This is a genomic window from Lactobacillus kullabergensis, from assembly GCF_003151025.1.
Lineage (GTDB): Bacteria > Bacillota > Bacilli > Lactobacillales > Lactobacillaceae > Lactobacillus > Lactobacillus kullabergensis.
This window is the reverse complement of sequence record NZ_CP029477.1, coordinates 593,186-650,856: the sequence shown is the minus strand read 5'-3', so window position 1 is coordinate 650,856 and position 57,671 is coordinate 593,186. Positions and strand designations below refer to the sequence as shown.

55 protein-coding genes (2 of these 55 running past the window's edge) are annotated in these 57,671 nt (G+C 36.8%); 10 read left to right on the top strand and 45 right to left on the bottom strand.

Annotation, left to right across the window (positions count from 1 at the left end; genetic code table 11):
• From uvrB to DKL58_RS03220, 12 genes are all read right to left on the bottom strand, one after another.
• Window positions 1-163: the start of an excinuclease ABC subunit UvrB gene (gene uvrB, locus DKL58_RS03275; protein ID WP_109586081.1), read on the bottom strand. The gene continues 1,880 nt to the left of window position 1, outside the view; only the first 163 of its 2,043 coding nucleotides appear in the window; it begins with the start codon at window positions 161-163; its stop codon lies beyond the left edge, outside the window.
• A gap of 100 nt (window positions 164-263) precedes the next feature.
• Window positions 264-1,988: a phospho-sugar mutase gene (locus tag DKL58_RS03270; protein WP_109586080.1), complete on the bottom strand. Its 1,725-nt coding sequence runs from the start codon at window positions 1,986-1,988 to the stop codon at window positions 264-266.
• Between the two features lie 132 nt (window positions 1,989-2,120).
• On the bottom strand, window positions 2,121-3,050 hold the full coding sequence (trxB, locus tag DKL58_RS03265; protein ID WP_109586079.1) for a thioredoxin-disulfide reductase: 930 nt from the start codon (window positions 3,048-3,050) through the stop codon (window positions 2,121-2,123).
• A gap of 57 nt (window positions 3,051-3,107) precedes the next feature.
• Entirely contained in the window at window positions 3,108-4,127 is a 1,020-nt protein-coding gene (locus DKL58_RS03260; protein ID WP_034977470.1) for an NAD(P)H-dependent glycerol-3-phosphate dehydrogenase, read from the bottom strand.
• Between the two features lie 30 nt (window positions 4,128-4,157).
• Complete coding sequence (lgt, locus tag DKL58_RS03255; RefSeq protein WP_109586078.1) at window positions 4,158-4,994, bottom strand: prolipoprotein diacylglyceryl transferase; 837 nt, start codon at window positions 4,992-4,994, stop codon at window positions 4,158-4,160.
• On the bottom strand, window positions 4,991-5,953 hold the full coding sequence (gene hprK, locus DKL58_RS03250) for an HPr(Ser) kinase/phosphatase (RefSeq protein WP_034977465.1): 963 nt from the start codon (window positions 5,951-5,953) through the stop codon (window positions 4,991-4,993). The genes lgt and hprK overlap by 4 nt, the downstream gene beginning before the upstream one ends.
• A 16-nt stretch (window positions 5,954-5,969) precedes the next feature.
• A complete protein-coding gene (locus DKL58_RS03245) occupies window positions 5,970-6,245 on the bottom strand; it encodes a hypothetical protein (protein ID WP_109586077.1) in 276 nt (91 codons plus the stop codon).
• 8 nt (window positions 6,246-6,253) lie between these two features.
• Window positions 6,254-7,370, bottom strand: a protein-coding gene (gene prfB, locus DKL58_RS03240; RefSeq protein ID WP_109586076.1) for a peptide chain release factor 2 whose coding sequence is annotated in 2 segments (ribosomal slippage) — window positions 6,254-7,297 and window positions 7,299-7,370 — 1,116 coding nt in all. Because the reading frame shifts where the segments join, the coding sequence is not laid out codon by codon here.
• A gap of 79 nt (window positions 7,371-7,449) precedes the next feature.
• Window positions 7,450-9,849 (bottom strand): preprotein translocase subunit SecA, encoded by a 2,400-nt coding sequence (secA, locus tag DKL58_RS03235; protein WP_109586075.1) that lies wholly within the window; start codon window positions 9,847-9,849, stop codon window positions 7,450-7,452.
• A 130-nt stretch (window positions 9,850-9,979) separates the two neighbouring features.
• A complete protein-coding gene (hpf, locus tag DKL58_RS03230; RefSeq protein ID WP_034977454.1) occupies window positions 9,980-10,528 on the bottom strand; it encodes a ribosome hibernation-promoting factor, HPF/YfiA family in 549 nt (182 codons plus the stop codon).
• 93 nt (window positions 10,529-10,621) lie between these two features.
• A complete protein-coding gene (locus DKL58_RS03225; RefSeq protein ID WP_109586074.1) occupies window positions 10,622-11,311 on the bottom strand; it encodes a ComF family protein in 690 nt (229 codons plus the stop codon).
• Entirely contained in the window at window positions 11,308-12,591 is a 1,284-nt protein-coding gene (locus tag DKL58_RS03220; RefSeq protein WP_109586073.1) for a helicase-related protein, read from the bottom strand. Before DKL58_RS03220 ends, DKL58_RS03225 begins: the two co-directional genes overlap by 4 nt.
• A 42-nt stretch (window positions 12,592-12,633) precedes the next feature.
• Here DKL58_RS03220 and DKL58_RS03215 point away from each other — a divergent pair, with 42 nt between their 5' ends.
• The gene (locus tag DKL58_RS03215) at window positions 12,634-13,296 is read left to right on the top strand and encodes a YigZ family protein (RefSeq protein ID WP_109586072.1); all 663 of its coding nucleotides are present in this window, start codon (window positions 12,634-12,636) and stop codon (window positions 13,294-13,296) included.
• 133 nt (window positions 13,297-13,429) lie between these two features.
• Here DKL58_RS03215 and DKL58_RS03210 read toward each other — a convergent pair whose 3' ends face one another.
• The 19 genes from DKL58_RS03210 to DKL58_RS03120 all read right to left on the bottom strand — a co-directional run bounded on the left by DKL58_RS03210 (window position 13,430) and on the right by DKL58_RS03120 (window position 36,705).
• A complete protein-coding gene (locus DKL58_RS03210; RefSeq protein ID WP_109586071.1) occupies window positions 13,430-14,584 on the bottom strand; it encodes a glycosyltransferase family 4 protein in 1,155 nt (384 codons plus the stop codon).
• Between the two features lie 142 nt (window positions 14,585-14,726).
• Window positions 14,727-16,523, bottom strand: a complete 1,797-nt coding sequence (locus tag DKL58_RS03205; protein ID WP_109586070.1) for an FAD-binding protein — start codon at window positions 16,521-16,523, stop codon at window positions 14,727-14,729.
• Window positions 16,524-16,544: 21 nt separating this feature from the next.
• Entirely contained in the window at window positions 16,545-18,350 is a 1,806-nt protein-coding gene (locus tag DKL58_RS03200; RefSeq protein WP_109586069.1) for an FAD-binding protein, read from the bottom strand.
• Window positions 18,351-18,366: 16 nt separating this feature from the next.
• A complete protein-coding gene (locus DKL58_RS03195) occupies window positions 18,367-19,359 on the bottom strand; it encodes a helix-turn-helix domain-containing protein (RefSeq protein WP_162542320.1) in 993 nt (330 codons plus the stop codon).
• A gap of 158 nt (window positions 19,360-19,517) precedes the next feature.
• Window positions 19,518-21,146 carry a ribonuclease Y gene (gene rny, locus DKL58_RS03190; protein ID WP_420812276.1) on the bottom strand — a complete coding sequence of 543 codons (1,629 nt, stop codon included), beginning with the start codon at window positions 21,144-21,146 and terminating at the stop codon, window positions 19,518-19,520.
• A 135-nt stretch (window positions 21,147-21,281) separates the two neighbouring features.
• Entirely contained in the window at window positions 21,282-22,394 is a 1,113-nt protein-coding gene (recA, locus tag DKL58_RS03185) for a recombinase RecA (RefSeq protein ID WP_034977431.1), read from the bottom strand.
• A 146-nt stretch (window positions 22,395-22,540) separates the two neighbouring features.
• Window positions 22,541-23,206, bottom strand: a complete 666-nt coding sequence (locus DKL58_RS03180) for an ABC transporter permease (protein ID WP_034977428.1) — start codon at window positions 23,204-23,206, stop codon at window positions 22,541-22,543.
• A complete protein-coding gene (locus DKL58_RS03175; protein ID WP_109586995.1) occupies window positions 23,206-24,111 on the bottom strand; it encodes an osmoprotectant ABC transporter substrate-binding protein in 906 nt (301 codons plus the stop codon). The genes DKL58_RS03180 and DKL58_RS03175 overlap by 1 nt, the downstream gene beginning before the upstream one ends.
• Before the next feature lie 43 nt (window positions 24,112-24,154).
• Entirely contained in the window at window positions 24,155-24,778 is a 624-nt protein-coding gene (locus DKL58_RS03170; RefSeq protein WP_034977425.1) for an ABC transporter permease, read from the bottom strand.
• Window positions 24,779-24,780: 2 nt separating this feature from the next.
• Window positions 24,781-25,959, bottom strand: coding sequence for an ABC transporter ATP-binding protein (locus DKL58_RS03165; RefSeq protein WP_034977422.1), 1,179 nt, complete (start codon window positions 25,957-25,959; stop codon window positions 24,781-24,783).
• A 160-nt stretch (window positions 25,960-26,119) separates the two neighbouring features.
• Entirely contained in the window at window positions 26,120-26,680 is a 561-nt protein-coding gene (gene pgsA, locus DKL58_RS03160; RefSeq protein ID WP_109586066.1) for a CDP-diacylglycerol--glycerol-3-phosphate 3-phosphatidyltransferase, read from the bottom strand.
• 24 nt (window positions 26,681-26,704) lie between these two features.
• Entirely contained in the window at window positions 26,705-27,832 is a 1,128-nt protein-coding gene (locus DKL58_RS03155) for a helix-turn-helix domain-containing protein (protein WP_109586065.1), read from the bottom strand.
• Window positions 27,833-27,897: 65 nt separating this feature from the next.
• Window positions 27,898-28,626, bottom strand: coding sequence for an elongation factor P 5-aminopentanone reductase (gene ymfI / locus DKL58_RS03150; RefSeq protein WP_109586064.1), 729 nt, complete (start codon window positions 28,624-28,626; stop codon window positions 27,898-27,900).
• Window positions 28,627-28,787: 161 nt separating this feature from the next.
• Complete coding sequence (locus tag DKL58_RS03145) at window positions 28,788-31,238, bottom strand: FtsK/SpoIIIE family DNA translocase (RefSeq protein WP_109586063.1); 2,451 nt, start codon at window positions 31,236-31,238, stop codon at window positions 28,788-28,790.
• 19 nt (window positions 31,239-31,257) lie between these two features.
• The gene (locus DKL58_RS03140; protein WP_045927779.1) at window positions 31,258-31,650 is read right to left on the bottom strand and encodes a DUF1149 family protein; all 393 of its coding nucleotides are present in this window, start codon (window positions 31,648-31,650) and stop codon (window positions 31,258-31,260) included.
• Between the two features lies 1 nt (window position 31,651).
• Window positions 31,652-32,209, bottom strand: coding sequence for a tRNA (cytidine(34)-2'-O)-methyltransferase (locus DKL58_RS03135; RefSeq protein WP_109586062.1), 558 nt, complete (start codon window positions 32,207-32,209; stop codon window positions 31,652-31,654).
• 37 nt (window positions 32,210-32,246) lie between these two features.
• The gene (locus tag DKL58_RS03130; RefSeq protein ID WP_109586061.1) at window positions 32,247-33,473 is read right to left on the bottom strand and encodes an AI-2E family transporter; all 1,227 of its coding nucleotides are present in this window, start codon (window positions 33,471-33,473) and stop codon (window positions 32,247-32,249) included.
• A 13-nt stretch (window positions 33,474-33,486) separates the two neighbouring features.
• Complete coding sequence (locus DKL58_RS03125; protein ID WP_034977398.1) at window positions 33,487-33,867, bottom strand: PTS glucitol/sorbitol transporter subunit IIA; 381 nt, start codon at window positions 33,865-33,867, stop codon at window positions 33,487-33,489.
• A gap of 72 nt (window positions 33,868-33,939) precedes the next feature.
• A complete protein-coding gene (locus DKL58_RS03120) occupies window positions 33,940-36,705 on the bottom strand; it encodes a cation-translocating P-type ATPase (RefSeq protein WP_109586060.1) in 2,766 nt (921 codons plus the stop codon).
• A 170-nt stretch (window positions 36,706-36,875) separates the two neighbouring features.
• On the opposite strand from DKL58_RS03120, the gene DKL58_RS03115 reads away from it, so the two are divergent.
• Window positions 36,876-37,910 carry a lactonase family protein gene (locus DKL58_RS03115; protein WP_109586059.1) on the top strand — a complete coding sequence of 345 codons (1,035 nt, stop codon included), beginning with the start codon at window positions 36,876-36,878 and terminating at the stop codon, window positions 37,908-37,910.
• A 66-nt stretch (window positions 37,911-37,976) separates the two neighbouring features.
• On the opposite strand, the gene DKL58_RS03110 is transcribed toward DKL58_RS03115, so the two are convergent.
• Genes DKL58_RS03110 through yjbM form a run of 3 tightly spaced genes read right to left on the bottom strand, consistent with a single transcriptional unit; the run spans window position 37,977 to window position 40,289 of the window.
• Complete coding sequence (locus tag DKL58_RS03110; protein WP_109586058.1) at window positions 37,977-38,867, bottom strand: RluA family pseudouridine synthase; 891 nt, start codon at window positions 38,865-38,867, stop codon at window positions 37,977-37,979.
• Window positions 38,854-39,660 (bottom strand): NAD kinase, encoded by an 807-nt coding sequence (locus DKL58_RS03105; protein WP_045927774.1) that lies wholly within the window; start codon window positions 39,658-39,660, stop codon window positions 38,854-38,856. The genes DKL58_RS03110 and DKL58_RS03105 overlap by 14 nt, the downstream gene beginning before the upstream one ends.
• The gene (gene yjbM / locus DKL58_RS03100; protein WP_045927773.1) at window positions 39,660-40,289 is read right to left on the bottom strand and encodes a GTP diphosphokinase; all 630 of its coding nucleotides are present in this window, start codon (window positions 40,287-40,289) and stop codon (window positions 39,660-39,662) included. The genes DKL58_RS03105 and yjbM overlap by 1 nt, the downstream gene beginning before the upstream one ends.
• Window positions 40,290-40,642: 353 nt before the next feature.
• On the opposite strand from yjbM, the gene DKL58_RS03095 reads away from it, so the two are divergent.
• Together DKL58_RS03095 and DKL58_RS03090 are read left to right on the top strand one after the other, a co-directional pair.
• Window positions 40,643-41,266 (top strand): CYTH domain-containing protein, encoded by a 624-nt coding sequence (locus DKL58_RS03095; RefSeq protein WP_109586057.1) that lies wholly within the window; start codon window positions 40,643-40,645, stop codon window positions 41,264-41,266.
• Between the two features lie 72 nt (window positions 41,267-41,338).
• Window positions 41,339-41,959 (top strand): DsbA family protein, encoded by a 621-nt coding sequence (locus tag DKL58_RS03090; protein ID WP_109586056.1) that lies wholly within the window; start codon window positions 41,339-41,341, stop codon window positions 41,957-41,959.
• Here DKL58_RS03090 and DKL58_RS03085 read toward each other — a convergent pair.
• The 4 genes from DKL58_RS03085 to DKL58_RS03070 all read right to left on the bottom strand — a co-directional run bounded on the left by DKL58_RS03085 (window position 41,945) and on the right by DKL58_RS03070 (window position 45,729).
• Window positions 41,945-42,787, bottom strand: a complete 843-nt coding sequence (locus DKL58_RS03085; RefSeq protein WP_109586055.1) for a competence protein CoiA family protein — start codon at window positions 42,785-42,787, stop codon at window positions 41,945-41,947. The two genes, DKL58_RS03090 and DKL58_RS03085, sit on opposite strands and share 15 nt — an antisense overlap.
• A gap of 73 nt (window positions 42,788-42,860) precedes the next feature.
• The gene (locus DKL58_RS03080) at window positions 42,861-43,586 is read right to left on the bottom strand and encodes an adaptor protein MecA (RefSeq protein ID WP_109586054.1); all 726 of its coding nucleotides are present in this window, start codon (window positions 43,584-43,586) and stop codon (window positions 42,861-42,863) included.
• 107 nt (window positions 43,587-43,693) lie between these two features.
• A complete protein-coding gene (gene spxA, locus DKL58_RS03075; RefSeq protein ID WP_034977372.1) occupies window positions 43,694-44,092 on the bottom strand; it encodes a transcriptional regulator SpxA in 399 nt (132 codons plus the stop codon).
• Between the two features lie 231 nt (window positions 44,093-44,323).
• Window positions 44,324-45,729 (bottom strand): IS3 family transposase gene (locus DKL58_RS03070; RefSeq protein WP_369792500.1). Its coding sequence is split into 2 segments (ribosomal slippage): window positions 44,324-45,246 and window positions 45,246-45,729, totalling 1,407 coding nucleotides; the frame shifts between segments, so codons are not numbered across the junction.
• Window positions 45,730-45,815: 86 nt separating this feature from the next.
• Between DKL58_RS03070 and DKL58_RS03065 the strand changes: the two genes are divergently transcribed.
• Complete coding sequence (locus tag DKL58_RS03065) at window positions 45,816-46,349, top strand: helix-turn-helix domain-containing protein (protein WP_162542319.1); 534 nt, start codon at window positions 45,816-45,818, stop codon at window positions 46,347-46,349.
• Complete coding sequence (locus tag DKL58_RS03060) at window positions 46,334-47,209, top strand: IS3 family transposase (RefSeq protein WP_338034165.1); 876 nt, start codon at window positions 46,334-46,336, stop codon at window positions 47,207-47,209. Before DKL58_RS03065 ends, DKL58_RS03060 begins: the two co-directional genes overlap by 16 nt.
• 58 nt (window positions 47,210-47,267) lie before the next feature.
• Here DKL58_RS03060 and ptsP read toward each other — a convergent pair whose 3' ends face one another.
• The 3 genes from ptsP to DKL58_RS03045 all read right to left on the bottom strand — a co-directional run bounded on the left by ptsP (window position 47,268) and on the right by DKL58_RS03045 (window position 49,563).
• The gene (gene ptsP / locus DKL58_RS03055) at window positions 47,268-49,001 is read right to left on the bottom strand and encodes a phosphoenolpyruvate--protein phosphotransferase (protein WP_045927768.1); all 1,734 of its coding nucleotides are present in this window, start codon (window positions 48,999-49,001) and stop codon (window positions 47,268-47,270) included.
• Window positions 49,001-49,267, bottom strand: a complete 267-nt coding sequence (locus DKL58_RS03050) for a phosphocarrier protein HPr (RefSeq protein ID WP_034977366.1) — start codon at window positions 49,265-49,267, stop codon at window positions 49,001-49,003. The genes ptsP and DKL58_RS03050 overlap by 1 nt, the downstream gene beginning before the upstream one ends.
• Before the next feature lie 113 nt (window positions 49,268-49,380).
• Window positions 49,381-49,563 (bottom strand): hypothetical protein, encoded by a 183-nt coding sequence (locus tag DKL58_RS03045; RefSeq protein ID WP_034977361.1) that lies wholly within the window; start codon window positions 49,561-49,563, stop codon window positions 49,381-49,383.
• A 170-nt stretch (window positions 49,564-49,733) separates the two neighbouring features.
• Here DKL58_RS03045 and DKL58_RS03040 point away from each other — a divergent pair, with 170 nt between their 5' ends.
• Complete coding sequence (locus DKL58_RS03040; protein WP_045927767.1) at window positions 49,734-51,929, top strand: ATP-dependent Clp protease ATP-binding subunit; 2,196 nt, start codon at window positions 49,734-49,736, stop codon at window positions 51,927-51,929.
• 127 nt (window positions 51,930-52,056) lie between these two features.
• Window positions 52,057-52,338 (top strand): DUF1827 family protein, encoded by a 282-nt coding sequence (locus DKL58_RS03035; protein ID WP_045927766.1) that lies wholly within the window; start codon window positions 52,057-52,059, stop codon window positions 52,336-52,338.
• Between the two features lie 30 nt (window positions 52,339-52,368).
• On the opposite strand, the gene DKL58_RS03030 is transcribed toward DKL58_RS03035, so the two are convergent.
• On the bottom strand, window positions 52,369-53,940 hold the full coding sequence (locus DKL58_RS03030; RefSeq protein ID WP_109586051.1) for a peptide chain release factor 3: 1,572 nt from the start codon (window positions 53,938-53,940) through the stop codon (window positions 52,369-52,371).
• Complete coding sequence (locus DKL58_RS03025) at window positions 53,940-54,812, bottom strand: hemolysin family protein (protein WP_109586050.1); 873 nt, start codon at window positions 54,810-54,812, stop codon at window positions 53,940-53,942. Before DKL58_RS03025 ends, DKL58_RS03030 begins: the two co-directional genes overlap by 1 nt.
• 99 nt (window positions 54,813-54,911) lie before the next feature.
• Here DKL58_RS03025 and DKL58_RS03020 point away from each other — a divergent pair, with 99 nt between their 5' ends.
• Window positions 54,912-55,373, top strand: coding sequence for a hypothetical protein (locus tag DKL58_RS03020; protein ID WP_045927763.1), 462 nt, complete (start codon window positions 54,912-54,914; stop codon window positions 55,371-55,373).
• Here DKL58_RS03020 and DKL58_RS03015 read toward each other — a convergent pair.
• On the bottom strand, window positions 55,370-55,855 hold the full coding sequence (locus DKL58_RS03015) for a hypothetical protein (protein ID WP_046331835.1): 486 nt from the start codon (window positions 55,853-55,855) through the stop codon (window positions 55,370-55,372). The two genes, DKL58_RS03020 and DKL58_RS03015, sit on opposite strands and share 4 nt — an antisense overlap.
• An 8-nt stretch (window positions 55,856-55,863) precedes the next feature.
• Window positions 55,864-56,679, bottom strand: coding sequence for a recombination regulator RecX (gene recX / locus DKL58_RS03010; RefSeq protein WP_109586049.1), 816 nt, complete (start codon window positions 56,677-56,679; stop codon window positions 55,864-55,866).
• 122 nt (window positions 56,680-56,801) lie between these two features.
• Between recX and rlmD the strand changes: the two genes are divergently transcribed.
• Window positions 56,802-57,671 carry the 5' portion of a 23S rRNA (uracil(1939)-C(5))-methyltransferase RlmD gene (gene rlmD / locus DKL58_RS03005; RefSeq protein WP_109586048.1) on the top strand. It continues 507 nt past the right edge of the window, so the window shows 870 of its 1,377 coding nt (coding positions 1-870); the start codon lies at window positions 56,802-56,804; the stop codon falls past the right edge of the window.

Below are 57,671 nucleotides of genomic sequence, written 5' to 3'. Positions count from 1 at the left end.
CCATTGTGAAAGTCTTACCTGTACCAGTAGCACCTTCTAAGATCTGTTCCTTATAGCCTTTTTTAAAACCAGTAGCTAATTTGTCGATAGCTTGTTGCTGATCACCTGCCGGATTAAATTTTGAAACCAGATCAAATTTACGTTCTTCTTGTCGTTTAATCATCGAAAAACCTCTCGTAGAAAAAGTTGGACAAAACAGCCCAACTCTTATTTTGACTTATTATATTTTACACTCTCGAACGTATTTTCGCATCATTTTTGTTTTATTTTAACAGTTTTGCCAATGCTTTTTGATAACTTTCAGCAGCTTCATGTGCAGTAGCAATATCTGGTTTATTTACTCCAACATAAGCTTTAATTACTGGTTCTGTACCTGAGGGCCGCAAAGCCAGCCAAGTTTCATCGGCTAAAAAGTATTTTAATACATTTGATTTAGGTAAGTCTCTCATTGGTTTAGTGCCATCTTCATTAGATTCCTGTTGCTTTAAAAAGTCTTGAATTTTAACGACTGGGATCCCATTTATTTGTTGTAAGTTTTCAGAACGCAATTTCGCCATCAATTCGGCCATTTTCTTTTGTCCACCAATTCCTGGCATTTCTATAGCTTGGGTAATTTCATACGATGTGCCATATTTTTGCCAGATTTCACTCAAACCATCTAAGACTGTCATATTCCTTGAGGCATAATAAGAGGCTACTTCAGCAAACATTAGCGCTCCTTGCATAGCATCCTTATCTCGAGCAAATGGTTTAAAAAGGTAACCATAACTTTCTTCAAATCCCATTAAAAATTTGCCATCATGCATTTTATTCATGCGGTCAATTTCTTCGCCAATAAATTTAAAACCTGTCAAAACTGATTTTGTTTTGATACCAAAATCATCAGCAATTTTAAGTGGCATACTACTCGAAACTATTGAAGTAATCAATTCATAATCACTGATGAGTTGACCATTATTTTTCAAATTAACTAATAAATAGTAAATCATCAACGTAGCGATCTGATTACCTGTTAAAACTTGAAAGCCACCATCTTTTGTTCGCACACAAGCACCCATACGATCTGCATCAGGGTCAGTTGCAATGATTAAATCGGCATTTTTTTCATTTGCCAGCTTAATCCCTGGATCAAAAACATCGCGGTATTCTGGATTTGGCTTTTTAGTAGTGGGAAATTCCGGATCGATGATTGCCTGACTGGGAACGGGTATTACTTTACTAAAACCATTTTGCCTAAAAGCCCGTTCATAAAGTATTTTGCCTGTGCCATGCAAAGGAGTGTAAATAATTGTTAGCCTGTCAGCATTTTGCTCTATAAGTTTAGCATTAACATTTACCGTTTTCAGTTCTGCCAAATATGCCTCATCAATATCTTCTCCAATTAACTGCAAAATTCCCTGAGCTCGCAGTTGAGCTACTGGCGCAGTATTAACAGTAAATATATCAGTTACTTTTTGGGAATAGTTAAAAACGCGCTCAGCATCTTCAGGTCCCATTTGGGCACCATCAGCACCATAAACCTTGTAACCATTATATTGCTTGGCATTATGAGAAGCAGTGATATTAATTCCCGCATAAGAATGCAAATATCGTACTGCAAATGAAAGTTCAGGAGTTGGTCTTAAATCATCAAAAAGATAAACATGGATATTATGAGCTCCTAAAATTTGTGCTGCATGCTCCGCAAACTCGCGAGAGTGATAGCGAGAATCAAAAGAGATCACTACACCCCTTTTTTGAGCTTTGTCACCTTTTTCATCTATCAGACGAGCCAAACCTTCCGTCACTCGACCTATAGTATATAAATTAATACGATTAGTCCCTGGCTCAAGTCTGCCCCGCATTCCAGCAGTTCCAAAGTTAATATCCTGGCCAAATGCATCCGCAATCCATTTAGGATCTTGACTCAGCTTTGCTAACTGTTCTTGCAAGTAATCAGGCATGTTGTGGGCATTTTGCCATTCTTGAAATGTTTTTTCAGCTTTCATTTAGATAAGGTACCCCTATTTCTAGCAATAAATTCGGTTTCATAGATTCTATTCTAGCATTTATCATTATTGCTATCCGTAAAAATAAAAAAAGAATTCAATTTAAATGAATTCTTTTTTTAATCTTTATATTTAACGATCATTTAAGTCTTGGAGATAATTATAAGCTTCTTGACCAGCAATGCTGCCATCACCAACTGCATTAGCAATCTGACGCAGATCTTTAGCACGCACATCACCTAAAGCAAAAATGCCATCAACTTTAGTTCTCATGTGTTCATCAGTTGGGATCCAGCCCTTCTCGTCAGTTATTCCCAAATCTTTAAATGGAGCTGTTTGAGGAATAACCCCAACATAAATAAAGACACCGCGAGTTTGCAAATGCTTTTCTTCTCCTGTTTCTTTATCTTTGTATGTGACTCCGGTAACCTTTTCGCCATCTCCATCAATAGATTCGGTCAAACCATTCCAAATAAAGTGCATTTTGGAATTAGCGAAAGCACGTTTTTGTAAAGTCGGCTGAGCCCGTAATTGATCACGACGATGGATAACCGTGACTGATTTAGCACTTTGTGCCAAATAAATTCCTTCTTCAATAGCTGAATCACCACCACCTATAACAGCAATGTCTTCGTCCTTAAAAAAGGCAGCATCACAGACTGCACAATAAGAAACACCTTTACCGGAATATTCTTCTTCACCCGGAACTCCTAAATGACGATGATCAGCTCCGGTAGCGATTATTAATGCAGGAGCGCTATATTCACCAGTGTCTGTTTTTACGATTTTCTGGTCTCCGTCTATAGTTACTGTTTGAACATCGCCATACTCAAATTTTGTACCAAATTTCATGATTGAATTATACATTTTTTCACCTAGTTCAGGTCCTTTTATTTCACTGAAACCAGGATAATTATCAATCGCATCGGTATTATTCATTTGCCCGCCATACAAGCCACGATCAAGCATTAGAACTGATAAATTTGCACGAGAAGCATAAAGAGCGGCAGTTAACCCACCTGGTCCTGCTCCTATAATGATCACATCATATTTTTCCGTCATAGTTTTACCCCCAGTATTTTCTTATTTTTCGTAAGTAATGTTACAACGAATTGATCGCTAAAGTCTAATTTCTTGTTTAGGACTCCTGCCCATCATCTTGGTAATTTCATCATCAACGTTGGAATTTTGGTATAAAACTCGATAAATTGCTTCACTGATTGGCATATCAATTTGCTTTTCCTGACATAATTCATGCACAGCTTTTACCGTTGTAGCACCCTCTACAACTTGACCCATATTCTGCAATATGTAGTCAAGACTCTTTCCTTCTCCTAATTGCTTACCACAACGCCAATTACGCGAATTAACTGAAGTACAGGTAACAATTAAATCACCTATTCCTGAAAGTCCACTGAAAGTCATTGGATCAGCACCAAAATAATTAACTCCTAAACGAGTAATTTCAGCTAAGCCACGAGTCATTAAAGCTGCTTTTGCATCATCACCATAATGTTTTCCTACTAAAATACCAGCCGCAATAGCAATAACATTTTTAACTGCTCCTGCCACTTCAACGCCAATTAAGTCATTGTTAGTATATAAGCGGAAATAATCATTTGAAAATAATTGCTGGACTTTTTGGGCATTTTCCCTGCTTGTTGAGGCACATGAAATTGCAGTTAAATCTTTTTGAGCTACGCTTTCTGCATGACTCGGTCCTGAGATTGCTACAATTTTGTCCTCATCATCTGGATAGATTTCTTCTGTCAATATTTCAGAAATCAATTTTTTAGATCCCGGCTCAATACCCTTAGTCGCTGTCACAATAAGTGGCTTAGCATTAGTCTTTTGTAACACCTTGCTTACATTTTGAGCAACACTGCGAATAGCCTGAGTAGGCAGAACAAATAAAACGATTTCTGCATCCTTTAGTGCTTGATTTAAATCACCCGTTGCAGTAACCGTCTGATTTACCTGCCAATTCTTCATGTAATGTTCATTAGTATGGTGTTGATTAACTTCATCATTAACTTTTGCGTTATTACCGTACAATACGATTTCATAGCCTTTATCAGCAAGCATCGATCCCAGAACCGTGCCCCATGAACCTGCTCCTAAAACTGCAATTTTTGTCATTTCTAACTCTCTTTCACTTAAAACAATTTATTAGTCTCGACTATAAGGATACTTCAAGCCGCTGCCGTCAAGATACCATTTCGGTTTAACTACTTTTCTGCGATAAATAAATAATCCTACGACCACAGCAAATAGTATTAAACTAAGCATTTGTGAAACGCGTATCGAACCCATTAAATAAAGGCTGTCAGTCCGCATCCCTTCCACAAAAAAGCGCACCACAGCATACCACGCCAAATAAAGCATGAATATTTCACCTTGTTTGAATAAATGCTTTTTATGCCGTAAAAACAATATTATTAACAAACCAATCAAATTAAAAAAAGATTCATACAAAAAAGTCGGTTGGTAGTAGATTCCACCGATTTTCATTTGGCTAATGATAAAATTAGGCAAATGCAAGCTTTGTAAAAATGCTAATGTTGTTGGTTCACCATGGGCTTCCTGGTTAATAAAATTACCCCAGCGTCCCAATATCTGAGCCGCCATTACACCTGGGGTAATAACATCCAACATCAAAAATGGGGGTAGCATTCTTTTATAACAAAATACCAAAAGAACCGCCAAACCAGCTAGCAGACCACCATAGATAGCGATGCCGCCATTCCAAATAGCAATTATCTGATCAAGATGCTGGGAATAATAATCCCATTCAAAGATAACATAATAAATACGTGCGCCAATATATCCAATTGGAACAGCCCATAATAGCAAATCCATGAAGTCGTCACTTTCAATTTGTCGCTTGCGTCCCTCAATAATTGCCATTGATACGGCTATGATAATCGCTACCGCCATGATAACGCCATACCATTTGACATTTAAGTTTCCTAATTTAAATGCTACAGGACTAATGGTCAATGTCATTTATTCTTATCCTTTGCTGAATCTTCTTTAGAGTTTTTCTTAATTAACTTCGTTAAGTTATTATCAAAAGTTTTCGTGGCGTTGTATCCACTCCTTTTGGCACGGAAATTCATTGTGGCAATTTCAATAATGTCTTCCATGTTGCGGCCTACTTTAACTGGAATAGTAATTTGTGGCACTTCAACATTGCAAATATCACGTTTACTCTCTTCAAAGCCTAAACGATCGTAATTTGCCTTATTATCCCAATTAACAAGCTTGATTACTAGTTGAATACTTTCACGGCTTTTGACGGCACCAACACCAAACAAATCCATGACATCAATTATGCCAATGCCGCGAATTTCCATTAAATGCTTCAAAATGGCCGGTGCTTCGCCCATCACCGTTTCAACATCTTTTTGATAGACATCAACCCGATCATCGGCAATTAAACGATGACCACGATGAATCAAACCCAAGGCAGTTTCAGATTTCCCAACACCGGAATCACCAGTCAAAAGGACACCCATACCCTTGACTTCAATCAGAACACCATGAATAGTATCGCGAACCGCCAGACGTTCTCGCAAATATTCCGTTAATATACTAGAAACATAAGTGGTTGATTCAGGTGAAGAAAGGATTGGAATTTGTGCATCATCAGCAGCTTTAACTAATTCAGGCGGTACACGCAGAGAACGTGACACAAAAAAGCACGGGGTATCAGGTGTGCAAAGCTTAGTAAAAACATCGACCAAGCTATCGTGATCTAACCTTGCAGCATAAGAAATTTCTGTTCTACCCAATAACTGAATACGCTGGCGCGGATAAAAATCAAAGTATCCTGTCAATTCCAACCCTGGTCTGTAAATATCGGATACTATAATTTCTTTATCGTTAATATATTGTTTTCCGTGCACAACGTGGACAATTTTATTATCACGAATTAAATTCTTTAATTTGACCGCATTTGTCATTTTAAATTGCCCCTTTTTACTTGTCGACATCTTTAGTTTTAGCATCACGTACTTTTTTACGTTTTGGTCTGGCTTCATTATTTTGGTTCCAGTTTCCCCAGTTATAAGGACCAGGACCAGAATTTCCGCTCTTATTTTCATCATTTTTAGTAAAATGGTTAATAAGCCATATAATGCCAATAATAACTAAAGCTGCGGGCAATAACAAAATAAAGACATGAAACATGGCGTAAATAATACTCAAAATGACTACTGCAAGTAAAACTAAACCAATAATTCCCCAAAAACTCATCTAATCACCTACTCTGGATTTTCCTGACTTAAAAGCCACTGCAAATATGCATAAACAAATGGTTGCAGCTTACCATTCATTACACCATTTGTATCAGAAGTTTCATAGCTTGTACGCAAATCTTTAACCAAATTATAAGGATGAAAAACATAAGACCGAATTTGAGAACCCCAGCCGATTTCTTTTTGGTCACCTTTAAGTTCCTGTTTGTGTTTACGTTTCTTTTCTTCTTCTAAATGAAACAATTTTGCTCGCAATTCATTCATCGCGGTTTCCCTATTTTGCAGCTGGGATCGCTGTGCCTGAGATGTTGTTACAATTCCTGTGGGCAAGTGAGTGATTCTAACGGCACTTGAAGTTTTATTAATATGTTGTCCCCCTGCACCACTTGAACGGTAGACATCAATACGAAGGTCTTTAGGATTAATATCAACTTTAATACTGTCATCAATTTCCGGAATAACCTCAACAGACGCAAAAGACGTATGTCTTCTTTTAGCTGAATCAAATGGTGAGATTCTAACTAACCGGTGAACCCCATTTTCCGACTTCATTAGACCATAGGCATTTTTGCCAGTAATTTTTGCACTGACACTTTTAAGACCAGCTTCTTCTCCAGGTTCATAATTATTAATTTCAAACTTGAAATTCCTAATATCAGCATAACGCTGATACATTCTAAGAAGCATTTGCCCCCAGTCCATAGCCTCAGTACCACCAGCACCAGGGTGAATTTCAATAAGCGCATTATGACTATCGTATTTATCAGATAAGAGCAAATCTAATTCGTAATCATGAAATTCAGTCTGCAACTGTTGTAAATCTGCTTCAACTTCTTTTTGTAAATCATTATCTGGCTCTTCTCTCAGCAACTCTACTGCAGTTATTTCATTTTCATAATCAGACTTTAATTTATCAAAAGAATCGCGTTTCTCTTTTAACAAATTTGTTTCACTGATCAAGCTTTGGGCTTTTTCTTGATCATCCCAAAAAGAGGGATCTTGCATCTTGTTTTCATTAACAATAATATTTTCAGTAATTGAATCTAAGTCAAAGAGACCCCCTAAAGTGGTCTAACCGCTTTTTTAAACTATCTAATTCATTTTGAATTTCACTTATTTCCATTTTTAAGCATAACACCTTTATTCTTAATAAAATTTCAGTAAAAAAGAGAAAGCAGCTGCTTTCTCTTCAATCTTAACTGTTAACGACTAAGATTTTGTCTAATTTCAGCTTTCATAAATAAACGAGTTACGTCAAATTCAATATTTGAAACCATTTCTTCAAACATGTTGTAACCAGAATCCTGGTATTCAACCAACGGATTAAGTTGACCGTAACCACGCAAACTAATTGATTGCCGTAATTGATCCATTGCATCTATATGATCAGTCCAGCGGTCATCAACTACTCGCAATATAACTACTTTTTCAAATTCAAGCATTTCTGAAGGATCAGCTAAAATTTCTTCTTTTTCTTCGTAATTTGCTTCAACAAGATCATATAGTTTTTGCTTTAAGTCAGATACTGTAATTGTTTTGAAGTCAATTGCATCTGTTTCTTCTTCGTTGGTTAGACTGGAAGAAATAAAGTCCCGTAACGAATCAAGGCGCCACTTGCTGCGATCACCTTGCGTAAACATATCTACTTGACTGTTAATAGTTCGACGAATCATTGGAATTAAAACATCCTTGAGGGAATCTTCTTCACCGATAACTTGCATCCTTTCACCGTAAATAATTTCACGTTGAATACGCATAACATCATCATATTGTAGAGTTTGCTTACGAGTATCGTAGTTATTACCTTCAACCCGTTTTTGAGCTGACTCAACTTGCCTGGTGATCAGACGACTCTCAATCACTTTATCATCGTCATTATCTGATAGACGATCAAGAAAATCTTTTACCCTGTCACCACCAAAACGCTTCATCAAATCATCTTCAAGTGAAAGATAAAACCGTGTAACACCAGGGTCACCCTGACGACCAGAACGTCCACGGAGCTGATTATCAATTCTACGAGATTCATGACGCTCGGTACCAATAACAGACAGTCCACCTAATTCTTTGACACCGGGCCCTAATTTAATGTCAGTACCACGACCAGCCATGTTAGTAGCAATAGTTACGGCACCGCGTTGACCAGCATTCATAATGATCTGAGCTTCTTTAGCATGGTTTTTAGCATTCAGAACTGCATGCGGTATTCCTTCTTGGTCAAGCAGTTTACTTAGTCTTTCAGAACTTTCAACCGCAACAGTACCGACCAAAACTGGTTGACCTTTAGAATGACGGTCTTTTATTTCATTGACAACAGCCGCAAACTTAGATGACAAAGTTGGGTAAAGAATATCAGGATTATCCTTTCTAATTAACGGGCGGTTAGTTGGAATCGTAATAACCTGCATATTGTAAATTTCACGAAACTCTTCTTCTTCCGTTTTAGCTGTACCAGTCATCCCAGCAAGTTTTTTATACATTCTAAAGAAGTTCTGGTAGGTAATTGTAGCCTGAGTCTTGGACTCTTCTTGAATCTTAACGCCTTCTTTTGCCTCAATAGCTTGGTGCAAACCATCAGAATAGCGCCGTCCCTGCATAACACGACCAGTGAACGAGTCCACAATTAAGACTTCACCATCTTGAACGACGTAATCAATATCTTTAAGCATAATATAATTTGCTCTCAGAGCCTGATCAATATGGTGTACTAGTTTTTGATTCTCAACATCGTATAAATTTTTAAGTCCAAAATGATCACAAGCCTTTTGGATACCTGTTCTGGTTAGCGAAATAGTCTTAGTAGGCCAGTCAATCTTATAATCACCATAGTCTTTGTCGTCATCTGCATCATCATCACTCTTATCCTCTTTAAGGGTTTTGACAAAACGATCTGCACGAATATAGTCACCATTAGCTTGTTCGGCTTCACCCGAAATAATCAATGGCGTTCTAGCTTCATCAATTAAAATTGAGTCGACCTCATCGATAATAGCATAGTTAAGCTCTCGTTGAACCATTTGTTCTTTGTAAACAACCATGTTATCACGTAAATAGTCAAAACCAAGTTCAGAGTTAGTTGAATAAGTTACATCACAATTATAAGCTTCCCGTTTTTCATCTGGCGACATTGCATTAAGATTAAGACCAACAGTTAAGCCTAACCATTTATATAGCTGACCCATTTCTTCTGCGTCACGACTAGATAAGTATTCGTTGACAGTAACAACATGAACACCTTTTCCTGTTAGTGCGTTCAAATATACCGGCATGGTTGCAGTCAAAGTCTTGCCTTCACCGGTCATCATTTCAGCAATATTACCATAATGCAGCGCAATACCACCTAAAACCTGAACATGAAATGGGTAGAGTCCCAAAACTCTTTTGGCACCTTCACGAGCAACTGCAAAAGCTTCTGGTAAAAGTGAATCCAAACTTTCACCATTTTTTAGCCTGTCACGAAATTCAGGTGTTTTAGCCTGCAATTCATCATCAGAAAGTTGACCATACTCTTCTGCATGATCTTCAACTTTACTAGCAATTTTTTCAAACTTTTTCAGTTCTCTTTTATCATTATTGTATAGTTTCTTTAAAATGTTTACCATTTAATCGATCCTTATATGTAGTTAAAGTATAAAAACACATAATAATTTTACCATGATTGACGCTAAATGAAAAATAAACAAAACAAAGACCTCACACTAAATGTGGGGCCCTTGCTTGATAATACTATTTTTATTTTGTTTCAATCAAACCATAACGGCCATCATTTCTGCGATAGACAACACTTGTACCGTTAGTTTCACCATCTTGGAAAACAAAGAAATCATGTTCAAGCATATTCATTTGCAAAATGGCTTCTTCAGGACTCATCGGTTTCAGACCTATTTGCTTATTGCGAACAATAGAAAACTCATTGACCTCTTTATCTTTAGAATCCTCTTCTGCACTTTCAACGAAGAAGTCGTTAAATCCTTTTTCACGACTCTTACGATTCACTCGAGTCTTATACTTTCTAATTTGTCTTTCAAGTTTCTCTGAAACAAAATCAATACTGCGGTACATATCGTCAGTTGTTTCTTCAGCTCTCAATACTAAGTATGGCAGTGGTATAGTTACCTCGACTTTAGCCTTGTGATCACGATACACCTTTAAATTTACATGTGCAATCATATCTTGATTCAAATCAAAATACTTCTCTAATTTTTTTAGGCGTTTTTCTACGTAACTTCTTAAAGCATCAGTTACCTCAATATTTTCACCACGGACATTATACTTTAACATATGAGATTCTCCTTTCAACTGCTTATGCAGTCTTATGTTAACTATATTATAGCAAAATTATAGCAAAACATGAAAGCGCTGAACAATTTAGTTTTATCTGCATAAGGTAAAACTACTAATTTTTGCATTAGGAAAAACTTCTGCCAACGCATCCCGTGCATGATAAAGCGTTCTGCCCGTAGTATATATATCATCTAATAAAAGTATCTTGTATTTCTTCAAATTAATCGTAAAGTTTTTCTTAACAAAAAAACTTTGCTCACTTCTTAATCTTTCAGCGCGATTTTTTTCTCCTTGTGCACTTAGCCCTGCTTTTTTACCCAATACACAGGTTAATGAAACCAGATTACTATAAATTGAACTGATAGTATCAAACTGTCTTTGTTCAAGATGCTCTGGAGAAGTGGGCACAGGAACATAGAGGTCTGCTTGACGTTTAGTTAAATCTTCCCGACATAATTCCTCTAATACTTTGTGCAAAGCATAATCACCATACCTCTTATAATTAACCATTAAATCATGAAAAGCTTCATTATATAAATACAAGGAATGATTTTTTAGTAATTTTTTTCCATAGATTTTCTGCCAATTAATACAATCTAAACAAAATTTATTTTGGCTCAACTTACCAAAACAATTTGGACAATGTTTGTCAGGGATGCGCATATATTTACTTTGACAATTAGAGCAAATACATTTGGCTTCCTGTTTGTGCCAAGAAAATAATTGGATAAATGACACTTTAGCAACAAAAAGCTGCCCACACAGTAAGCACCTTCTCATTTGTTCATCTCGCGAATTTGTTTCATTGCATTACGAATGCTGTTGGTATATTTATGATAACAAAATAAAACCAAACCACTGGAATCAGTTTTGTCTCTTCCGACCCTACCGGCTATCTGCACTAAGCTCGAAGCGGAATAAATTTTATCATCCGCTTGAACAACAATTACCCAGACATGATTAAAAGTAACCCCTCGTTCCAAAATTGTAGTTGTCACTAATAGCCGAGTTTTTCCTGCTCGAAACTTTCCAACTTTTTTAATTCTATCTGTATCGTTTGCATGAACCCCAGAAATCTCAATCTTACTAAGTTTTGGCTCTTTTTTTAAGGCATCAATATAAAGATTTATTTGATCAACACGAGGTACAAAAAGCAATAATGGGTGGCCTGCTTCTACAACTTTTATAATTTCTTTAAGGAGATTAACATTAATTTTGTTTTGATGCAGAAATGGACGGAGAAATAATTTTTCTTTTGGTACAGGTAAAAGATTTCCATGGAACCTTCTTTTCAATTTTAGTTTCTGCAATTTACCTTTTTCCACGGATGCTAATAAATCTTTAGTAGGCGTTGCGGTTAAGTAGACTCTCTGTCCCTTATCATTAATTGCATTTTCTGCTGCAAAATGCAATTCTGAATTATGAACATAGGGAAAAGAGTCAGCTTCATCAATTACAAGTAAATCGAAAGCATGAAAAAATTTTAATAATTGATGTGTCGTACAAATAGTTAATTGTTCTAGGCCTGGCTCTTGGTACTCACGGCCATGATATTTACCGATTTTAATTTCACTAAAGGCATTTTGAAAACGTGGATATAACTCGTTTACAACGTCAATTCTTGGAGTTGATAGACAACATCTTTTTCCCTCTGCTAAACAGTGTGCTATTAAAGGAAAAAGCATTTCTGTTTTACCTGCACCAGTTACCGCATGAACTAGTGAGTCCTGACTGTTGATATAATTTTCAACTAACTTACGTGCAATTTTAGCCTGTAGTAAGGTTAGTTCACCCTTCCACGTTAATCCACCATTTGCTTTTATCGAAAAATTTATTTTTTGTTTATTGCGAATTAAATAATCGCCTTCCACAATTCTTCCCAGACCAATGCAAGCTCTGCAATATTTTTTACCACTTGGCAGTTTGGCATAAGCCCTGGCATTGCAGCGCAAGCAGCGACCATTTTTAATTGCCTCGATTTTGGTTAAGCCAGCCTTTGTGCTAAAATCCATTTGACTACTAACCCATTGGCGGCCTGCAAGATTTGAAATACTTTCCATTTTGTCCTCCAATAATAAATACGCAAAAAAGGGCTGATTTTTTTGAATGAAAAAGAAAATTATTTGACCATTAAAGAAAATGGCAATCACGAATTAACGATAAAAAAAAGTCGTTTTATTACGACTTTAATACGGACCCCAACTATTGAAGAAGCTGAAAAGGCAATTGCCGCTGTGTCTAACAAATACCGTGATGCCACTCATAATACGTTTGCTTACACCATTGGTTTAAACGATGAGCACGTCAAAGCAAGTGACAATGGTGAACCATCTGGTACGGCCGGAGTTCCAGAACTAAAAGCCTTGCAGTTAATGAAACTCAAAAATGTCACTGCAGTAGTTACGCGCTATTTTGGCGGAATAAAATTAGGGGCGGGAGGTTTGATACGTGCATATTCTAATAGTGTGACTAAGGCAGTGGAAGCCATAGGAGTAGTTAAACGAGTTCAGCAACAGGGAGTTAAATTTCAAGTCGATTATAAAAAATTTGATGAAATCCAGCACTATCTTAATCAACAAAAAATCTTTATTGACAATATTGATTATGGCGTCAGCGTGACAATTTCAATTTACATTGATGAAGGCAAATTAGAGGAATTAGAGAATGACCTCACTAATATTTTGTCCGGCAAAATACAGTTTATTTTTCTGCCTAAAAGATATAATGAGGTTCCCGTTACTCAGCACAATTATCATGATCAATAAAAGCATAATTCAATAACTATACAAAAGAAGAAGACAATCCACATTTAAGGAATTTGTCTTCTTTTTTCTTGTTAATTTTAGCAGTAGTCAAATTGACTTTTAAACTAAAATCTCTTGTCAGTATCTGCCAAATCTAATCTTTCTTTTTCTTTTTTAATTGCTCAGGCTTGTCTTGCCCAAGATGCCAAACTTCCACCGTAGGATCTTTTTTACTCCGAGAATTAATCAGTTTTTGGGTCAAATTCATAAGCGGTTTGTATTTTTCTCCTAAAAGTCCAATGGATTCCACAAAAAACTCTAATGCAACTGCTAGACCAGCAATTAAGACCCACATGCCCCACATTGGCGACAATAAAAATAACAGAGAAATAAAAGAGAAGACCAATGATATTGCATAAATACTTAAAACCGTTTGTCTGTGTGTCAAGCCCATTTTCATAAGTTGATGATGCAAATGATGCTTATCAGCTTGAGAAACGGGCCGATTATTAAGTTTGCGCCGAATCATAGCATAAAGCGTATCGGTAATCGGCACGCCTAGAATAGTAACCGGCACAAGCAGCGAAATGAAAGTTACGTTCTTCAAGCCTTTTAGAGAAAATACTGCAATCATAAATCCGATGTATAACGCACCTGTATCACCTAAAAATATTTTAGCCGGGTGAAAGTTATATGGTAAAAAGCCCAGTAAACAAGCTGCCAGCATAAAACAGCCGATCGGAATATAGAGTTGGCCGGTGTGCAAAAAGAAATAGCCGACAATTCCCATAGTTATGAGTGAAATCATAGAGACACCATCAGCCAATCCGTCAAGCCCATCAATTAAATCAACAGCATTAGTTAAAGCTAAGATCCAAAAAATAGTAATTGGCAGACTCCACCATCCCAAATTTATTTGTTTGTTCAAAAATGGCAGATTGAGAACATTCATTTTAATACCGGCAAGAAAATAAATTACTAGAGCACCGATAAAAATACCCAGCATTTTTTGTCTTGGCTTCAGCTCCATAATATCATCGATTATGCCAGTCAAGACAATTACACTAGAGCCTAAAAGTATGCTAAAAGCCTCATGTGTTGGAAATTGCTCACGCAATAAAACAAAAGCTCCTATATTGAAGGTGACAAAAATACCCAATCCCCCTAAGGTTGGCATAGGCTTTTTATTTACTCTTCTTTTATTGGGAATGTCGACGGCACCTAATACGAAAGCTAATCGCCTAATAAAAGGTGTGATCGCAGCCTGTATAATCACTAAAAAGAATAATTCAACAATAATTTTAAACATAGTCGGCTACTTTCATTTAAAGTTGTCTTAATTATACAGGGTAGAGCAAAAATGCACAAATTAGGTTGATTATCATAAATTTTTCCAAATAAAAAAACTGGATGCAAATGTATCCAGTTTTAATTATATTTAACTCCAAAAACTAATTCTGTGAAGCACCAGAATTAGTATCAGTTTTTACTTGAGCATTCTTTGCAGCACTTTCACCGGCAATTCTGCCAAAAACAATAGCGTTTGTAATGCCCATTCCACATCCAGGATAAGTCATTCCGCGCCAACCACCTGTAGTACTTCCTGCAGCATAAAGATTATTTATCTTTTTATCAAAATTGTCCAGAACTTCTGCTTTAGTATTGATGCATAATCCTCCAGCCATATCCGGTATTGATGGCGCAAGTTTAGCGGCATAGTATGGAGCCTTAAAAGCAGTTAAATCTTTTTGGCGACCAAATTCCGTATCTTGACCATTGTTTACATCATTATTCCATTTAGCAATTGTTTTCTCTAACACATTAGGGTTTAAATTAATTTGCTCTGCTAATTCCGCGATAGTATCTGCTTTTTTAAAGTAGCCATCTTCTACTTCGCGTTTTAAATGCGGTGAAGGAGCTGGGGCAGAAAAGGCAGCTGGCATTTCATTTGCCATTCCTTCATCGAAAATCAGCCACACGAAGCCATGATCTAGATCAGCGATTTTCTTAGAGGCATATTCAAAATACATATCTTCCCTAAAGTGTCTTCTAGCATCTGTTCCAACCCAAATATAAGGTTTTGTCCAAGCTGTACACAGAGGACCGATACAGACATTATCGCCGGATTGCGTACCAATTGAGTTTGCTATTGGCATCCACATATCTTTTAACTTAGCACCAATTTCAGCACCCATAGTGATACCATCACCCATTTGTCTGATTGAACCATATGATTCTCCAACAGCAAAATCAGGCGCAAAGCTTTTAAGCATTTCTTTATTGCGTGAAAAACCTGCAGTTGCAATAACAACGCTTTGGGCTTTGTAGTTACCCTTATTAGTATGTACACCAACTACATTATTTTTCTCATCAGTAATTAAGTTCTCAGCTGTAATATTAAAAATAAATTTTGTGCCAACTGCTTTTGCCTTATTGTAAAGTGGCTTTGAAAGACCATAGCCACTTTTTTCGACAGTTAAATGTGATCTGGCTGCCGGAGTCGCATAGTCTTTCATTGCTTCTTCATTGCCAATTTCTTGGACTTCTTGAAAATTGACCCCAACTTCACCAGCCAGCCATTCATAATCTTCTGCGCCATGTTCAACGATTGTTTCTCTCATGCCCGCATCTTCATAGCCTTGACCAACTGCTTTTAAATAATTATTCCAATTGTCTTTAGAGTCTTTAATACCTTGCGCTTTTTGCAAGCTAGTACCACCACCAGCATTGTAATAACCTCCAGACAGAGTCATATCAGATAGCATATAGCTTGATGTATATTCCAAACATATTACGGAAGCACTTTTTTGCCTTGCTGTAATGGAAGCTGCAAGTCCAGCAGCTCCCGCTCCGATTACCAAAATATCTGTTTGATCTTCAAATTGCAAATCATCTGGATTAACGTTACGGTAGTCCTCACCATTAACCTTTTTTGCAGTATTTCTCAAATCAACCTTTTTATCAAGACCACTGGGATCGCCAGCCTTTGAAACAGCGTCTTTAACTGCTTTTTGGACAGCTTGAAAACTAATAGTTGCACCAGTGACTGCATCAATATTATATGACTGATGCTCAACAATTAGCTTTGGTGCCTTTTTTAAAGCAGCAGTGCTTATACCAGAAGTTTCATCCTGTTGATCAATTGTTACATCCATAATTTTATTGTCTTTGACTGTTACCGAAACCTTAACTTCACCGCGATTACCAGAACCTTGTCCTTGATAAACGCCATCTTTTAAATTTGCCATTTTTTATCCTTTCGTTAAAATCTAAGCCTGCTTCAACGCAGATTCAACTGCTTCTTTAAATGCACGACTTGATGCAGAAGCTCCTGAAACAGCATCTACGTTAGTTGTTTTCTGAGCTAGCATTTCTGTCTTCATTTTCTTAATCGCTTTTTCACCGTAGTCAGGTGATTCGCTTTCTTTTAAAACTTCAATATTTGTTGGACGCTTATCACTGTCAACTGTTACTCGCACTACTATTTCATTGCCCATGCCGCTTGAAGATTTACCAATATATTGATTTTCGGCAGTGGAATAATCTTCTTGTTTAGCATCTGATTCAGGAAATGCAGCATCAGCATTATTTTCACTAACACTGGCACCTGAGACTACTTGATCATCTTTAATTTTGGCGGCATTTTCTCCGGCTATTTTACCAAATATTAAGCAGTCAGCTATGTCTCCGCCGCCATTATATTGATTTGCACCTATATGACCCAGCTCACCAGCAGCATATAAGTGTGGCAAAACTTTCTGATCTGTATCTATGACTTCAGCATTTTCATTTCGACGTGGTCCACCTTGAGTGTTTAACATCGTATGTTGCTGAGCTAAAGAATAGAACGGACCTGTAAGTGCAATTTTGACCATTGATTCTGGCTTACGTCCACACTGATAATCGACTCCCTGATCAACAAAGAAATTATATGTGTTCAAAGTATTTTCTAAAACTGCTGGATCAACTTTAATTTCTTGAGCTAAATCTGCGATAGTTTCTGACTTAACTACTTTAGTTAAAGCCTCTTTTTGAAATTCATCATTATTAGCTAAGAATAGTTCATCGTATTTTTTCTGATCAAAAATCATATGAGGATGTACTTGGGCTAAAGGAATTCTCCAAAGACCATGATTATAGCGATGACCATGACGGGTTGGATCGTCTTCGGCTACATAACGCGTACCATCATCGCCCACTGTGATCAGTGAACCAGCAAATAATGCTTTCCAGGCCATAATGTTATGAGCTCTTTGGCCTTTAGGAGCAGCTAAATTAACAGTCCCACCTGGTTCATAATTATTCATATGCCATAAATCCGCACCAACTTCTATAGCCATCTTGATGCCATCGCCATTGTTATAAAGCGTACCGTATGGTAATAAATTAGTTTCACCTAAATAGTCCTGCACCATTTGTTCGTTATTTTCAAATCCACCTAGCGCTAAAACTACACCGTTTTTTGCTTGGACATTGAACAGCTTGCCTTTATTTTCAATCTGTACACCGATAATTGTCTTATCCGTATCCTGGATTAAATGCTTTGCCGGTGTTGAATAAAGTACATCAATCTTGTCGCTGCGGTCTAAAACATTCTGGCGCAATTTCTTCCAAAGAGCGGCATCAAATATTTGATCATGTACCAGCAGGTCGTCATTTGTATCTGCACCTTCAAATTCGGGATATTCAGCACTCATGTATGCCAACATAGCAACATTTTTGTTACCTGGATTATTTTTCACACTAAATGCTTTTCCGCCCAAATACTTTTCAAAGTAATCTGGTAAATTAACCATTCCTTTTACAAAAGTTTCAAGCACCTGCTCATCTAAATCAAGTGGAGCAGTCATTTTTTGATAATACTTTTTGAGCTTATCATAATCATAACCTGCTTCAACAATCTGTCCACAATATCTGGTATTACCACCTTCATGTCCCTCTGGTGCACTGTCTACTAAAAGGACTTTTGTTACTTTATCTGCAGCAAAACGCGCTGCTGTAGCACCTGCTCCGCCAAAACCTATTACAACAACATCATAAGTCGCATTCCAAGATTCATTATCTTTTAAAAACATTTTGTTTTCTCCTAAATTAAATTGCATTAATACTATTAGATTGTAGAATTTTTTGTAGTCTGTACTCTCTGACCGTTAATCCAGACCATTTTTTAAAAGCCTTATAAAATGAAGCAACACTGTTAAAACCGACTAAAAAACTTACTTCAGCAGTATTTAAAGTTTTATCTTGAAGTAGGTTTTGTGCCAAAATTTTTTGCACAATACTGAGTTGCTTTTTAAATGTAGTACCCTCATTTTGCAACCATCTTTGTAATGTCCGTGAAGAAATACTTAGCTCATTTGCTACATCTTTTAGCTGAAAATTACCCCCAGCAATCAGCTTAAAAAGAGTGTTTTGTACAACGGCTGAAATTGGAGGGTTGATATTTAATTTTTTAATGTACTTTTTTAAACCGGGTTCAATAAAGTTCCACATTACATCGTTCTTAGTTATAAATGGTTGTTCTAAATCACGCTTTCTAAACACCAAATAATTGTCTAAACTATTCTGACCTTTAATGCCTAAATAACTATTAATTTTTGATCCATATTTGTATTTGCTACCAATAGACACAGGGTTAATATTTTTATCTGTTCCTGCTCTAATCAGACTAACTAAAGAAATTTGATCAACTAGTAGACTAAAACGTGAGAATTTACGATATTGATCCAGGTATCTGATATGAATTCTTAAATTTTCACCTTCTTTAAATCTTCCCATTTCGATTGGCCCTATAAGCTGCTGATAGGTTGCCAACCGAGAGATTGCCTGTATTCCGTTTTTACTTGATAATGCAGCAAAATATGGAGGAACAAACTGGTAAAAATTTTGAACATCACTGCAAGCCAGTAACTGCTTATCAGTGGCTTCTTTATCAAGTACTTGAAATACGTGTGAGTTTTTTATCCATTTAGCATTAAGGTATTTATCCATCATGCTAGAATCAAGCAACCCAGAAATTGAATCAAAGGGATAACCTAACTCTTGTAAAAAGTCTTTTAGTTCAGTTGTTATCTTTTGGTTCACAGTGTATTCCTCCATTCAATTCGTATTGTATACCCTTTCATTTTAGTAAAATATGTTTAATTGCGATAATTTATGTTTAAATGCGCCACATTATAGTTGAATTATAATAAAACGAACAAATAAAAAAGGTTGAATTTTTTAAAATTCAACCTTCTACTTTACTTAGCAATTGATACAGCTCGTTTTTCACGAATAACTGTTATTTTAATATTACCCGGGTAATCAAGTTCTTTTTCAATTTGGTTACGAATGTCTCGTGCCAATACGGTAATACGATCATCTGAAATTTTATCAGGCTCAACCATTACGCGAACTTCACGTCCAGCTTGAATAGCATATGCCTGTTTAACACCATCATACCTGCTAGCTATTTCTTCCAAGTCAGTAAGTCTTCTAATATAATTTTCCAAACTTTCGCTTCTGGCACCGGGTCTTGCAGAAGAAATTGTATCCGCTGCAACTACCAATTCAGCAATAAACGATAACTTCGGCACATCTCCATGATGTGCTGCAATTGCATTAACAACCACATCCGGCTCGTGATACTTCCTAGTCAATTCCACACCTATTTCAACGTGTGAACCTTCAATATCATGGTCGACTGCTTTTCCAATATCGTGTAATAATCCCGCGCGAACCGCTAATTTTTCATTTAATCCAAGCTCCGCAGCCATTGTCCCAGCTAATTTTGCAACTTCAATTGAGTGACCTAAAACATTTTGACCGTAGGATGTACGGTATTTAAGTCTACCCAATATTTTAACCAGCTCAGGATTCATTTTATGAATTCCCAGCTCCATTAGAGCGCTTTCTCCAGCTTCGTAAATATCATCATTTACCTCTTTACGAGCCTTATCGACTGTCTCTTCGATTCTAGCTGGATGAATTCTTCCGTCCTTAATTAAACGCTCCATTGCCCTTTTAGCAATTTCACGTCTAATTGCATCAAAACCACTTAGTGTGACAACTTTAGGAGTATCATCAATAATTAGATCTACTCCGGTAAGTGCCTCAAAAGATCTGATATTACGCCCTTCTCGACCGATAATACGACCTTTCATTTCCTCATTAGGCAAATCAACGACTGATACTGTAGTTTCGGCTACTGTATCAGCAGAACTGCTTTGAATAGCATCAATAATTATTTTACGTGCATAGTGATCCGCCTTGGCTTTTACTTCTGCATTACTATTACTAATCATTTCTGCTCGTTCTTTAACCAATTGGTCTGCCAATTGATTTAAGACAAGCTTTTTCGCCTGCTCCTTGTCTAAATGAGCAACTTCATAGAGTTTTTGTGTAGTCTGTTCGACCAATTCATCAGCCTTTTGCAATTTAGCAGTTAATTCAGTTTGCTTTTGTTCCAGCTGTTCATCTTTTTTAGCTAAATCTTCCTCTCTTTCTTTTAGCAAAGAGTTTTTATGATCAAGAGTATCCTCTCGTTGTGTTAAGCGATTTTGATCGCGTGCTATTGTATCACGTTTGTCGTTTAATTCATCTTCAACTTTTTGTCGATAATCTTGAATTTGTTCTTGAGCTTCAAGAATTTTTTCCTTTTTAGTGTTTTGCGCACTTTGTTTTATAGCGTCAGCTGCCTGCTTTTGTGCATTGACTTCAGCCTTAGCAGCGTCGACTCGTGCTTTTGCTTCGGTTAAAATATGATCGGCATCGTTTTGGGCATTTTGGGCTTTCTTCTCCCAAATTTTTTTACGTGTAGCGTATCCTGCAACTGTGCCTACTATAATTGAAATAATAGCAATCGCGACGGGAATCAAAAATTTACTCATCATGATTTCTATCGCCTTTTTTATTTTTTTAGATTATTCACACAATATTAATGATAAAGAACCACGGGGATTATGTCAAACGTCATGAAAAAAACCTCAACCAGTTTTCACAGGTCGAGGTCTATTTCCTCATAGTTAGCTGCTTTTGCTGTCAGCTTCTTTTTTATCAGAAGCTTCCTTTTCTTTGCTTGCAACTTTCTTGGCTTTTTTCTCTTTTATTTTTTCCGGATCTTCTCTTTCAGCTACGGATTCCTCATCAATACCAAAAGCCTGACGAACTTGTTTCTGAACATCATCATAAACATCAGGATGATCTTCAAGATACTTTTTCGCATTTTCACGGCCTTGTCCAATCCGCTCATCATGATATGAATACCAGGAACCAGCTTTAGCAATAATGTCCTTGTCAGCGGCCATATCTAGAAGTTCACCGCTTTGCGAGATGCCTTTACCATACATCATATCAACTTCGGCAACTTTAAAAGGTGGTGCAACCTTATTCTTAACAACTTTGATCTTTACGCGGTTACCAGTGATTTCACCACCAGTTTGTTTAATTTTTTCTGCTCTTCTAATTTCAAGTCGAATAGTTGCGTAAAACTTAAGTGCACGACCACCTGGCGTAGTTTCAGGATTACCAAACATGATCCCAACTTTTTCACGTATTTGATTAATAAAAATTGCTATAGTTTTAGTCTTATTAATATTACCTGAAAGTTTACGCAATGCTTGACTCATTAAACGTGCTTGCAGTCCAACGTGACTGTCACCCATCTCGCCGTCAATTTCAGCTTGAGGTACAAGTGCTGCAACTGAATCAACTACTAAAATGTCAATCGCACCACTCGTAATCAGTGTATCCGCGATCTGCAATCCCTCTTCACCAGTGTTAGGCTGGGATAAAATTAATGAATCAACATCAACACCTAGTGCTTCTGCATAAGCAGGATCCATCGCATTTTCAGCATCAATATAAGCAGCGGTGCCGCCTCTTTTTTGCACTTCAGCGACCGCATGTAAAGCTACTGTCGTCTTACCAGAAGACTCTGGTCCGTAAATTTCTACAATTCTACCACGGGGATAGCCGCCAACTCCTAAGGCCGCATCAAGAGCAAGCGAACCTGAAGGAACAGTTGAAATTTTGGTGTCAGCTTTATCGCCCATACGCATAACGGCGCCTTTACCAAAATTCTTTTCAATTTTCTTAAGCGCATTTTCCAATGCAGCTTGTTTTTCATCTTTGGCCAAGACTCTTGTCCTCCTATAAATAGTTTCATCATTTTAATACGTAATAATTATACTTTGCTTTAGTGTATATTTGCAAGAAAAAAGGCGAACAAATGTTTATTAATTTTATTCACAATAATAATTACGCAAAAACCAGCAAAACTTTTTTAGTTTGCCTTTTTTAATCCTTTTGGTTCTAAAATTTTTTGCAAGAAGTTCAAAATGACATCTGCTAAAATTGCCATTAATGCTGTAGGAAGAGCACCAGCCAGTATAATTGCACTGCCGTTTGTAGCATTAGTGCCACGGATAATAATATCACCTAACCCGCCGGCACCAACAAATGAGCCAATTGATGTAATACCAATAGCTATTACTAAAGCGTTTTTTAAACCTGCTATGATAACTGACATCGATAAAGGCAGACGAACCATGTAAAGCAGCTGAAACTTTGTCATACCCATACCTTTACCAGAATCAATAACATTTTTATTAACATTACTCATACCAGTATATGTATTTTTTATAATAGGTAAAAGTGAATAAAGTGTAACAGTTACAATAACAGTCATAACACCTAAACCCAGACCAATCATTACAATGGACAACAGAGCCAAAGATGGAATAGTTTGAATAAAGTTGGCAATTTCAACAACAAAGTCACCTAAATGACCATTCCGGGAGATAAAAATTCCTACTGGAATTCCTATAATTGCAGCAAATAATACCCCATATATTGAAATGAGAAAAGTACGATTAAATTGTTCCAATACGTAACTGCCATTATGGGCATAATAATAAATAAACTGCTGCCACAATGATAAATGAGACATTATTTCTCCCCCCTAAAGTAATTATGCTTTACTAAAAATTGATGTGCAACAATAGCCGGCTCAAGCAATTTATCATCAACTTGGAAATTCATTTTACGAATATCATGAACACTCACATTGCCAACTAACCGTTTCAGTATCGGCTTTAATTCAGGATGCTCGCGCAACAAATAATTATTGATTAACATCCCACAATTATATGGTGGAAAGAAATGCTTATCATCTTTGAGAAGATGTAAATTATAGCTGTCAATTCGACCATCTGTTGAATAGCCCAAAATGACATCCATTTTTCCACTATTCAAAGCAGAATATACTAAACCTATGTTCATAGGATGGGCTTTAGAAAAAGTCATTCCATATGCTGTTTGAAAAGCCGGATAACCTACTCCTGGGGCATTAACCCACTCCGATGCTACACCAAAAGAAAATTTGTCTTTAACTTTCTTTAAATCTGAAATTTTATAAAGATGATATTTCTTTTGATCTTTTGCTCTAACCATAAAGGCATAATTATTAGCAAAACCATAGGTATGCAAATAAGTTTGATCCCATCTCTTTTTTACTTCTCTGCGAACTGTATCATTTGCCTTCTTGGAATCTTTAATTGCAGGTAAGAGCAAATTTGCTGTTAACTCGCCACCATCATACGCGGCTGCTTGAATATCGGCATCATGACGATACAATGCCTGGTGTTGCATAGGTGCAGATCCCAAATTATTAACAATTGATGTCTTGTATGAAGTTTCGTGCTCAATTAATTGAGCAACAATATTAGCCATAATTTGAGATTCAGTCGTTGTTAGTGCCGTAATTCTAATGTTTTTTTCACTGCCCTGACTATCAGAAAGTCCCGGTAGACCACAAGCACTAGTAGTAAGCATTACCAGCAAGATTGTTATCATTAACAATATTTTTTTAAAATACTTTTTCACGATGAACGCCTCCTTATATTCCTTTTGGAGTCAGCTTACGTTCCAGCTTGCCCAATAGGTAATCTGTAAGAAGAGCCAAAATGATTACAGGAATTGTTCCTCCAAAAATGAGATCCGTTTGGTAGAGACTAAGCCCGTTAAAAATAAAGTCTCCTAAGCCGCCAGCTCCGATATACGAAGCCAGAGTTGCCCAAGCAATTACATAAATAGCAGAAAGTCTAATTCCTGCCATAATTACTGGCATGGCTAAAGGAATATCAACTTTTAAAATAAGCTGCATATTAGTCATGCCTAACCCGCGTGCAGAATCAATTGTATCTTGATTAACATCAGTTAGCCCTACATATGTGTTACGTAAAATGGGCATTAAACTATAAAGAAAAAGAGCTATAATTGCTGGTACTTTACCAACACCAAAAAATGGTATCATAATTGCCAGCAAAGCCAAAGCCGGTATAGTTTGTAACATACTGGCTATTGCTATTACCACTTTAGCAATTCGCTTAAATTTCATTAATATAACGCTCAGTGGAACTGCAACTAGTATTCCCAGTCCTAAAGAAATAGCAGAAATATATATTTGTTGCCAAGTTTTTACTAATAACTCTGAACCGTGTTGTGCAAAAAAGGCTGACATTATTATTTCGCCTCTTTTTCTGAAGAACCTTGCAGGTGACTTTTATCGCCCCATATTTTTTCATAAACAACATTTACCAAACTAGCTCGAGTGACGATTCCAACTAATTTTTTATCTGAATCTGTTACTGGTATGTAACTCTTATTACGACTCATAATCCGACTAAAATTATCACGCAGATATTCCTCCGGACCGACAGTCCCTAGTTTAGTAATCAATATATCGCTGACGCTACTTGCTTTAGGGTAATTGCGTTGCAAATCATCAATTGAAATGTAACCTTTAAGATGGTCTCCATTATCAACTACTAAAAGCGTATCAACTCGATGCTCCTTCATCATAGTTAAAGCATCAGTGAGAGAAGCACCTAAATCAATTTTTGTTGGATTAGTCAGCATCACATTTTTAACTTTTACAGTTTCATATTTTGCTTCTGACAAGCGCTCCTCACCAATCAAGCTCTTAACGTAGTCATTTGCAGGTTGGTGTAAAATCTGATCCGGTGTTCCTACTTGAATTAACTGGCCATCATGTAAAACAACTACCTTAGTTGCAAGCTTTAACGCTTCGTCCATATCATGTGTGACGAAAACTATTGTTTTGCCTAAGCGCACTTGTAAGTTTTGAACCAAGTTCTGCAAGCTTTCACGCGTTATTGGATCGAGCGCGCCAAATGGTTCATCCATTAATATCAAGTTTTGATTTGCCGCAAGCGCACGTACGACACCTATTCTTTGCTGCTGACCACCAGATAGCTCTGTTGGGTATCTGTCTAAATATGACTCAGGCAACTCAGCCATTTTAATAAGCTTTTGTGCTTCTCCAGCCAACTTTTCTTTAGGCCACTTTAATAATTTTGGTACTAAAATTATATTTTCTCTGATAGTCATATGAGGCATTAAACCATTATTCTGAATAACATAACCGATATGACGCCTTAAATTGACAGGATTGAAACTTTTAACATTCTTGCCGTTAACAAGTACTTCACCTTTAGTTACACTGTTCATGCGATTTATCATACGCATTATAGTTGTCTTTCCTGAACCGGAGGTGCCAATCAGGCAGCAAAAATCACCTTTTTCTATTTTAAAACTAATATGTTTAACAGCTGCATTTTTCATCTTAGGATATATTTTTGAAACATCCCGAAATTCAACTGCTGGTACTTTTTCTACCATAAAATTTTCTCCTTTTCCAATATTCCCTTAATTTAATCCTAACAAGTAAATGTAACTTAATCAACAATCTGTCTTTTCAACAGCAGTTTATATTAAAAATAATGCACAAAAAAACACTACTAAAAGTAATGCTTTTTTTCTATATTAACTTTTCATTAATTTACATTGAACCTTCGAAAACATCCCATGAACTGTGGAAATAATCCCAACCAGAATAAATTGTAAAGATTAATGCAATGTATAGCAAAATTGTTCCTATGTGATAGAAGTCTCCGATTAACAGGAAAATAATTGAGAGCATTTGACAAGTTGTTTTAATCTTGCCAGGCATGGCTGCAGCCATAACTTGACCCTTGTTTTCTGCCAATATTAAGCGCAAACCTGTTACTGCTAATTCACGACAAACTATAATAGCGATAACCCAGGCAGGAGCCAGATTTAACGAAATTAACATGATAAAAGCAGTCATGGTAAGCATTTTATCTGCCAGCGGATCTGCAAATTTACCAAAATTGGTAACAAGGTTGCGTGATCTTGCTATGTGCCCATCAAACCAATCCGTTGCAGATGCCACTGCAAAAACAATAGCTGCAATGACTAATTTCCAATAAACAGTTGTTCCTGCAACCTTAACACTAGCATCGCCACCAAAAATGACAATTAACATAAAAACTGGTATCAATAATATTCTAAAAACCGTTAACTTATTAGGCAAATTCATTCTTAACTTTTCCTCCCAAAATAACTATCTTTCATTACTATCATTCCCACCGGAAGAAGTGCCACCTGAATGACCAGATTCACTACTGTGTTCATTATTATTTGACTGATTGCTATCATGACCTGACTGATTATTATTCTGGTTACTCTGGTTATTATTTTGATTACTTTCTTGGCTATTGGATGAACTAGAATTATTGTTGCCACTAGTACCATTATTAGTGCTATGATTGCCAGTTTGATTATGGCTCTGGTTTTGATGATTTGAATTACTATGTCCTGAATTATTGGTCGTAGTTCCAGAATTGTTCTGGTCAGTTTGAGTTTGATTACTTTGATTGCTGTTACGTTTACCAATATAAAAGGTCAAAGAAAGATTCGAATTCTGAGCAGTATATGGAACTTTTTTACCACCAATTGTAACTGAAGTCCCGACAGCATTACTGAAAGTAACAACGACAGTTTGAGCAGTTTCAGGAATCCTCAATGTGTGCTTTTGACCAGCAGTTAAAGTCTGACCACTTTGGTTAACGCCGTTCATAGCAATAGAAACTGTAGTAGCCTGATCACCAGCTCGCACAACCAAATTGCGATTATTTTTTAGACCAGTAATTTGGAACTGATTTGTAGCTAATTCTTTAATTTTTACGCTCTTCTTTTTAGGTTTCTTGATCTTTTGACGATGTTTATCATTATCTGAAGAAACTGATACATCACCCGCTGTATTATTATTTTCATTGCGGTTAGAAGAGAAATGAGCATAAACAACATAGCATACCAAAATAACAACGATTATTCCCAGGCCAACAATAATTCGTGGAAGGTAATCTTGCCATATCTTTTTCTTATTATTAGTTGTTTTGCTGACTTCTTCACTTTTATTGTCAATCGAATCTTCAACAAATTCTTCAGGCTCAGCCTTTGGTATATCCTCGTGATATTCACTTAGCAGCTTTTTACCATCCAAACCGACTATTTGAGCATACTGTCTGATAAATGCTCTTACATAAAAATCACCCGGAAGCTTATCAAAATCATTTTGCTCAATCGCCGTCAGATATCTGCCTTGAATTTTGGTTGCTTTTTCAATATCTTCAATTGAAAGTCCCTTAGCCTCTCTGGCACTGCGTAATTTATCTCCGATATCTGCCATAGTTACCTCTTTAAATCCTAAATTTACTCTTTGAGTATAACATATACTACATACTATTTTTATATTTAAATGAGCCAGCCGCCACTTACATAAATAGTCTGACCAGTTAAATATCCAGAATTAACGTCCAGCAGCGTTTTAACCCAATAAGAGATATCTTTGCCCTCTGCTAAACGTCCAACAGGTATTTCGCCCCTAACCTCTTCTATTGCTTCTGGTGCTAATATTGAATTCATTGATGTGTTGACCGCGCCAGGTGCTAAAACATTTACTGTGAGATTGGCAGAAGCCACTTCACGAGAATATGCTTGTGCGAAGCGCTCAAGTCCGGATTTTGAAGAACTGTAGACAGCTTCCATAGCGCTGCCTGAACCACCATAAACCGAACCTAAATAAACAATACGACTATAATCATTTTTTATCAAATGAGGTTCTAACAAGCCTGTTAATTTAATAGGAGTAATCAAATTTATGTGCAAAACTTCATCAATTTTGGTCATATTCTGACTGCTAACAAAATTATAATCTGTAACTCCTTGGGCAAATACCACTGCGTTCACTGGCAAAAGCTCACTAACAAATTCTTTTAATTCGTCATTTTTAGCCAAAAAATCTAACTCTATAGGAATAAAGTCCTGACTAGGATATTTTTGACTCATTCCTTCAGCCATAGTATAGGCCTTTTGCCAATTTTGACTGCAATGAACATAAAGAGACCAACCGGCGTTGGCTAAGTCAGCACAAATAGCTTGACCAATGCCACCTGTTGCACCAAATACAAGTGCTCGCTGCAATTAAAACATTCCTTTTATTTTATTTTAGTATGAAGATGACCATATAGCTAAACTAGTCCATTAAAGATAAATTCAGTTATGTATTCATATTCAATTTTATTTTAACATTATTTTTTTGCAAATTTGAACTAATAAAACGACATGATAAACTTTCTTAAAAATTAGGTCTTATCCTCATCTTTTTTAGGCGGTAACAAAACTTGACGAGGCTTTGATCCTTCAGATGGGCCCACAATCCCCTTCTCTTCCATCGCATCAACTATTCTGGCAGCACGATTGTAGCCTATACGAAATCTTCTTTGTAAAAGTGATACACTTGCTGTTTGTTGCTGTCTTACCAGTTCAACAGCCTGATCATAAAATTCATCCTCTGGTTCGTCATCTTGTTTTCCTGAATTTTCTTGACCTTTTTGCGGAATCATCCCTTTATCATATTCAGGCTTTTGTTGTTTCTTTACCCAAGATATTATCTTCTCAACCTCACTTGAAGAAACATAAGCACCTTGAATTCGTTCAGGTTTGGAGGCTCCTACCGGCATGTACAACATGTCTCCTCTGCCGAGCAACTTCTCAGCTCCCGTTTGGTCTAAAATTGTTCTTGAATCAATACCACTTGAAACAGCAAAAGAAATTCGAGATGGTACGTTTGCCTTAATTAAACCGGTAATGACATCAACACTTGGTCGTTGAGTAGCCAAGATCATGTGAATTCCCGCAGCGCGCGCCATTTGCCCCAAACGCACAATTGCACCTTCAACATCGCGGCCACCAACCATCATCAGATCACTAAGTTCATCGACTACGACCAAAATATATGGCAAAGGTTTCATCGCAGGCTTAGATTTATCTCGATTATTGAGTTGAACCTTATCATTAAACTCACCCACATTACGGACACTACTTGCGGCAAATAGTTTATAGCGTCGTTCCATTTCCTTAACAGCTTTGCCTAATGCATTCGCAGCTAACTTAGCATCTGTAACTACCGGTATCAACAAATGTGGTACACCATTATAAACCGAAAGTTCAACCATTTTAGGATCAATTAAAATCAACTTAACTTGATCCGGCAGTGCCTTCATTAATATACTCGTTAAAATGGTATTGATTGCAACAGACTTTCCGGAACCTGTCGAACCAGCAATGAGAAGGTGGGGCATTTTAGTTAGGTCAGCTGAAATTGTTTGTCCGCTAACATCTTTGCCCAAAGGCACTTGCATAGGATCTTTTTTAGCCCTATTATCTTGATTCTGCATTACATCTTTAAAAGCAACAACCGAAGTGTTTTTATTAGGCACCTCTATACCGATATATGGTTTGCCAGGTATAGGCGCTTCTATTCTGATATCTTTTGCTGCCAAGGCAAGAGCCAAATCATCTGCTAAATTAACAATCCTGCTAACTTTAACTCCAACAGCAGGCTGTACTTCATAACGTGTAATTGTAGGACCCAAAATCGCTTTTTTTATGATAACTTTGACGCCAAAACTTTTAAAAGTAGATTGTAAAGTTTGCGTATTTTTGCGAATAAGAGCCTTATCGGTACTTTGATCAACATTCTTAATGCTGTCAAGCAAGGTTAAAGGAGGTTTTTGATAATTTGGACTTACTTTCTGATCTTGTTTAAGTTCGCCATGATCAACAGATTCCAATTCTTGCTTAATTTTCTTATCTTCTTCAACAAAAGAATGTGATTTGGGTAAATTGCCACTGGTATTATCAGTTTTGCTCTCTTTTTGAATATTATTTTGACTGGCCACCTGAATTTGTGGCTCAACCGGAGAATGTTCTGGCATATCACCAAATTCTGATTCATTCGAAACAGAATTGTCTACATCCGTAATGTCTGCAAATTCTTCGGTTGACTTGTCATTAACAGCAAAATCATCAACATCAGGAAAAACCATATTTTGAGAATCCGATGTCTCCTGTAAATTTTGAGATTGTTTATTCAAGTTCTTCTGTTGTTGTTTTTCTCTGAATGAACCATATTTATCTTTTATTTTCGTGCCAGCTGCCTTATTTTTATCAATAAAAAGCTGACTAACCGTCTGAAATTTTTTAATTATAGTTGCAAACTTTACATCAAAGAACATTAAAATGCCGCATGGAATCAATAAAATCGCAACTACACGCAATCCTATATGGCCTAGTAAGGGATAAAATATTTGGTAACATAATGCGCCAATGACTCCTCCACCAACATGTTTGGTAACAGCCATTCGGCCAAATTCGGCAGATATTTCATGCCAGAATGCATTCATAAACGCATTATTTACAAATTCACTTTCAAAATAAACGCTGCTCTGAATTAATAAAAATCCGAGTATTGCAAAAAACAGACCACAACTGCGCTTAAATTTAAAGTGCATTGGCTTGTTGTAAATCAGCATAACCAGGCCAAAAATAATACAAATTCCAGCAGCTAATAAATATGAATCTCCAAAAAAGAAACGAAAAATATTCGCAACTTGTTTACCAAGAATTCCAAATTTAACAAATGCCAAAACTGAAATAATAATTTGTACAAGGCCAACAATTGCCCAAGTAATTCCAGTATTCTGATTTTTCTTATGAGATTTAGTGGTTTTTCTCCTCTTCTTTTTAGGCATAATACTACCTAATCAACAATTAAAAATTTGCTTGGAAGTTCAAATTAACTGGTTCATCCAAAGTAATTTGAGTAACTTCATAAGTAAGGGTTTCAATATATTCAACTAATGGACGACTAAGCAACTTATAATCTGTCTTTTCCAGATCGCTGCCATCACCAAAATAATCTTTAATTTTAACGATCTGACTAATCATTCCACTTACAGAAAAATCTCCCGGCGCAGGTGCTACGTCAAAAACAACGGTTACATCAAAATAATTGCCGTCAGTACCAGCATCAGTTGTGCCATCATCATTTTGTTTTTCGACCTTTTTTAAGCCAAAATTTACCTGATCTTTAGTTTCCGGCTCTTCATTAATATCATAATGAAAATTTTTGACTATAACAGGAGTTTCTTTTTCAAAATCCATCTTAGTTTCCTCCTAAATTTCTTTCATAGCGCTCAGGGCGATTGTAGTTATCTTTTAATTTATCATTTTCATAATGATGTGTAGTTTCTAAATTAGGAAAACCCTGCTGACGCAATGCTTCAAGTAAAACTATCGCCACTGAGTTAGCCAAATTATAACAACGAATATTATCCGACATTGGTATTCTCAAATTGCGCTCGTAATATTCTCGCATAAATGTTTCTGGTAAACCAGTAGTTTCTTTGCCAAACACAAAGTAGTAATTTTTCGCAGAATCTGTATAATCTATTTCCGCATAATTTTTTGAAGAAAATTTAGAAATAAGATACATTTCGTCTTGGGAACCAAGTTGACCTAGGAACGCATTAAGATCTTCATGCACCCGGACATCAACCTTATCCCAATAATCCAAGCCAGCTCGTTTCATTTTTTTGTTATCGATTTGAAAACCTAATGGCTCAATCAAATCAAGAACTGTATTAGTCCCGGCACAAGTTCGAGCAATATTACCAGTATTAGCTGGCATTAGTGGCTCATATAACACTACGTGATTTGTCAATCTTTTTCTCCTTCACTATATTTTTAACAAATAAAACTTATTTTTTTGGCGCTTTTTCTTCTGATCCCGCGCTTAAATTATTCGAGTTCTCAGCCGCAACTTGGAAGTTTTCCTCATCTTCATCTTCTTTGAAAACCTGAGAAACATTACGGTAATAGTTATAAACACGCAAAATAATAATTTTTAAAATAGCATAAATTGGAATACCAAAAATGACGCCCCAAAGTCCCCAAACAGAACTTGAGCCTATCAATAACAAAATAGTGGTTACCGGGTGCATCTCCATCTTGTTTCCCATTACCAAAGGACTAATAACCCTTGACTCAATGGTCTGTTCGATTGCAAAAACAACCAAAACTTTAATTACCATTGGTACAGAAAGCATAATAGCAATCACGATTACAGGTATAAATGAAATAAAAGTACCAAAATATGGAATAAGGTTAAGAATACCGCTTAAAACAGCAAGGGCAATGCCATACGGAAGTCCGATGATACTGTAGCCAATGGCAAACATGATTCCGACCCAAAAAGCAACAGTAAGTTGTCCCCTAATATAAGATGCTAGTGCAGTATTAATATCGTAAAGAAGTTCGCCAAAACTTTTCTGCCAGCGCTTCGGTGCAAATTGCATTAAGTAAGGGCGTAAATTGTGAGCATCTTTTAACATAAAAAACAGAATAAAGGGTGCAGTAAGTAAAGTCATAACTATAATAGTAACAACACTAATTGCTGAAGAAATATTGCTAAGCGCTGCATTGACGGCCTCATGACCTGACTTAAAGAGCATATCTTGCGCCCTGTTGATAGCATCATTAATATTGCCCTTAACACTGTGAAGTTGCGGATTACTCAGCCAATCCTGTACCGCATTTGTAGCATCCTTCCAGATATGAGGCCAATGAGTAATTAATGAGTTAATTTGACTTTGAACAATTGGCAATAAAGTATTAACTATCCAAACGAGCAAAACTGCTACTAAAACAAATAATCCAAGAATAGTAACAATCCTTGGTACTTTGAACTTTCTCTCTAAAATATCTACTAGCGGATTCATAATATAAAACTGAATCAAAGCCAGCATTAACGGAGGAAGAATCGCACTTACAAAGACCTTAGCGGGATTTAAAACAAATGATATTTTGTTGAACAACCAAATCACAAGGAAGAACAACAAAATGTTTAGTAGTGCAATACTAAACCGATTATTCAAAAACCATTTTTGAAATATGGTTCTTTTTTTATGCTTTTTCTCGTAGTCCATCAAATCATCCTAATCAAATGTGCTCATATACTATGTCATCACCAATATTAAATTCAGGCATTGTCTGTTTATCCTCTATAGTGAAATACACACCGTTAGCAAGAGGATTTTTTGACTTTTTCTGGTTAAAAAACAGCGTTACATGACCTAAAGCTCTCATATCGCTGGTAACCATGGAACCGACAAAGTCAGCAATATAGGTCTGTCCATCGATTGTAATTGTATCGCCTTTTTTCATAATAAAACTACTGACAGGGGTTTGGGCATTAAATTTTTGAATAACCGAAACATCGACTAGTTCGGGAGTGACATTTTCACCAAATAAAATCACCATATTACCCTTAGGCTCAATAGCTTGCTTACCAATTTTCGTAATAGTTGCTGTCCATTTCATAATTTGCTCTCCTTAAGCTTTAATTTTAGCATAACAAAAACCGCTTAACTAATATATAAGCGGTTTTCTTTGTTACTTCTTTATTTTTTTATGATAGAGAAGCCATTTTTTAATTTCATCAATAATAACTAACGGTATTGGCAGACAGAATAAGAATAACCAGTCAACCGGTAATAATCTTGTCGTATTGAATAATTGCTGCAAGCCGGGAGTAACAGTTAAAGCCAAAAACAGAAGGATTTCGAATATAATTCCGTACCAGATATTACGATTGCTGAATATGCTTTTCTTAAACAGAGAAACTTTATTTGTTCTGCAATTTAGTACATTAGCAATCTGTGTAAAAATAATTGCTCCCAAAACCATTGTAGTTGCACGCATATAAACTGGACCATCAGCAGCTAATGGCACATGAGGCCAGCCGTTTTGGAAATTCACAAAGAAATATGCACCAATTGATATGGCACTGGAAATCAAACCATACCACAAAAATGCTTTAATAATTACGCTTCTGTTGAGCAAGTGCTCATTACGCTTCCGCGGTGCTTGTTTCATTACATCAGGATCAACAGCTTCTCCACCGAGTCCTAATGCTGGCAACATATCCGTTCCCAAGTCTACTGTTAAAATCTGCATTACAGTCATTGGCAAAGGAATCATGCCTCCAGAAAATAGGAACAATATCGATGGAAAGGCCTCCGGCACATTTGAAGTCAAAATATAAGTTAAAAACTTACGGATATTGCTGTAGACGGCACGGCCTTCTTCAATTGCGGCCACAATAGACGCAAAATTATCATCAGTCAAGATAATATTGGCTGCATCTTTAGCTACATCCGTACCAGTCAAGCCCATTGCTATACCAATATCTGCCTGCTTTAAAGCAGGTGCATCGTTAACTCCGTCACCAGTAGAAGCTACAATTTCACCATTTTCCTGTAAAGTTTTAACGACCTTATATTTTTGTTCAGGAGCTACTCTAGCAAAAATCACTTCTCCTTTCAATGCTTCTCGTAAGTCTTCATTGCTCATGGTTTCTAGTTCATCACCAGATATGACTCGTGCCTTGTCAGAGGTCAAACCAATTTGAACTGCAACAGATTTTGCTGTCAACTTGGAGTCTCCAGTAACCATAATAATTTTAATTTTTGCCTGGTGACAACGTCTAACGGCATTATATATTTCAGGACGAGGTGGATCACTCATTGTAGTCAAACCAACAAATATTAAGTGCTCCTCAGCTGATTCAATGGTTAACTTAGTAACATCAGTATTTTCTTTTTCCACAATTCGATAGGCCATAGCCATACTGCGAAGTCCTTTAGCAGCATAATCGGCATTATGTTTTTCGGCTCGTTTCTTATCATCGTCAGTCAGAGCCCGAACTTTACCATCAACCTGAATTTGGTCACACTGCTTAATCACATCACTAAAAGACCCCTTAGTAAAAATGATATATTGGTGATCATTCCAGCGATGAATAGTTGACATCCGCTTTCTATTAGAGTCAAAAGGCAGTTCTCTTAATCGTGGATACTTAACCAAAACTTTTTGACGATCAAACCCTGCTTTTTCAGCCATAATAATTAAACAGGCTTCAGTTGGCGTCCCCAAAATTTTAGGCTTACCGCCTTTGACCTTGCTGGGTTGAACAGCAGTATCGTTGTCCAAAGATGCTATTTGAACCAACTTATGCAAGTCGGGATTTTCTTCATACCACAACTGCTTATTGTTTAATTCAATCTGCCCATTATTGACATAACCATTGCCAGTAACTTTATATTCATTTTGAGGAGTCCAAATGTAATGAATAGTCATTTGATTCTGGGTTAAAGTACCCGTTTTGTCTGAACAAATAACTGTAGTTTCTCCAAGTGTTTCAACAGAATTTAATTCCTTAACCAGTGCATGTTTTTTGGCCATGCGTTTAACACCCTGAGCTAAGCTAAGAGTTACAGTAGGCAATAATCCCTCTGGGATAAAAGCTACAATCATCCCTAAAGCAAAAATAAATGCTTTAGCAAACGGATATTTGACAAAGAAAATTGCTGCAATTAGGAACAAAACGCCTATCGAAACAGCAATAATTGATAATTGTTTCGTCAGGCGGTTTAGTTCCTGGGTTAGAGGACTATCGACTTTATTTTGCTTTTGGGTTAACTGCGCTATTTTGCCAAATTCAGTATTCATTCCCGTGGCAAATGCTATTGCACGAGCTGTACCTGAGCCAACGGTTGTTCCTGAATAAACCAAATTTGCTTCTGCGTAGCTGCCTTCACCTGGTGCGTAATCCGTAGTTTTAGATTCAGGTACAGATTCACCATTTAAGGCACTTTGATCAACCTGCATCGAACTGGCAGTGATCAGTCTGGCGTCTGCTGGAATAGCATTACCTGCTTGAAGAATAAAAACATCTCCGGGAACCAATTCTTTGGCATCAATCTGAGTTTTTTTACCATCACGAATTGCCTGGACATAAGTTGGCAACATATTATTTAAAGCATCTGTTGCTCTTTTAGCTGCCCTTTCCTGCCAAAAACTAAACAATCCGTTAATAATATTGACCATCCAAATGGCAATTCCCAATTCAATGGTACCGCTGAACATCGCTACAGCGCCGGAAATCCACAACAAGATTGCCATCATACTAATAAAGTTCTTAAAAAAAGTCTTCCATTCAGATTCTTCTTCAGACTTTTTAATTTCATTACGACCATATTTAGCCAATCTTGCGGTTGCTTCTGCAGAAGTTAAACCTGCAGAAGATGAGTGAAGATTAGTATAAACTTCAGAAATATCATTCTTAGCATAAAGCTCTCGAATTTTATTTTCTTCCATTCCCAACATACCTCTTATTTCAAAACTTTCAATTTTAAACTAATCAATAAAGCTGACACCATACTTTAACACTTTTTAAAATGTTAAAGTCACTCAATATTTTTACAATTGCGTGTCATGCTATACTAATTGTTGAGACAATTATAAATGAAATTGGAGGCTTTTCAAGCATGAAATTATTAATCGGCGGATATACTAAAAAAAAGTCAACGGGAATCTATGAATTGCCACTTACCCGTGCAAAAAATGGATTAGAAATGCAAATGGGACCAGCCAAAGAAGTAATTAAAGTTGGGGGTCCGACTTATTTTGTCCAGGATGGCAAGCTTATTTTTACTATTAATAACGCTGGCGCTAAGGGTGGTATCAGCTCATTTGAGCTTATTGATGGCAAGTATCAAGAAAAAGATTCATACTTAACTGCCGGCTCGTCACCTGCCTACATTGGCATTAACCAGAAAAAGAAATTGCTTTATACTGCCAATTACCATACAGCAATTTTAGCTGTATTCTCATTTGATAATGATGGCAAGCTAACTTTTTTAGATTCAGTGACTCACACTGCAGATAGCCTGGGGCCTTGTCCTGAACAAGCTGATGGTCCCCACCCGCATTTTTTTGATCAAACACCGCAAGGAAATCTTGTAAGTTGCGACTTAGGCAATGACTGTATTGACTTTTACAGCTTTAAAAATAATAAGCTGCATCATTTAGCTAAATATCAAAACGAGCCGGGTTTTGGCACACGTCATATTGTTTTCAGCACTGATGGCAATTATTTTTATGATGTCGGTGAGCTTTCAAGCAAAATTAATTTAGTCAAGTTTGATGAGACAAATTGGCAATTTACGAGTATTGCCACTTATTCAACCATCCCAGATGATTATTCCGATCACAATGGCGCAGCGGCCATAAAAATTAGCCATGATGGTAAATTTATTTACACTTCTAATCGTGGCCATGATACTATCACCGTTTTTGCAGTTAATGATGATCATACCCTGCAATTACGTCAGAGAATTTCAACTTTTGGTGAATTTCCGCGAGATTTTAACTGGGACAAAGATGAAAAATATGTGGTGGCAACCAACCAAAATTCAGATAATGCTACTTTATATACCAGGGACGCGGAAAATGGCTGTTTGACTCCTGTGCAAAAGAATATTTTTGTTCCAGAAGGAACCCGCGTGCTTTTTAGCGAATAATTTTTCCATAACAAATAAAGAGTTGTCTAAAATAATGACAACTCTTTTTTATTACATGTGCTAAAATTATTTTGGAATATTGTGCCATAATTCCTGCATATCAATTGGATCAGGGACCTCAATACTAACTTGCCTTTCTTTGCTGAACGGATCAGGAAATTCTAAGTAAAAGCAATTTAATGCTTGCCTGTTAAAATTATCTTTTTGCCCATATAATGGATCTCCATATAACGGATGACCAAGATATTGCATGTGCAAACGAATCTGATGAGTCCTCCCGGTATAAAGGCGTAGTTCCACTATACTGGCATTTTCTTTTTGTGCAATCACTTTATAAGCAGTTTTTGCCTTCTTACCTGAAGAATCAATACTGCGCACAATAGAAGTCCCCTTTCGTCCAATTGGCTGATCAATGATGCCCTTTAGTTCGTCTAAACCAAAATTACCATGAACAATTGCATGGTACTTTTTAATAAACTTATCCTTTTTGAGCTGACTAAAACGTGCATGAGCAATAGCATTTTTACCAACTAAAACCAAACCAGAAGTGTCACGGTCAAGTCGCGTTACAATGTGTGGCTTGATATTCACACTTTTTTTGCGCTCAAAATAACCTAAAATTTGGTTAACGAGTGCGTTATCATCGTAGCGAGAAGGAATCGATAAAATCCCTGCAGGCTTATTAACAACCAGATAGTTTTCAGTTTCTTTAACAACTTCAATAGGTTTTTGCGAAGGTATGAGCCATGGATTATGCTTTTCCTGACCCGGAATGAAAATCACTTCATCGCCAACATGTAAAATGAAGTTTGTATAGCGCCTTTTATGATTAACAAGAATCATTCCACCCGCATTTTTAGCATTATTGACAGCTCTTTTTGAAAAACCATTCTTTAATAAAAAAATCCCCAATTTTTTGGGGGCTTTTTCATCTACAGTAACTTTAAATAGTGTCATCGTTATCTCCAATAAATGCACTTTGAACTCTTGACCAAAAATGGGTATGTCCAAACCTGTCAAAATGAATTTCCTTAGTAGAAATACGGTAATTAATCTTTTTGGCATTTCTAATATTGATGCGACGACCATCAATGGTCATTACAAAATGATCAGCATTAGGAACTATGGTAACGCACTGCTCGGGAGCGAGTACAATTGGTGATGACAAGGATCTAAAAATACTATTGTTAATAGAAGCTATTTCCGCCATCTGTAAGGCTTTAAGTCTCGGATGGATTACGGCACCACCAAGCGATTTATTATAACCTGTTGAGCCAGTTGGAGTTGAAATACATAAACCATCTCCGCGGAAATTTTCAAATAACTGATCATCAATGTAAACTTTAGCTTCAAGCGTATGTGAAATGCGCTTTACTGCTGACTCATTTAAAGCTAAAAAGTGCTTTTTTTCATTAGCCTCAGTTAAAAGTTCCACCTCTAACAGCGGATAGCTGGCAGACTCAGGTTCTCTTAAAAATAAAGCATCTACCATTTTATCAACCTCAGGACCACGCCAATCAGTATAAAAGCCCAAATGTCCAGTGTGGATGCCGATGAAGCGAATTGAACTGATTTGATTTTCATATCTGTGAAAAGCATTTATCAAGGTTCCGTCTCCACCGACCGTAATTACTACATCTGGATACTTGGCATCAAAGACAACGCCCTCTTTGGTTTCTAATAATTTTCGCAAGTGCGCCACTACCTTTAATGTCTCCTGATTGGTGTTATGGGCAATTGTAATTCTCATTATTTTTCCTTACCCTTGTTTTTGGTAAAAACTTTCTGAGCTTCTTGCACTTCATCTTTAATTAATGACATTTCTTCATCAAGTTTATATGCCGTTTCTGCAGTAGATTTTAGTCTTTCAGAAATATCTTTGGGATAAGAACCCTGATATTTGTAATTGAGAGTATGTTCTACCGTTGCCCAAAAGTTCATTGCCAATGTTCTAATCTGAATTTCAGCTAATAATTTTTTTGGACCAGTCGGCAAATAAACAGTATATGAAATAACCATATGATAAGAGCGATAGCCCGAAGGTTTGGCATTTTTCACATAATCACGTTCTTCAATGACTTCCATGTCGGCACGTGTATGAATTAAGTCTACCACCTTATAAATATCATCGACAAATTGACAAACTATTCTAATTCCTGCTATGTCTTGCATATCAGTTTCAATGACATCGAAACTAATTACGCGTCTTTTCATTTTTTCTTTAATCGAGTCAACAGTTTTAACTCTGCCGACCACAAATTCTATTGGTGAATGTTCTCCCTTTGTCAAGAAACTTTGTCTTAAAGAACGAAATTTCACCTTTAATTCTCGCACGGCCTCTTCATATGGCCATAAAAAATTATCCCAATCATAATTCATAGAAATAACCCTTTCTCAAACAGCATATTCATTTTAACATAATTTATATGATAGCAATTTCATATGGTCATTTACCTTAATAAAATAATCCCTGTTTTTCTATACAGGTGCCTAAAGCCTTATTACAAAGTCTTTTTTCTTGCACATTAAACCTTTTGATATTATGATAAATTTATTAATTTCAATTAGGCTATACTATCATAGCTTTAGCACTTATTTTACTTATTTAGAAAATTTTAAAATTTAATGACATTTGTTTTTGATTTTTAGAAACTACTTTTGAAAAATATAGATTTTGATACAGAAAATTAAAGCATTTCTTTCATAAACAAAATTGAATGGAGTAATATTAAATGTCACAAAATAATGAAATTGAAGCAAAAATCATCTTGCCTAAGGCAATACACCAAAAACTTTGTCATGATTTTCCAGTAAAGCAAAGCTTTACACAGGAAAATTATTATTTTGATACTACTGAAAGTTTGTTAAAACAATATAACATAAGCTGTCGCATTAGGCTTTTTAGTGACCATGCAGAGCAAACTCTGAAGGTTCCAAATAAGAATCCCATACAAAACGATTTCCACGAAGCAATAGAAATTAATGATTCCTTAAAATTAGATGAGGCTAAAGCATTAATTAAGCAGGTAGCAAAAGGATCGCCTATAATTTTTAAGTATAGCGTAGGAGAATATTTGGATCAGAAATTTTCACAGAAGTTAAAACTGCATTTACAAACTTTCTGCAAAACTCACCGTACATTAGCGAATGGGCCACAAAATTGTGAACTGACTTTTGATGATAACATTTATCCAGATAACTACGAAGATTTTGAGCTTGAGATTGAAAACCATAATCCAGATTTAATAGCGCAAATTCTTGCAAAATTAAAAAAAGAGTATAAATTTACACAAAATTATACTAATACTAACCAAGCAAAAGTTGCACGCGCTTACATACATCGTGTTAGAATATGATTGAGTGAACTTTTAAAAGGGTAGATATTTAATCATTTTATACTTAACAATCAGTATTGGAGGAGCCTGATCATGTTCGAGATTTTTCTTTTTGTTAATCCCGTTGGTATTTATTGTTATAATACGGAAGTTTTAATCAAAGACGCGATTGATGAACTTAATATCAACTCTTCTTTTCATTTTGTTCCGATCATAAATTCAAAAGTAATCAGAGAGGACATTATTAGAAGAAAAAATAATGGCCAGAAAATAAAAGATATATCAAAGTATACAATTGCTTCTTTCCAGGCTTTACGGCATTACAATGCAATTAAAATAGAATATGGCAATAAGAAGGCACGTGCTTATTTAGTTGCTTTACAGCGTGTTATGAGTACCGATTTTAATAAATATTCAGAAAGTTTGCCTAGAGAAATTGCGCAAAGTTTAGACTTGGATTTTAGTCGTATTAATAGTCGCAAAATTGCTCGCTATGTTGATGATTCAATTCAACAAGATAAAGATCTTGTCCGTAAATTTAACGTTCGCAATTTTCCTACTACTATTATTTTTAACGAAAGTGGCAATTATAATGGTGTAATGTTAGAAGGTATTCTTGCACATGATAAACTGATAAAGCTTCTTAAGGATAATGATTGTGTTGCCAAAGAGCCAAAGAATTATTACCCCGTGCGACATTTACGGTTGATTTAAATATTTACTTGCATTATCTGACGAATTTATTTTACGAAAATTGTTAAAAACCCAAGGCGGCAAATCATCTATGGTTTGCCTTTTTTTATATAACAAATTTGCAATTTGCATGCCCTTCAAGCTTTTATGTGCAAGCTGCATTTGCAAATATTGTTTTTGCTGTTTGGGATTAACATAATATTTCTGTAACAATGGCTGAAAATGCCATAATTTTTTTAAACCCTTTGCACAGATACCAAAGTTTTCTTCTTGAAAGTGAACTTTATTTGTTAGCGGCTCAAGCAAAACGTTATATTTTAGCCGAATAATCTTTTTAAAAGGATCAATCTCTAAATAATAATCTTGCCAAAAATTGTTTCTGCGAAAGAAAATAAGCTGAGATTTTTTCACGTTTTGTCCTAAGAAATGCCTCTTACCAACTATCCATATATCCTTAATGCCTATTTGTTTATATAAAAAATGGCGATGGCAAAATTCTGACTTATTGAGAGGAGCACACTGAATTTCAAAGGCTAAATTTGAAGCTGCCAATACATCAGCTCGCAATTGTCCATTAGCAAGACTAGCCTCTGTTTGAGCATTAAAATGTACCTCTCTCAGTGCCTGAGTTAGTAATTTTTTACTTTGAGCATGTTCTTTATTTTCCCCACATAAGTTAATTTCAGAAGGTATATGTTTAAAGTAGGGTCGCTTGTCTTTACTTACTAATCGCATTTCTCGTTCACAGTGTGGACAAAAATAATGTTTTTTAATTTTATTGTTACTTTGGGACAACTTGGCTTCCTCAATTGCTAAAACCAAAATATTATTTAACAATGCTGCATACATATTTATCACCTAAGAATAAATACGCAAAAAGGCAGGGTTTTACCTGCCTTTTTTATTCAGCTATTTTGCTATTTTATTTAATATCACTAAAATATTGACGCAATCGGTCTAAAGCATCATGAGATAACAAACATTTACCATTTGTCCGCACGCGAGCCATTTCACTAGTCTTTACTTTTATACCATATTCGTTTGCAATTGCCCAAGCATCTGCTGGCTTTATTTCTGAATATTCTTGATCAGTAAAAATCAGCTCCAAATAAAATTTACCTCGTTCGAAGTATAGGCTGGAGGATAAATCACTTGCTTCAAGACTGTCTGCTAATTCAGTTACCTGATCAAGATCATTAAAGCAGTATGCCTGTTTTTTCTGCAATTTCCAAAACTGTTTCTTAACCTTAGGTTGAGAAGAATCTGCTGGGTCACTTGAATCTTCTTTATCTTCTTCCTCATTTTCAGGTTCAAGGTCGAGAAAAGACTTGCGAGCATCATTATTCTTTTTATTGCCGTTATCAGCAAAATCATTATCAAATAATTGAGCAAGATTATTACGATCTTTTTCTGTTACTTTAGTGATTAGTAAATCAAGTCCACCGTTATTAGGCATCACTTGAAAAGTTACAGGTGCATCCTGGCTAAAAGAGTGATCAGTATCAATTTCATCCAAAATTGAGTAAAAGAAATGCTGGATTTTATTTTTATCACCTAGTAAATCCAAAACTTTGAGACCACGATTAGCTAACTCTTGTTTACCTATTCTCACGCGAATCGTATTATTGTTTATATGATCTACTTGCATGAGTTCTCACCTCCATCAGATTCTTTGTTCTATTGTAGCGTACTTTGCTAATAAAATAAAAGCGTTAGTTTAAAAACTAACGCTTTTATTTTAAACTTACCTGAATTTTATAAATCAGCTATCTTTTGCATTTCTTCAAGTTCAAGACGACGTACTTTTCTTGGTAAAAAGCGACGAATTTCGTCTTCATTATACCCAACTTGCAAACGCCTATCATCCATAATAATTGGACGTCTCAATAAACTAGGATTTTTTTCCACTAAGTCAAGCAGTTGGTCTATTGATAGATCATCAAGATTAACTTTAAGTTGTTGAAAGGCTCTTGAACGCGTAGAAATAATTTCTTCCGTACCGTTTTCAGTCATTCGCAAAATTTGCATAAGTTCGTCTTTTGTTAGTGGCTCAGAAAAAATATTCCTTTCCTTAAACGGAATGTCGTGTTTCTTTAACCAAGCCTTTGCTTTGCGACATGATGTACAGCTCGGAGATATATATAAGTTGACCATATATTTCACGCTCCTTTTAATTGTTTTCTAAATTATTATAACATACTACTTCTTTTTTGTAAGTAGTGTTTTTGATGACTAATTACATTCTTATGTTAAGTTCAAAACATGAATATTCTGTGAACTTTTTGCCAAGAAAGATTAAAGAAATTAAAAAAGGATACAAGAACTTAAAGAATGAAGTTAACCCTCTAGATTTGAAGTGCAACTAAAAAGTTAGACATTTTAATATTACGCAAGACTCAATGCACGATTTCGATATTTGATCGGGGTCGTGTATTTTAGTTTGTTTGATCTTCTAATATGATTGAACCAGTAAACGTAATCATGCAGTACTTCCCGCATTTCTGCTAGTGAACTGATCTTAATGCGGTTGAGCTTCTCCCGTTTCATTAGGTTGAAGATGGTTTCTCCCGGTGCATTATCGTGGCAATTACCCTTGCGCGACATGCTTTGCTTAATCTTCATCTGTCTTAGTTTGGTCTGATAGCCGCTGTGGCGGTATTGAAAACCCTGATCTGAATGCAAAATAGGCTGGGCTGTTTTAGGCAGCTTGTGCTTAAGCTCTGCCAGCATATCATAAACCAGCTTCATGTTAGGCGAATAGCTGACTTGACAAGCCAGTATTTCCAGTGAGGCCTCATCAATGACCGGTGAAATATAAACCTTTTTGCCTGTGGTCAGCTTGTATTCGGTAATATCCGTGTGTAAGACGTGGTAGGGTCTGGTTTCATTAAACCGCTGCTTTAAAATGTTTTCCTTGATTACGCCTGCAGGGCCCGCATAAGAACTGTAGCGTGCAGTGCGCCTACTGTAGACTCTGGTCTTTAGTCCCAGCTGCCGCATCAGCTTGCGCACGGTATTGGGCGCATAGCTAAAGCCTTGATCTAAGAGTGCACCATGCATACGTCGATAACCGTAAGTCTCATCACTTTCTTGGTAGAAGATAGACTTGATTACGCCTTTAACAGCAGCGTATTTATCTAATCGGTTCAATCGGTGACTGCGGTTGTCGTAATAAGTTTTGCGGTTAAGGTGCAGCTTGGCAAGCAAAAGCTTTAACGGCACCTCAGGTCGCTCAGCCCGAATCTCCACGACTATTCTGGTTTTTTGCCGGTTGGTGAGCGTGGATATCGGGCAGCCACTTTTTTTAGGATTAAGTTATCCAATTCTAAGTCGGCTTTTTGTGCCTCTAGCTCAGCAACCTGACGACGCAATTGTTCTACTTCGGTTAGCTTCTTAGTGGGTTTAAGCTTCTTCTGACGCTTCTTTTTAGTCATGGTTGGTGGTCTCCCCTTGGATTTTGGGAGCAGCCCAGAGTAGCCTGCAGCCTGATAAGCCGCCAGCCATTGTCTTACTACTGACCGCGAAAGATTAAAAACTGCAGCTACCTGGAGTACTCCCATGTGATGTTCATGATAGAAGCGTACCACATTTAGCTTGAATTCAGGCAAATAAGTTTGTCGGGTGTGAGTAACCTTTAAAGCGGCTAAGCCATGTTTACGGGCACGTTCTGCCCAGGCCCTAATCTCGGTATGATCAATGCCGTATTCGCGTTCTAGTTTAGCTAAAGAGGTTTGGTGGGATAAGTATTTACTGCAAATTTCCATTTTCAAAGTAGTTGAATATTTAGTCATGAAAAAAGTGCTCCTAATAGTCAGATTAATGTCTAACTATTATGGAGCACTTCAATTGGACAAAAATCCAACTGGAGGGTTTTACTATGGTTAAATTTACCGTCAAACAAAAATTACAGGCGCTTAACTTGCTCAAAGAAGGCTACAGCAGCCGTTCTGTGGCGCAAATGATTGGCATCGGATCACATCAACTAATTGATACCTGGGCTGCGCAATACCAGCACTTTGGTGTTAAGGGCCTAGAAATTCGGCACACCTCGCAAAATTATCGTGGTCAATTCAAGCTCCAGGTCTTAAACTGGAGAAAAGAACATGACGAGACCTATCAAAATACCGCCATTCACTTCAAAATTGCCACACCCAGCTTAATTTGTACTTGGCAAAAACGTTTTGACGAAGGCGGGCTTGATGCGCTCTTTACCAAACGAGGCCGACCACCAATGAACAAATTGCCTAAAAAACCAGTTAAGTATACCAGCAGCGAGTTATCTGAATTAGAGCGGCTGCGCTTAGAAAACCGTCAGCTCCACATTGAGAACGACTACCTAAAAAAAGTCGAAGCCTTAGCTCGGCGCAAAGACGCTCAACGCAAGAAGAACGGACCATCATCCAAGAGCTAAGGCATGAGCACAACTATCAACTGCAAGAACTATTGCACTATAGCTTTTTGGCCAAGAGCACCTACGAGTATCACCCGCGCAGCAGGCGGAAAAAATACAGCGATCTGGCTTTACTGTCGCTGATTAAAGTGGTTAAAAGGCATAATCCCATCGACTACCTGCCCATGACTGACACGCTAAAAATCAAGTACGGCTTGCAGGTGAACCATAAACGCATTTACCGCCTGATGAAGGAGCACAAGCTGCTGGCCCGCAAATACAACTTGCTTGCAGGCAAGTATGATTCATCAAAAGGTCCGCAAGGCAAGAAGGCGAAGAACCGCTTCCACCAGAAGTTTAAGACCGATCGGCCCTACCAAAAGGTAGTCACCGATATCAGCGAGTTTCGCTATGGCAATAAGAGCATGAGCGAACGGGTATATTTCTCGCCCTTTAAAGATCTTTACAGCGGTGAAATCATCAGCTACACCATCAGTCAGTGGCCGCAGACCAAATATGTTCTAGATGGACTCAAGCAGGTTTTGGCGATTCGGCCCAAACTGCCTTACCGCATGACGATTCACAGCGATCAGGGCATTCAATACCAGTCCAAAGCATATTGTCAGACCCTAAAGCAGCACCACGTTTTTCAAAGCATGTCGCGACGGGCGACCTGTCGCGACAATGCGGCCTGCGAGAGTCTCTTTCACATCATGAAGGTTGAGCTAGACTACTACACCTATACCTATCCTACTAAGAAGGCGCTGCAGGAGGCCATGGAAAAATCGATCAAATACTACAATCAAGCTAGAATCAGGCACACGCTAAAAGGCCGCACCCCGATTGAATATCGGAATACGGCCTTGGCAAACATGAATTAATGTTAACGTCCAATTCTAGGGGTTAACTTCAGAATGTACCCTTTTTGAATATTAATATTTACTTGTTTACTTTTTTCATTAAATCGCTAACTAATTTTTCGTTTTCTTCAGCTGTTTCTGAAACATAACAAGCTTTATTAGCTAATTCCTTGATGTCATTAGTGTCAAGCTTTTTCATCAAACTTCTGATTCGTAAAATTGAGGTAGCACTCATTGAATACTCGTCTAAGCCCATTGACAATAGAATTGGGAACATGGTACTGTCTCCAGCAGCTTCACCACACATGCCACACCAAATACCATTTTCATGAGCTGCATCAATTGTATGCTTTATTAAGCGTAAAACTGATGGATTCGCTGGTTGATACAGGTAAGAAACGTTATCATTACCACGATCAGCAGCCATTGTATATTGGATCAAATCATTAGTACCAATTGAGAAGAAATCAACTTCTTTTGCAAGTTGGTCGGCTAAAACGGCAGCAGCTGGAACCTCAATCATCATTCCGACTTCCAAATCAGAACCGATCTTAACTCCCTTTTCAACTAACTTGTCTTTTTCTTCACTTAAAATCGCTTTAGCTTTGCGTAATTCATTTATGGTACCAATCATTGGGAACATGATGCCCAACTTACCGTAAGCAGATGCACGTAACAAAGCACGAAGCTGAGTACGGAAAATTTCTTCATTTTGCAGTGATAGCCTAATTGCACGCACTCCCAAAAACGGGTTCATTTCTTCTGGCAAGTCCCAGTAGTCAAGGTGCTTGTCACCACCAATATCCATGGTTCTAATAATAACCTGCTTGCCATGCATGCCTTCAATGACTTCTTTATAGGCTTCAAACTGTTCATCCTCTGTTGGAAAGTCTTTTGAGTCCATGTACAAGAATTCAGTTCTATAAAGGCCTACAGCCTCAGCACCATTGTCATTCACACCTGGCATATCATTTGGAGTACCAATATTTGCTGCAATTGTGAATTTTTTACCATCCGCAGTTACTGAAGGTTCATCCTTTAACTTTTCCCATTCAGCTTTTTGCTTCAAGAAATCAGCACTCTTTTGCTTATAGTCTGCAATTTCGCTGTCCGTCGGCTTAACGACAACATCACCGCTAAGACCATCAACAGCAAGAGTATCACCATTTTGAACGTCTTTTGTGATTGAGTCAGTACCAACAACAGCTGGTAATTCAAGAGAACGAGCCATAATAGCAGAGTGAGCAGTCCTACCACCAATGTCAGTTACAAAGCCCTTAACAAACTTCTTGTTTAATTGAGCAGTGTCACTTGGAGTTAAGTCATGAGCTACCACAATTACCTCGTGATCAATTGATGCAGGATTAGGCAACTCTTTACCCAGTAAATGAGCCATAATTCTCTTAGAAACGTCTCGTACATCAGCTGCACGTTGCTGCATGTATTCGTTATCAGTCATGCCTTCAAAAATTGTAATGAACTTTTGAGCAGTTTCATCAAGTGCAGCTTCACTGTTAATTTTTTGCTCTTTGATTTCATTTTCGATGGCACCAGTAAATTCAGGATCGTTTAAAATCATCAGATGAGCTTCAAAGACTTGAGCTTCATCTTCACCTAAACTCTTCTTTGCGCTATCACGGATTTTTTCAACTTCAGCAGTTGATACTGAAATTGCCTTCTTATACCGTGCTAATTCACTTTCAACATCGCTAACTGTAGTTTTTGAAAATGAAAGATCAGGTTCAACCAAGAGATAGGCTGGTGCTACAGCAATACCATCACTTGCAGCAATTCCTTTTAATGTCTTGGTCATTATTCAGCTAAACCCTCTTTTTTCATTGTTTCAGAAATAGCGTTAATTGCGTCTTTTTCATCATCACCATCAGCACTGATCGTAACATCAGCATTTTTACCAACTCCGAGTGACATAACACCCATGATTGATTTCAAGTTAACTGATTTACCGTTGTATTCCAAGTTGATATCTGAACCAAACTTAGAAGCAGCTTGTACTAGCAATGTAGCTGGACGAGCATGAATACCTGTTTCTGCAACAACATGAAAATCGCGTTTTTCCATTATATATATCTCCTTTTAATTCAAAAAATCAAAACGGTAATAAATACCTATTCGCTTACTTAGACTATCATTTTTTTGTGAATTAGACAACATAAATGTAACAGTTTACATCACTAAACTCCAGTCTTAGACTGCGAATAAATTATTTTACCACCCCGCAAGGCCTTTCCCGTTATGTTTTGCCTCTTACCAAAAGACCTTAATGCAGATTGAAATTCAAAAGCGTTTTGAGGATCAACTTCATAATGATCTAGTTCACCATCTGCCAACTGCTCAAGAATTTTTTGATAATCCAAATTTACCACCGCTTTTATCCTATATTAATTCAGCAATATTTTTGATTTTGCCTACATGTATTTTAGCATATTTACCGTACTTACAAATAATAAGATCCAAGTTTTAGCACTTGATTATTCCGAGTGCTAATTATATAATTTAGTAAACTGATATGAAAGGCGGTAATACAATGCTTTGTCAAAACTGTCAAAAACGACCAGCTTCCATTCACTTATTTGCAAAAGTTAATGGACAAAGTCGCGAAATTAATTTATGCGGACAATGTTATCAACAACTTAAACAACAAGGAAATATTAATATGAATAATGACAATAATGGCTTCTTTGGTGATTTCAGCGACCTGTTTAACTATAATGGCAATGCTGGAAATCCAGGAGACCCTAGAATGAATAATGGTGGACCTAACAATGGTAATAATGGTACCGGAGGTAGTCGTTCACTTTTAGATCAATATGGTACAGATCTAACTGCATTAGCAAGAAAAGGCAAAATTGACCCAGTCATTGGGCGTGATAAAGAAATTGCCCGCGTCATTGAGATTTTAAACCGCAGAACAAAGAATAACCCAGTTTTAATTGGTGAAGCCGGAGTAGGTAAAACTGCTGTGGTTGAAGGCTTAGCTCAACAAATTGTTGATGGCTCGGTTCCTGCCAAATTACAAGATAAAAGAATAATATCATTAAACGTAGTTTCTTTAGTGCAAGGTACAGGTATTCGTGGCCAATTTGAGCAACGTATGCAGCAACTTCTTAAAGAAGTGGAAAATCACGATGATATTATTCTCTTTATTGATGAGATTCACGAAATAGTCGGCGCAGGCAATGCTGAGGGCGGAATGGATGCAGGCAATATCATTAAACCTGCTCTTGCCCGTGGTGATTTGCAATTAGTTGGTGCGACAACTTTAAAGGAATATCGTGAAATTGAAAAAGATTCTGCTTTAGCAAGACGTTTCCAACCCGTTGACGTTAAAGAGCCTTCGGTTAAAGAAACTATCCAGATCTTAAAGGGTATTCAAAAGCGTTATGAAGACTATCATCATGTACATTATACTGATGATGCCATAAAAGCTGCTGCTGAATTATCCGAGCGTTATATCCAGGACAGATTTTTACCTGATAAAGCTATCGATTTGCTTGATGAAGCAGGTTCACGTATGAATCTGACAATTCCTTATGTTGATAAAGATAAAATGAAGGAACGGATTGATGCAGCACAAAAATTAAAACAAGAATCTTTAAAGAACGAAGACTATGAAAAAGCAGCATACTACCGCGATCAAATTGAAAAATATAATAAGATGAAGGATCAAAAAGTAGATCCAGATAAATCTCCTATTATTACCAGCAAGATTATGAATAAGATTGTTGAAGAAAAAACTGGCATTCCTGTTGGCGATTTGCAAAAGCAGGAAGAAAACCAGCTGCAAAATCTAGCGCCGAATTTGAAAGCACATGTTATTGGGCAAGATAAAGCTGTTGATAAACTGGCTCGGGCAATCAGGCGTAACAGAATTGGCTTTAACAAATCTGGTCGTCCGATAGGCTCCTTCCTATTTGTTGGACCAACTGGAGTCGGTAAAACTGAACTAGCTAAACAGTTAGCAAGACAAATGTTTGGTTCAGAGAATGCTTTGATTCGTTTTGATATGTCAGAATATATGGAATCATATTCAGTGTCTAAACTTATTGGGTCTGCACCTGGTTATGTAGGTTATGAAGAAGCTGGTCAATTGACTGAACGAGTTAGAAGACACCCATACAGTTTGATATTGCTTGATGAGATTGAAAAGGCTGACCCAGCTGTTATGAATCTATTTTTACAAATCCTTGATGATGGTCGTTTGACCGATTCTCAAGGTAGAACTGTATCATTCAAAGACACAATTATTATCATGACCTCTAATGCTGGTCAGGGCATTAAAAATACCAGTGTTGGTTTCGCAGCTGAAAATTCTAAGGATAAGCCGGACTCTGCCAGAAGTTCAATGAGTCAATTCTTCAAACCAGAATTTTTAAACCGTTTAGATGATGTAATTGAATTCAATGAATTAACTAAAGATGATCTGATTAAGATTGTTAATTTGATGCTTGACGAAGTAAACAATATGGTTAAAAATCAGGGCTTACAGATTACTGTTAGCGACGATGCCAAGAAAAAACTTGTTGAAGAAGGCTATAATCCCGCTATGGGAGCAAGACCTTTGCGCAGAACTATTCAGGAAGAAATTGAAGATAAAGTTGCTGACTATAAGCTTGACCACCCTGCAGCAAAGAACTTACTAGCAAATGTTTCTGACAACAAAATTGTCATAAGCGAAAGTGAAAATGTTGTCGACTCAGCAAACAGCAGTGATAATTACTAACTAAGTCAATTCCTATTAAGCATGATTATTGTAAATTATGATAATCATGCTTTTTACTAAAGAAAAAAGTTTAGATTAGTTGTATACTAAAATAAAAAAGAGCTACTAGAAGAAACGGGTGAAATCCATGCATTTAATAGATGTAACCAATAGTTATAAGGACCTAGTTCATAGTCAACTAAATACGACTAACGTAAATTACGTCAAAGTTTACTCTCTAGGCAATACTTCCGTTATCTACACCGAAAGTGATAAAGCGATCGGAATTATCTTGGAAAACCACAATCGCCGTGTACGCAAGGACGAGACAGATTTTGTCATTAAAAGACTTATTCAGGAAAAAGATCCTATATACAAGTTGACAATTGATGAAAGCCAACATGTAATTGAAATCCATATCGATAAATAAAAAAAGCTGGTTTAAAAACCAGCTTTTTTGTTATAATTTTTCGGTTAATTTCACATCAGGATATTTATCTTTGAAAAATCGTTCAGCAAATTGATTTTCGAACAAAAATAGTGGTTGACCATAGCGATCTTTAACCAGTAGGTTTCGACTATTAGCCATGGCAGGATCCAGTTGTTCAGGGTCAATCCAACGGGCTACTCTATGACCAATATTAGTCATTTCAACGTCTGAATTATACTCATTTTTCATTCTGAACTTAAAGACTTCAAATTGCAATTGACCGACTGCACCTAAAATATACTCATCAGTTTGATAATTTTGGTATAACTGAATCGCACCTTCTTGAACCAGTTGGACCATTCCTTTATGAAATGATTTCTGTTTCATCACGTTTTTAGCAGTGACCCTTACGAATAATTCCGGTGTGAATTCTGGTAGTGGTGGATAAACCACTTTGTCTTTGCCGGCATAGATACTGTCACCTATCTGAAAATTACCAGTATCATAAAGTCCAACAATATCTCCTGCTACAGCATCCGAAACCTGCACTCTTTCGCTGGACATAAACTCTGTCGCATTATTTAACCTTATTGGTTTACCTGTACGAGCCAAAGTAACGTCCAATCCCTTTTTAAACTCGCCACTGCCAATACGGACAAATGCAATGCGATCGCGGTGATGAGGATTCATATTAGCCTGAATTTTAAACACAAAACCAGAAAATTCCGAATCATCAGGAGCCAGTTCTTCAGTTTCATTAACTGTATGACTTGCAGGTGCAGGAGCCATTTTGACAAAGCTTTGCAGGAAAGTCTCAACACCAAAATTGGTTAAAGCAGAGCCAAAGAATACCGGAGTTTGATCTCCTTTAGCTATCTTTTGTAAGTCAAACTGGTTACCTGCCTCTTTAATTAATTCAATTTCTCCCAGGGTATCTTGAAACTGAGGATTTTGACTAAAGGGTTCACTGTCCGGCAATTTGCCATCTTTATCTAGTGGTAAAAAGTGGTCAGGTCCATCTTTATGATACATTTCAATTTTGTTATTAGCGATATCATACAGTCCTTGCAAGGTTTGGCCTGAACCAATTGGCCAATTCATAGCTACGCCTTCAATGCCCAGCAGATCTTCAAGTTCAGCAATCAGATCTAGCGGAGGTCTGCCGTCACGATCCAACTTGTTCATGAAGGTAAAAATTGGAATTCCCCTTTGTTTTACGACCTTAAATAATTTTTTAGTTTGAGGTTCGATACCTTTAGCAGAATCAATCACCATGACTGCTGAGTCAACTGCCATTAAAGTACGATAAGTATCTTCAGAGAAGTCTTCATGCCCAGGAGTATCAAGAATATTAATTCTCTTTCCCTGATATTCAAATTGCATGACGGAGCTGGTAACTGAAATGCCACGTTGCTTTTCAATTTCCATCCAGTCACTTGTAGCATAATGACCGCTTTTACGTGCTTTAACCGTTCCAGCACTGCGAATCACGCCACCAAAAAGAAGCATTTGCTCCGTGATCGTAGTTTTCCCTGCATCTGGGTGCGATATGATAGCAAATGTTCTTCTTCTTTTTACTTTGTCTAACAGTTCGTTACTCATTAAGTATTTTGTTCTTCTTTCTTTTTAGGTTTTGCTTCAGGTATAGTTAATAAAACTGTCATTAGTCTTGAACGCATCATTCTTCTGGTAGTTAAAACCATGCCATTGTCTAATTTGACTGAGAGTTTTTCGCCTTTTGCAGGAATTATGCCTAATTTGGTAATCATATAGCCGGCAATGGTATCCACATCTTCCATTTCAAGATCCGTGCCAAATTGTTCATTAAAATCATCAAGAGGCATTTTACCATAAATGACAAACTTGTTCGGTGCAATCTGATGCACTAAAACCTCAGTTTGATCTACTTCATCATCAATATTACCAACTATCTCCTCAATAATATCCTCAATGGTTGCAATTCCGACCACCCCACCATATTCATCTGTCAAGATAGCTAATTGCTGCTGTGTTTGCTGCATTTCTACGAGTAGTTCGCTAAGTTCAGTTGTTTCTGGCGCAAAAAGAGGAGGATTCATTACATCATCGTAAGTAATTTTGTCAAAGCCCTTCTCCCAAGCTTTACGCAAGACAGTGCGAATATGAATGATGCCAACTATTTTATCCTTATCATGTTGATAAACCGGTATTCTGGAATATGGTTCACGCAGTATTTCTTTGAGATGATCCTGCAAACTATCCTGGCAATCAACCATGAAAGCATCAATTCTGGGTACCATCACTTCACGTACCATCCGTCCCTGAAAATCCAAAACTGCATTTAACATTGAAAATTCATTGTCACTAATTTTCTTATTTTTATGTAAATCTTCAATTTCTGTAATTAAGTGCTCTCTTGTTTCTTCATCGTTTGTAGGGGAAAATTTATTCTTGAAACGCTCAAATAAATTCCCCTTGTCGGGGTCGCTAGCCATTTTATTGCTCTCTTTCTTAAAATAACGTATTAAATACCAACATTATATCATGTACGCAAACAATATGTTAGAATAGCACGTAAGAAATGAGGTCAAACTATGAAAAAAAGTCATGTCATACTTGTTTTCACATTTTTACTGTTAATTCCCTATCTGTGTAGTTTAACTATTATTGGTATTGGTTATGATGCCCTGGTTTTACATTCAGCTGATCTTTTTCGCACTACTATTGGTGCAACAGTCGGTGCCTTAATTATGTTTGCAATTAAGGCAACGATTCAAAGACCGGTCGATTTGCTGGCAGTTGAAATAAACGATGGCTTCTTGAAGCAATTACTACGTTTTTTCAGTATCAGAAGACGCTACCTTTTGCAAATTGCTAATGTAATTTTAGATTTCATTCTCTGCTTTGCTGCCACTTTTGTAGTCAGAGAGTTTTTAACACTAGATCAAATTGTAGGCAAATCAGTTGGTATCGTGATGCTGATCATGCTTTTGTCAACCTGTCTTGGTGCATATGTGGAGTATGACAACCTGTCAATTGATCCCAAACAACACTAATTTTTAAGACTGTCTTCAAGATATAATTCTTGGGTCAGTTTTTTTGTGTCTAAATTCAAGTTTTGCAAAATATAGGGAGTCAAACTATCTCCCGGATTTTGGTAAATTTTAATGCCTTCATCTGCAACAGCAGCTAAAAACTGTGAAATTACCATATTTAAAGGTTGACTAAAAAAGGAAATGTTTTGATCGGTTTTTTCTTCAATTGCAACTTGGGTTTCAGGTAAAACAAATTTCATTAAGCCTTGAGAAACTTTGATATTGCTTGGTGCAACAACACCATACCAATACATGAAATTTTCAGGACCAAAAACCACCATACTGCTCCTAGTATTTTTCAAATTGTTTTTGCTAATAAAATCTTGGAAATCTTGATTTTGTTCCATTTCCATGTTTGCCTGATTAAAAGTTTTTTGTTCATCCATCACCTGATCTGGAAAAGGACGACCAACAAATGTTACTTTTTTTTGCAGTTTTTTCATAAATTCTCCTAATATTCAGCTAATTCATCTAAAGGAATAATTTCGCCAGCCAGAAAGGCATCAATTTCGTTACTGGCAAATCCATGTGTGAAGAGATAATTACGTATTTTAATTTGTCTTTCGCTTTCTGGTAAACGCCGAAAGCGTTTATATGCTTTTATGCCCTGCTTTTTTAAGGCTTCTGTTTGGTCTTCATCATTTTGTGGTAAATCAATTTGAGCAATTATTGTGCTGGCCAGAGAACTGGAGAAGCCATGACTTAATAATTTCACCGTCATTTTTCTTTCCAGCTCACGTTTTGCTAATTTGCCTACTTTGCTTCTCATTGATTTGAGCACTCTTTTGCCTGCATCCAGCCACTTATCGTCATCTACTTCAGCTAAAGCATTGTCAATTATTTCAGGATCAATTCCTTTTTGCTTTAGTTTATTACTGACGCTAAGAGGGCCATCGGTGCCAATGCGCAGATTTTGTCTGACCAATAATTGGGCGTACTTGGCATCGTCTAAAAAGCCCATTTCGGTCAGCTGACTAACCGCAGCCTGGGCAGATTCATTATCAATACCATGTTTATTAAGATATTGCAAAACTTCAAAAACAGTCCGAGGCTCGTAACTCAAATAATTAGCCGCAATATTTGTGGCCTTGGCATCAGCATCAAATTGCTTAATTTCCACAATTTGTTCTGCAGAAAGCTCCTGCCCTTTTAAGAGCACAAATTCAGCTACAGTTTGCTCAGTAGCCGAAAAAGAGTACTTACCGTCTAAAAAAATATTAAAACGGCCAGGTCTTTTTTGGCTGCTGACTTTAGTAATAATTGGCATTAAAGATCACCTTTCTATCGCTTAATTCCATGCTAGCAAATTTTGCTCATTCTTGCTAAATCCTTTTTACTGGGAGTACAATTAATTATTAACATTTACTATTTTATTGTAGAAAGAAAATTATGTACAAGAAATTTAATCAAAATCAGCCAAAAGAAAAAGATATTATTATTACAATTAAAAGACTGGGTATTAATGGTGAAGGCATTGGCTATTACCGTAAAAAAATAATTTTTATTCCCGGTGCCCTGCCTAATGAAGTAGTTGTTGCCAAAATTATTACAGAATACCCGCGCTATATTGAAGCTCAGCTTGTCCGCATTAAGGAAAAAAGTCCTGATAGAGTACCTTTCCCCACTAATGTTAATCCAGAAATTGGTGGACTCGAACTTGCTCATTTAGATTATCCTAAACAGCTTGAATTCAAACGTGACAATGTTCTTGAAGCCCTCAAGAAATTTCATCCCCGTGGTTACAGCAAGTATAAAGTTAAAAAAACAATTCCGGCTCCAGAAGAATGGCATTATCGCAATAAAGCCCAATATCAAATTGAACAATCTCATGGTCAGATCAGTTTGGGACTTTTTGCCCCTAATTCACACGAACTATTTGATTTGCCTGAAATGCCAACTCAAAGTAAGGCAACCCAAGACACCGAACTTAAAATTAAAAGTTTATTGGAAAAATTGCACATTAGAATTGCAGATCCTTTGCGGCACTTTGATGGTCTTAAGACCATTGTAGTACGCCAAGCCTATGCTACTCACGAAATTCAAGTAACTTTAATTATCGTAGGACACAGCCTTAAAAATATTAACCAACTTGCAAAAGAAATTATAAGGCTTCCGAATGTGGTTAGTGTTTATCAAAATGAAACTGATTGGCGCAACCCACAAGTCTGGGGCAACAAAACCACTAAAGTAGCAGGTAAAAATCAAATCACTGATGAAATTTTAGGCAAAAAGTTTGCGTTGTCCCCACGGGCATTCTTC

Excerpts from the sequence above, each read along its gene's own strand:
- DKL58_RS03270 (WP_109586080.1), bottom strand. The coding sequence starts at position 1,988 with ATGAAAGCTGAAAAAACATTTCAAGAATGGCAAAATGCCCACAACATG.
- trxB (WP_109586079.1), bottom strand. The coding sequence starts at position 3,050 with ATGACGGAAAAATATGATGTGATCATTATAGGAGCAGGACCAGGTGGG.
- DKL58_RS03260 (WP_034977470.1), bottom strand. The coding sequence starts at position 4,127 with ATGACAAAAATTGCAGTTTTAGGAGCAGGTTCATGGGGCACGGTTCTG.
- lgt (WP_109586078.1), bottom strand. The coding sequence starts at position 4,994 with ATGACATTGACCATTAGTCCTGTAGCATTTAAATTAGGAAACTTAAAT.
- hprK (WP_034977465.1), bottom strand. The coding sequence starts at position 5,953 with ATGACAAATGCGGTCAAATTAAAGAATTTAATTCGTGATAATAAAATT.
- DKL58_RS03245 (WP_109586077.1), bottom strand. The coding sequence starts at position 6,245 with ATGAGTTTTTGGGGAATTATTGGTTTAGTTTTACTTGCAGTAGTCATT.
- secA (WP_109586075.1), bottom strand. The coding sequence starts at position 9,849 with ATGGTAAACATTTTAAAGAAACTATACAATAATGATAAAAGAGAACTG.
- hpf (WP_034977454.1), bottom strand. The coding sequence starts at position 10,528 with ATGTTAAAGTATAATGTCCGTGGTGAAAATATTGAGGTAACTGATGCT.
- DKL58_RS03225 (WP_109586074.1), bottom strand. The coding sequence starts at position 11,311 with ATGAGAAGGTGCTTACTGTGTGGGCAGCTTTTTGTTGCTAAAGTGTCA.
- DKL58_RS03220 (WP_109586073.1), bottom strand. The coding sequence starts at position 12,591 with ATGGAAAGTATTTCAAATCTTGCAGGCCGCCAATGGGTTAGTAGTCAA.
- DKL58_RS03210 (WP_109586071.1), bottom strand. The coding sequence starts at position 14,584 with ATGTTTAAAATTATTGTTGAATTATTCTTTTTAGTGATTATACAGGCT.
- DKL58_RS03205 (WP_109586070.1), bottom strand. The coding sequence starts at position 16,523 with ATGGCAAATTTAAAAGATGGCGTTTATCAAGGACAAGGTTCTGGTAAT.
- DKL58_RS03200 (WP_109586069.1), bottom strand. The coding sequence starts at position 18,350 with ATGTTTTTAAAAGATAATGAATCTTGGAATGCGACTTATGATGTTGTT.
- rny (WP_420812276.1), bottom strand. The coding sequence starts at position 21,146 with ATGAGTAAATTTTTGATTCCCGTCGCGATTGCTATTATTTCAATTATA.
- DKL58_RS03180 (WP_034977428.1), bottom strand. The coding sequence starts at position 23,206 with ATGTCTCATTTATCATTGTGGCAGCAGTTTATTTATTATTATGCCCAT.
- DKL58_RS03175 (WP_109586995.1), bottom strand. The coding sequence starts at position 24,111 with ATGATAACAATCTTGCTGGTAATGCTTACTACTAGTGCTTGTGGTCTA.
- DKL58_RS03170 (WP_034977425.1), bottom strand. The coding sequence starts at position 24,778 with ATGTCAGCCTTTTTTGCACAACACGGTTCAGAGTTATTAGTAAAAACT.
- DKL58_RS03165 (WP_034977422.1), bottom strand. The coding sequence starts at position 25,959 with ATGGTAGAAAAAGTACCAGCAGTTGAATTTCGGGATGTTTCAAAAATA.
- pgsA (WP_109586066.1), bottom strand. The coding sequence starts at position 26,680 with ATGAATTTGCCTAATAAGTTAACGGTTTTTAGAATATTATTGATACCA.
- DKL58_RS03155 (WP_109586065.1), bottom strand. The coding sequence starts at position 27,832 with ATGGCAGATATCGGAGATAAATTACGCAGTGCCAGAGAGGCTAAGGGA.
- DKL58_RS03145 (WP_109586063.1), bottom strand. The coding sequence starts at position 31,238 with ATGCCTAAAAAGAAGAGGAGAAAAACCACTAAATCTCATAAGAAAAAT.
- DKL58_RS03140 (WP_045927779.1), bottom strand. The coding sequence starts at position 31,650 with ATGGATTTTGAAAAAGAAACTCCTGTTATAGTCAAAAATTTTCATTAT.
- DKL58_RS03130 (WP_109586061.1), bottom strand. The coding sequence starts at position 33,473 with ATGGACTACGAGAAAAAGCATAAAAAAAGAACCATATTTCAAAAATGG.
- DKL58_RS03125 (WP_034977398.1), bottom strand. The coding sequence starts at position 33,867 with ATGAAATGGACAGCAACTATTACGAAAATTGGTAAGCAAGCTATTGAG.
- DKL58_RS03120 (WP_109586060.1), bottom strand. The coding sequence starts at position 36,705 with ATGGAAGAAAATAAAATTCGAGAGCTTTATGCTAAGAATGATATTTCT.
- DKL58_RS03115 (WP_109586059.1), top strand. The coding sequence starts at position 36,876 with ATGAAATTATTAATCGGCGGATATACTAAAAAAAAGTCAACGGGAATC.
- DKL58_RS03110 (WP_109586058.1), bottom strand. The coding sequence starts at position 38,867 with ATGACACTATTTAAAGTTACTGTAGATGAAAAAGCCCCCAAAAAATTG.
- DKL58_RS03105 (WP_045927774.1), bottom strand. The coding sequence starts at position 39,660 with ATGAGAATTACAATTGCCCATAACACCAATCAGGAGACATTAAAGGTA.
- yjbM (WP_045927773.1), bottom strand. The coding sequence starts at position 40,289 with ATGAATTATGATTGGGATAATTTTTTATGGCCATATGAAGAGGCCGTG.
- DKL58_RS03095 (WP_109586057.1), top strand. The coding sequence starts at position 40,643 with ATGTCACAAAATAATGAAATTGAAGCAAAAATCATCTTGCCTAAGGCA.
- DKL58_RS03090 (WP_109586056.1), top strand. The coding sequence starts at position 41,339 with ATGTTCGAGATTTTTCTTTTTGTTAATCCCGTTGGTATTTATTGTTAT.
- DKL58_RS03085 (WP_109586055.1), bottom strand. The coding sequence starts at position 42,787 with ATGTATGCAGCATTGTTAAATAATATTTTGGTTTTAGCAATTGAGGAA.
- DKL58_RS03080 (WP_109586054.1), bottom strand. The coding sequence starts at position 43,586 with ATGCAAGTAGATCATATAAACAATAATACGATTCGCGTGAGAATAGGT.
- spxA (WP_034977372.1), bottom strand. The coding sequence starts at position 44,092 with ATGGTCAACTTATATATATCTCCGAGCTGTACATCATGTCGCAAAGCA.
- DKL58_RS03065 (WP_162542319.1), top strand. The coding sequence starts at position 45,816 with ATGGTTAAATTTACCGTCAAACAAAAATTACAGGCGCTTAACTTGCTC.
- ptsP (WP_045927768.1), bottom strand. The coding sequence starts at position 49,001 with ATGACCAAGACATTAAAAGGAATTGCTGCAAGTGATGGTATTGCTGTA.
- DKL58_RS03050 (WP_034977366.1), bottom strand. The coding sequence starts at position 49,267 with ATGGAAAAACGCGATTTTCATGTTGTTGCAGAAACAGGTATTCATGCT.
- DKL58_RS03040 (WP_045927767.1), top strand. The coding sequence starts at position 49,734 with ATGCTTTGTCAAAACTGTCAAAAACGACCAGCTTCCATTCACTTATTT.
- DKL58_RS03035 (WP_045927766.1), top strand. The coding sequence starts at position 52,057 with ATGCATTTAATAGATGTAACCAATAGTTATAAGGACCTAGTTCATAGT.
- DKL58_RS03030 (WP_109586051.1), bottom strand. The coding sequence starts at position 53,940 with ATGAGTAACGAACTGTTAGACAAAGTAAAAAGAAGAAGAACATTTGCT.
- DKL58_RS03025 (WP_109586050.1), bottom strand. The coding sequence starts at position 54,812 with ATGGCTAGCGACCCCGACAAGGGGAATTTATTTGAGCGTTTCAAGAAT.
- DKL58_RS03020 (WP_045927763.1), top strand. The coding sequence starts at position 54,912 with ATGAAAAAAAGTCATGTCATACTTGTTTTCACATTTTTACTGTTAATT.
- DKL58_RS03015 (WP_046331835.1), bottom strand. The coding sequence starts at position 55,855 with ATGAAAAAACTGCAAAAAAAAGTAACATTTGTTGGTCGTCCTTTTCCA.
- recX (WP_109586049.1), bottom strand. The coding sequence starts at position 56,679 with ATGCCAATTATTACTAAAGTCAGCAGCCAAAAAAGACCTGGCCGTTTT.